The sequence below is a fragment of the Edwardsiella sp. EA181011 genome, from assembly GCF_000800725.1.
Lineage (GTDB): Bacteria > Pseudomonadota > Gammaproteobacteria > Enterobacterales > Enterobacteriaceae > Edwardsiella > Edwardsiella anguillarum.
Map to the genome: position 1 here is coordinate 1,208,317 of NZ_CP011364.1, position 57,671 is coordinate 1,265,987.

Consider the following 57,671-nt stretch of genomic DNA (forward strand, 5'->3'; position numbering starts at 1 on the left):
GTATCGCCGGGTTTAACCGGAGCTGCCTACTGGCGGCCGGGGGAGAGTGGCGGGTGCCGGAGGGGGCCTTCTTTCACCATTTTGAGGAGCTGGAGCACTACGTGCACGGCAACCTGCCCATCTGGTCTTACGATCTGCTGTTCGATCGCTATATCTATGCGCGCTTTCAGCTGTTTACCCACCGTATCAGCCGCCTGATGCTGACGCTGAATCTGCTGCATAGCCTGACGACCCGCCTGCATCTGGCCGTGGATGATCCCTGGTATCGCGCGCTGTGTCTGAACAGCGTGGCCCTGACCGGTGTTATCGATGCCATCGTGGCGCTGCGGCTCGATCTGGCTCGTCGTCGCCTGCGGCGTCTGGAGCGGATTAACCGGCTGATCGGGCGTCAGGCCCTGGCTGCGTCGGGAGAGGACGGCGAGCGCCGGGCGCAGGTTTCGGCGCTGCTGCTGTCGATAGAGCATGACGTGGCCGCGATGCTGAACGGGGTATCGCTGACCTTCCTGTGCGATAAGGCCCGGGAGGATCGCCGTCTGCGCCTGCCGCTCGGCGCGCACCGTCGCTCCGGGCGGCAGGCGTAGGCGGTTTTGCGCGGCGCTGGCGCTCATTTGTCGCCGCGATCATCCGCCGGATCGCGTAGCCAGGGTGGCGTCGGCGAGAAGTGCGCCGCCAGCGCATTGAGCGTGACCGCCCGGCGCCGGGGCGAGGATTTGTCATTCGGTCAGAGAAGATGGAGCGGGCGTTCGGCGAAGGCCGCCGCCGTCAGCAGCCCGATCAACGCGCTGCGTCGAATCAGCGGCGCGGCCGGCCAGTCGGGCTGTCGGGTGACCCCTGTTGCATGAGCGACATGGCATTAGCCAAAGGGGGCTGGCCGTTTTTTCAGCCACCCACAGATAAAAGTGTTCCGCCGGTGATAATCTGTCGGCGGCTGAATGCTGGCGTTGTCCTGCGTGTACATGTGTATTGGCCCAGTGCCCGCGACTATCGTCTATGCCCGCTGAAATGCTTTAAATCCCGGCATGGGGCACACCCGTTGTTTGATATTCCGGAGAGCTTGTTCAATCAGATGATTAAGATACTTGCTTAGTCCGGCGGTAACCGCTTCATCTTCTGTTTTATCAGCGTTGAGTATTACCCATGTCGCTTTATTGACATGATTCTTATCAATGGTCTCGGTATTCTATAGACAAAATCACTTTGTCTATGCTGCGTTGTTGTACATTCAAGGTTTAGTTGATACACATTTTTATGAGTATCTATTAATGTCGCTCTATTAAGAAATAGAGATGGATTACATCGCTAAATCATAAATTCTTAAGTCTTGATGTATGCTAGGGATAAAACGGCATAATAACTGATATTTAATCAGTAGTTCAATGTTATTTCTTGCATTGATTTTCTTCATTAAGCTCCTCTTGATATAGCTTGATGATTTATTGCTAATAGAGAGTTTTTTTGCGATTTCATTATTGTTGATTCCTCGTAAGAAGTAATACATAAATCGTGTTTCAGTAGGCGAGATCAATCTGGAATCGCGCAGTCCAAGCGCTTTATCATTCAATGTATAAGATATATCCAGCAACAAGTCAGACAAAATATTACATATCTCATGAATGTTTTTTGATGATTCGATAAATCTCACCTGATGGTAATTAAACATATCGCTGAGAATGTGTATATATTTGCTATCCATAATGAATAGTACGACTCCACCTGGATCGGTATGTAATATATAATGGCCAATTTCAGCCAGGCTCATCCCTGACATAACATACACAGACACCTTCTCGTCATACTGATTTACGCCTAAATAAACAGATTTATCCAGCATGGTAGAACAGGCCTTTTCAAGGCCTGAAATAAAGAAGTTATCTAAGCCATAAAAATTTAATCGATTAGCAATAGAATTAGGCATAAACGCTTTCGTCAAAAATCATTGATTATATTTCAGCGAGCATGGGAAATATCGCCGGACGTATCCGGCGATTTATCAATTAAAATATATACTTAATGCCTAGTGTTGCCGTGGTATCACTGTAGTGTTCCTTGCCAACCTGTACGCCAACGTTGCCCCACAGATTGACGCTATTATTGATTTTCCCATCAATGCCTAATTTTACCTCAGCAAGATTATTCGCGCCTTGCTGATAAGATCGATCGCCATTTACTTCAACAGCAAAGCGCTGTGTATTATGGAGCCAGTTTGCTTCAATAAACGGCTCAAACTCACGGGATTTATCTTTATCGATAATACTATGTCCTTTAAGAAAGGTACGCAGCCCCACTCTCGTCTGAATATTATTTGTATTGGTACCACGTATGCGCGTTCCATTGGCTTCCTGCATATTACCAGACTGAATCCCCATCCATGTCAACTGTAGCTGAGGCTGTAGATACCAGCTATTAAGGCTGCCATATTCAGTATGGTAATCTTTTAACTTAAGTGTATAGCCACTTTCTAGCGATGCACTCCAGCCGTGAGTGCGATAATTTTGTGCAACAGTTTGCTCACCTTTTACCTGGTTATTAAACCAGCCATATTGCAACCAGCTATCAACATAACTACCTGATTGGTCTTCGGGGTTAGCAAACCAAGAGCCGTACATACCCACGCTATAGCCATTCACTGATCCTTGAGCACGATATCCAGAAAGCGTTGAATGTGTATTGCTGTTGCTATGTCCATAACCCGCCATCACACCTAGATGGATACGCTGTTGACCCGGCATAATCCATTGGGCAATATCGCCTCCGAGTTGCACCAAGTAACGGTTACTTTGCGTGTCCAACTGACCACTATTATCCCTGGAAACATTATGACTACCGGACTGGCGTAACCACAGGCTGGTTGCATGCTTTTTACCCGTAAATGCATCGATATATTCTATTTCACCGAGGCGATCGTGCAGGCTCATTGTAAAAAGTGTGTTGGCAGCAGCAATATTGGATATATAGCCGCCAACTTCAGGCCGAAGAACCGGAGACTGAGCAGAAGCCAACGTATTACTCAGATACCAGTTAGATTTATTGTCTCCTTGCCCCCTGACGAGATAGTAATCATAAGCACCGGAAACAATACGCCCGACTTGATGGAAATCTGCAGAGGAATTTCCTGAAACATTAATCAGCTCAATCCCCTGTAAGGTTTTTTCTCCTACTCCTCCTACATTGGTTACACTGACCCATCCGCTGCCTTGTGTATCACCATTCACAATAAGTTTATTAATGGCTGAATCATCGCCATTAATAACCCCGTTAAAATAAAAATGGCCGTTATCGCTGTTTAAATTACCATCAATCGTCAGCGCGCCGTGGGGATTAGGGGATTGTTGTTCAGCAAAATACAGTGAACTGTCGACCAATGTCAGGCCGCTGATCCGTGATCCTGCAGCATTTTCCCATCGACTATAGTCACTCAACGTCATCGCTATCTTGCTATGACTGCTACTCATCGCGCTACCGCTAAGCAAACTCCCTTTAGCCTCTAGAGCAACATCGCCCTGTTCGGCTTCAAGCATGACACCGTTACCGGCGCTGATTGCTGAGTTCACCAATGCGATATTTGCCTTACCCGTATTTACATTAATTGCACTATGCTTTCCCCAAAGCTGTGAGTTAGAGACAGAAATATTTGCGACACTGCTAGGCTGAGTGCTATTAACGTACAGTCCACTACCCTGCTCAGCCTTGAGCGATGAATCGGTAACTTGTAGCGAACCACCATTATATATAGCTGCACCGTGTGCACCATCACCAATAGTACGGATATCTGTTTGGGAAAGGGATGCTTGACCCGCACGGATAGCTACGCCATGGCTACCACTTCCGCGAGTCTCTAAATAGGCGTTATCTAATGCTACTTTTGCATTCGCGCCATTCGCATAGGCGGCATAACTTCCTTTCCCTTCGGTAATGGCATGTAAACCTTTAGCCGCGACCAACGCCTGACTTACCGGATCACTACCATCCACACCTTGTTCGAGAGCCGTTGTACACTCTCTCCCTCCGTTCCTGGCACAAGCGGACAATGCAAATGCCCCATCTCCTCGCGTGACTACCTGCGTATTTCCTATCGTTGATATTAGCGTATCCCCGATGGTTCCGGAGACCTGAGCTAATATACCCATCGCCGAGGTTCCCTGCGTTGTAATGCGGTTATTACCACGTAGTGAGACATTAGCGCCGAACTCGCTAACAACACCATTCGCCGAGACATCCCCTGACATATCACCCAGTGTTTCAATCTGAATATTAGTCAGCTGCGCCTGAGAATTCTCGCCGCTGGTAAGTACACCGTAACTACCTGCACCTTCTGTAACAATCTGGCTATCATTACTGACAAGCATCGCACCTTGATGAACTAGCAAAGCACTCGACAACGCATGGCTCGTCACCACTTGAGCGTTATCTAGCGTTACTCGACTACCCGCATCCGTAGCATAGACGCCATAGGCAGCCCCCGTCGTTGCAATACTGCTTTGGCTTATTGCAACAGTACTTCCCCCTGAAACCATTGCACCATGCGAACCATCGCCGCGAGTCTGAATATTTCCACTATCAAAAGTCACCTCACTGCCGCTGTTAGCTTGCACTGCGGTGCTATTATTTCCTGTAGTGAACAGTGCAGTTTTTTGTGCATTCAGCGTTCCCTTAGCCTGAGCAAAAAGTGCAGAGGAAAACTCACCGCTAGTCTCAACCTGACTATTCTTAATATTTAGATTGGCCTCGAATTCAGCAATAGCGCCAGCAGCATTTAATCCAATCCCCCCTGCTGATGTTACGATGATTTTGGTTGCATCAACGTCTATCACTGAGCCTTTACCTGAGCTAAGTACCCCTCCATGGCTCTTGTTATTGGATTCAACCACTGATTTAGAAATAGTTGTACTACCGCCCTCTTTTGACTGGAGAGCAAAACTTCCACCCCCGCTGCTGAGCAAGTGAGATGATGTTACATCTGTTCTTCCTCCTGATGTAGTCAAAATTCCACTGGATGCAATAGCCGCTGCAGTAATACTGGAGTTAGTGATTTCCAGGCTAGATTTGTTACCTACGGTCACAGTACTGATATATGCAGAACCATTATTATTTAGATTCTCACCCATTATTTTATGGTGGTTGCCATCAGAAAAATCCACGGGAGAGGCGATAGCGCTCTGAATCGCCGCGGTGATAACTCCAATAGCTAAGATTCCATTTGTGTTATTAATTGCAATAAATCTCATAATACTCCCCTAATGCACATCACATGCAAACATGCAGCACTCAAACAAATGTTACTTTTTTGAGAATAAACGATCTTTTATGCTGAAAAAAGACAATAACTCGATCTTTTGATCTGCAAAATTGAGTTGATGTGATATAAAAAACTAAAAAAACAAAGATAGTCAAAATAAAAATCCAAATATATCAACTATATCGAATGAAAAGATCGTTTTGGATTATATTTTTGGTTTTAAATGCCAAATTTAAATAATGAATATGTATGTTTTCTTTTTGAAAACAGATTGGAATATTATTAACAATAAATTAACACGGATATTTCCATAAGATGACCACAAGCAACTGGAATAGAATAATTCATTGCATTTAATATAAACAGAATAACAGTAAGTAAGATGAATGTAACTTCATAAACTATTTCGGTGGTAGTGTAAAATGTGCGGTCTCTTTGTGATCCTGTCGCATGAGCGACATGGCATTAGCCAAAGGGGGGGGCTGGCCGTTTTTTCAGCCACCCACAGATAAAAGTGTTCCGCCGGTGATAATCTGTCGGCGGCTGAATGCTGACGTTGTCCTGTGTGTACATGAGTATTGACTCAGAGCCCGCCACTATCGTCTATGCCCGCTGAAATGCTTTAAATCCCGGCATGGGTCACACCCGGTATTTGATATTCCAGAGATCTGCCCTTACTGATGGTAATTATTTCATCGATTGAGCTATCGCCATTAGGTGTCACCAGTATGGCGGTATTGGCACCATTCTTATCAATAAATTCGCTATCCTGTGCGCCATGATGGCTACTCACCTTGTGAAAGAAGCGTAATGCGGCGGCGGTCTCCCGCTTGGCGGTCAGCCGGAAATCGACGGTTTGACCTACCGTGCCTATCGCACGATATAAATATTTTCACTGGTCTTTGATTTTGATGCCGGTTTCATTGATACGTCATCCGCGGCCCGCTGCCGTTTATACTAACGGAATGCCTTATCCGGAAGCGGCGCCAAGCGGATAGCCCAGCGGTGAAGCATGGCGTGGTTAAAATGAATACCGCGCGCGGTCATTATCTCTTCGAGATCGCGCCGAGGCAGTGAGTAAGTCAGATATCAGAGGATACACTGAACAATAACCTCGATGGGATAATCCCGTGGTTTGAGGGCGCTTCGGATAAGAGACATGGTTAAGCGGCATCACAGGAAAACAGCATGTTACCTGAGCATCTGTCCTATGCGACAGATGCGAGATCCCGCTGGGCGCTGCGTCTTGCCCGGCGTCGTAGACCATCGCACTGTGGCATAAATGTTATCTCCATCACTAATTTATGCCGCAATTAATATGCTTTTTCATTTTTTGAGCGCGGTAGCAAAATATTTTCCCCGCGGGGTGATAGGATCAAATCATAATAAATTAAAAATGTTTTTATCCCATCTTATCCTGGCTCTTATGTGTGAGGAAAATAACATGAATCTCAAGCTGCAGCTGAAGATACTGTCATTTCTGCAGTTCTACCTGTGGGGGAGCTGGCTGACGACGCTCGGTTCCTACATGTTTGTTACCCTGAAGTTTGACGGCGCGGCCATCGGGGCGGTTTACAGCTCGCTGGGGATTGCGGCGCTGTTTATGCCGACCCTGCTGGGGATCGTGGCGGATAAATGGATCAGCGCCAAGTGGGTCTATGCCGCCTGCCATCTGGTGGGGGCGCTGACCCTGTTCCTGGCGGCCCAGGTGACGACGCCAAGCGCCATGTTCGTGGTTATCCTGCTGAACTCCCTGGCCTATATGCCGACCCTGGGGCTGGTGAATACCATTTCGTATTATCGGCTGCAGAATGCGGGCATGGATATCGTCAGAGATTTTCCGCCGATCCGTATCTGGGGCACCATTGGGTTTATTCTGGCCATGTGGGCGGTCAGCTTCTCCGGCTTTGAGCTGAGCTACATGCAGCTGTATATCGGTGCCGTGGCCTCGCTGCTGCTGAGCCTGTTTGCCATGACGCTGCCCCATATTCCGGTGGCGAAACGCCAGGAGAAACAGGGCTGGGCGGAGATGCTGGGGCTGAATGCCTTTAGCCTGTTCAAGACTCCGCGCATGGCGATCTTCTTTATTTTCTCCATGCTGCTGGGCGCTGAGCTGCAGATTACCAACATGTTCGGTAACCCGTTCCTGCACAGCTTCGATCAGAATCCGCTGTTCAGCGGCAGCTTTATCGTCGAGCACGCCTCGGTGCTGCTGTCGGTATCACAGATCTCTGAGACCGTGTTTATCCTGACCATCCCGTTCTTTCTCGGGCGCTATGGTATCAAGAACGTGATGCTGATGAGCATGGTGGCCTGGATGCTGCGCTTCGGCCTGTTTGCCTACGGCGATCCGTCGCCGTTCGGCACCGTGCTGCTGGTGCTGTCGATGATCGTGTACGGCTGCGCCTTTGACTTCTTTAACATCTCTGGCTCGGTGTTCGTCGATCAGGAGGTCAAACCGTCCATCCGCGCCAGCGCGCAGGGGATGTTCCTGATGATGACCAACGGGTTCGGCTGTATCCTGGGCGGCATCGTCAGCGGGAAGGTGGTGGAGTATTACACCCACGGCGGTGTGACCGACTGGCCGACCGTATGGCTGATCTTCGCCGGCTACTCGCTGCTGCTGGCCGTCATCTTCCTGTTCCTGTTCCGTTACCGCTACGTCCGTCCGCAGGGGCATGACGCTGCCGTACGCCAGGAGGCCTGAGTCTTGCCGATATACCGGGCCGCACCGTAGGGCGCGGCCCAGTTTTTTCGCCATGTTAATGCCCGCAGGGTGCCTTCCCACTTGCCCCGGCGCATCCGTTGTCTGTCCCGATCCCGGTCGTTAGGCTAGCCTTTTTCATTGCCGAATCTCACCCACGCAGGGGGACGCATGACGATTGTACCGTTGGATGAAACCATGATGCGCCGCTGGGTCGCGCTGCGCGCCCAGCTGGCGCCGCAGACGCCGCTGAGCCGCCACTGGCTTGAGGGCTGCGCGCTGCTGGATGCCGCCCCCTACGCCGCCCTGCTGGCGCTGGACGCCGAAGGCGAGGCGCAGGGGTTTGTGGAGATTGCGCTGCAGCCGGAGATGTTACAGCGCAGTGCGCCTGCCCGGCTGCGGCTGTGCTGCCTGTTCGTGTCGCCCGACCGGCGACGGCGCGGGGTGGCGACGGCGCTGATGGCGGCGGCGGCGGCCTGGGGACGGCAGCGCGGATGCGCGGAGATGGTGACGGCGGTGGCGCTGGAGGATAGGGCGCAGCAGCGTATGCTGGCTGCGCTGGGGTTGACCGAGCAGGCGCGGCAGGTGACCTACCGTCTACCGCTGTGAGATGAGCCGCGCCGCAGAGGGGCGTCCCGGCTGGCGGGACGCGGGCAGGGCGATTATACGGTGGCCGGCGCCAGCGGGCGGGAGCCGTGGCGGCGCGCGCTGTTGACCCAGGTCACGGAGCCCATCACGGCGATCGCGGTCAGCAGGATGTACTCCAGCGACATGGCGTAGACTCCCTGGATGGCGTAGATCACCACGCTGATGATGTCGATCACCACCCACAGCAGCCAGTTCTCAACGTATTTGCGGGTCATCAGCACCATCGCGGCGATGGAGAGCACCAGCATGGCGGAATCCCACAGCGGGAAGGCATCCGGCTGCAGATCCGGCATCACGGCGGCCACGCCCATTCCCTGCAGCAGATCGATGGCGACGCGGGTGAGGACGGCGAACACCGGATCGATAAAGCGGGTCATCAGGGCGATGGCGACCAGGCAGACCAGGGTCAGGGTCAGCGCCTTGCCGCGCGACAGCCAGCGTACCTTGAGGGCAGCCTCGTTATCGCCGTTCTGCCGACTCCAGGCGTACCAGCCGTACAGGTTGGCGGCGAAGAAGAACACCTGCAGCAGCAGGCTAGCGTACAGCTGGATCTGGAAAAAGATGGCGGCAAACAGAGTGACGTTGATCAGCCCAAACAGGTAGTTGATGATCTTCTCTTTGCTGGCAAACCAGATACACAGCAGGCCAAACAGCGTGCCGATGGCTTCGATCCATGACAGGGCATATCCGCCTTCACCGAGGGGGATGTTTGCCATTACGTTGTTAATGCTGAAAAAATCCATATCAGTTCCCCTTGTTATAATCCTGTCGGATGGCGTTGAGGGCCAGCTCGATCTCTCGGGCTTCGCCGCGCTGGCTGTGCGCTTCCTGCTGCTGGTAGTCGTTGATGCCCTGCGCCAGCCCACCGCTGTGGGTGACCACCACGTTGAGCACCGAGGCGGTGCGCAGGCCGCGCAGCGCGCCGACCACCATCAGCGGCGCGGTTTCCATATCGGCGGCCAGAATACCGCGCGCCGACCATTCGGCGTCCAGCTCGGCCTCTCGGTCGGTGTAAAAGCTGTCGTGGCTGCGCACATAGCCACAGTGTGCCGGGAACGCCAGGCGTTCGGCCTCTGTGCGCAGCAGATGCACCAGGCCGTTGTCGGCGCAGGCCGGGTAGCTGGCGGGCGCATAGGCGTGGCTGGTTCCCTCATCGCGCACCGCGCCGCTGGCGATCACCAGATCGCCCATCGCCATGTGATCCTGCAGGGCGCCGCAGCTGCCGATGCGGATCAGGGTGGTGATGCCGATGTGGCGCAGCTCCTCCACGGCGATGGCGGTCGATGCGCCGCCGATGCCGGTGGAGATGGCCAGGACTTCGATGCCGTGGAACTCGCCGCGCAGCGCGCGGAACTCGCGGTTCTGCCCCAGCGGCTCGACCTTCTCCAGAAAGCGGGCGACGTGCTCAACGCGCTGCGGATCGCCGGGCAGCAGCGCATAGCGTGCCTGGGTCATGGCGCGGCTCAGGCGGATGTGCGGTTGTAGTTCCATCGGGCTCCTCATACGTCTGTATTACAGACCGGCTTCACGCTGCAGGCTGTCGGGATCAAGCAGGGTAATATACTCCCCATCAACCGCGATAATCTGCTGCGCCTTCAGGGTGAACAGGATGCGATTGATGCTGCGCACGGCGGCGGCAAACTCGTGGCTGAGCTGCTGCTTGTCCAATGCGATGCGCTCGCTCTCCTGCCGCGCAAAGCGGTGCCACAGCGCCAGCGATACCCGCTGTTGCAGGGTATACAGGCTGTCGGCACCGGCCTTGGCGGACAGGTGATAATACTGCTGGCTGCAGGTACGCAGTATGCGTTGATTAAAATGGTTATCCAGCGCCAGCCAACGGTGGAAGTCATCGCGGGTGAGCTCCAGTAGCCGCGTCTCGCGGGTGGCTTCGACCGAGCAAATATAGGGGCGCTGTTCAAATATTTCCAGCTCCCCCAAGATGTCTCCCTGGTGGTAGCGAGCCTGCTGATAACGGCGTCCGTCGTCAGCTTCAAAAAAGATGTCGGCTTCTCCCTGCAATATTAGTCGGAAATGCTGGCAGATATCGCCCTGCCGGCAGATCAGCCCGTTCTGAGCGACCGTTCGCGCGGACCAGCGGCGCATGATGCTCAGCGGACAGTGCTTTACCCAATCGTAGAGGGCGGCGTTGGCGGTGACCTGTGCAATGATGGCCTGCCACGCTTCGCTGTGCATGCCGCAGTTAGCTTTGAACACTATAGATATTCCTTCGGTTACGGGACAGGACGGGCGTCCGCTGCGGCAGCAACGGGGGCGTAAAAACTGCCGACGGGCTCTGATATTACACACCCGCCCGGGACAAATGTCCCGGGCGGGTGTGTTGTGGCGGGATATGTGACGGCGATCTCGTTTGGATACGCCGCGGACGGACTCAGATCAGGACGATCAGCAGCAGCAGCCCCACCAGCATCACCGGCGCGGTGCGCTTGACCAGATCGAGCGGCGAGACGCCGACCATGCCGGCGACCACGATGGCGGCGGCGGAGAGCGGCGAGGCGGTGCGCCCCAGGTAGCTGGCGAAGGCGGCGGCGGTTCCCAGGCTGGTGCCATCCATGCCAAAGGCGGCGGCGTGGGGGGTTATGGCCTCGTTGAAGGCGTAGGCCGCGGCGTCGCCGGATCCTATCACGATGGCCATCAGAAACGGGCCGACGGTGCCGCCGAAGCGGGCAGCCTGCGGGTAGTCGATCAGCAGCGTTTTGGCGGCATCGATAAGCCCTATGGCGCTCAGGCCGGCCACAAAGACCCCGGCGCAGATGATAATGCCGAACACGTCGCTGTAGGCTTTGCCCATGCCGTCGAAGAAGGCGGGAATCGCTTTGCCCGGGTGGGTACGGGTGACCAGCAGGGTGGCGAGGATCCCCCACATGACCGCCTGCGGAACCCCCATCTTCAGCCAGCTGACGCCGCCGAAGGCGCCGAGCATCAGCAGGGTGACCGGCAGCAGCGGCATCAGCGCGGCCAGCAGATTGATCGGCTGGTGGTTGGCCTGCATCTCGCTTTCCAGCGTTGAGTGATAGCCGCGATGCTCACGGCGCAGCAGGGCGGTCAGCGTCATGCCGACCATGATCAGCAGCCCCAGCCACACCACGGTCATGGCGCGTGAGCCGATGATGGTCATCACGTCGCCACCGACGATCTTGGCCACCAGGGCCATGTGCGGACTGCCCGGATTGAGCAGGCTGGCGCCGAAGGTGCCCGCCAGTACCGCGGCGCCGGCCATCACCGGGTGGATACCCGCCGCCAGCTGCAGCGGGATCATGGTGATACCGGCGGCGGCGGCGGCTCCGGCGGCGCTGGGCAGCGCCAGCTGGACGAAGGTGGTCAGCAGAATGGTGCCGGGGATCAGCAGCAGACCGACGCGGCGCAGCGGTACGCTCAGCAGGCGTACCAGGTGGCGGTCACAGCCGGTAAACTTCATCACGGTGGCGAAGCCGATGGCCGACAGGATCGCCTGGATCAGCCCCTCGGAGACCATCTTCTGGGCAAAGCTGTTCATCGCCGCCATCGGATCGGCGGCCAGCAGGCACATCAGCAGGCCGGAGAACAGCAGCACGGTGCGGGTATCCTGGCGCTTGATCAACAGGATCACCGTCAGGATCAGGATCGCAATACCGGCAATAACTAACATGGTTTAGTCTCCCGAGACAGGGCGTTGGTAGATGACGTGGCGCTGCGTATCGTAGGGCGGCTCCTGCGCCAGCCGGGCACGCAGGGCATCGAACTCGGCCAGCCACTGGATGCGCCAACGCGCCTTGAGCGGCGCCGGCTGCCAGCAGGCGTCGATGGCGTTGGCCAGCATGGTTCGCACTCCGTCGAGATCGAAGCCGAACTCCTCCACCATGACCCGGTAGCATTCGGCGCCGTTGGTGTCGTGCATATGCCAGTCGTCGGTGGCCGGGATCAGGTTGATGCCCGCCGCCGCCATGCGGCGGATGGGATGGCATTGGCGCCACGTGTCGCGATCGGGCCAGCGCTTGAGGAAGAAGGTGTTGCTGGGCACCACGGTAAAGGGAACGCCGTCGCGGGCGCAGCGCGCCATCAGCTCGGGGTTATCGACGATGCTGTAGCCGTGATCGATGCGATCGAGGTGCAGCAGATCCAGTCCGCTCTCCACGTTACGCCAGTGCAGGCCGAACTCGCTGCAGTGGCCGGTCAGGCGCAGTCCGCCCTGACGCGCCAGACGGTAGGCTTTCCAGAAGTGCTCTATCGGCGCATCGTGTTCGCGGTAGTCGATGCCGATTCCGGGCACCAGCGGGTGCGGGTGCGATAGCACCGTCTCCACCATGCGTACGGCTTCTTCGGGACTCTTTTCGCGGTTGATGGCCGGCAGGAACAGCGCGTGGATATCCCAGCGCTGGGCGGCGCAGGCTAGTCCCTCCGCCAGCGCGGCGGTGACCTCGGCATAGGGCAGCGCGGTGTCAGAGGGGTTCCAGAACAGCTCCAGGTGGCGTACGCCGGTCGCCGCGGCGTCCTCGGCCACCTCCTGCATGACCCGGCAGTAGTCCTGGGGGCGCGTCAGCAGCGGGTAGAGGAAATTAAGGGCGGCGATACCGCCTTTGACCTGACCGGTCTCCGCCTGATAGCGGCGGTAGAAGCTCTTGGCATCGCGTTCACTGAGGGTCACGCCCGCCTGCTTCGCCAGGTCGCGCATCGTCTCTAGGCGAACGCCGCCCAGCAGGTGGTAGTGCAGATCCAGTTTGGGGAATCTGGCCAGAAAATCCGGCCAGGTAATCGTTTGCGTCGCTGGCATTGACCTATCCCGCGGCAGAAAAAGGGAAAGGCGCATCATAGGGGAGCGCGCGCCGGGCGTGAAATGCTATTCCGGCATGGCTCAGGCCGATTCGGCACCGGGGCCGGTTTTTCGCCGGCGCTCAGCGCGCCGGCGCGGGCGGCGGCCAGAAGGCATGGTCGGCGGCGATGCGCTGCGCCAGCCGCTGCCAGAAGGCCTCGGCGCGCTGGTGCAGGCGGGCGCGGTTGCGATAGAGGCGGATCTGATAGGGGACGCGCCAGCGCTGGCGATCCACGGCTACCAGCCGGCCCTCCGCCAGCTCCGCGCCGATCTGGCAGTCGGCGAGCCAGGTCAGGCCGTGGCCGCGCAGCGCCATCTGGCGGTGCAGATCGCACAGCGAGGCCTCAAACAGCGGCTGGGCGGGGAAGGGATACTGGGGCATCAGACGCTCTACCATGCGGGCGCTGTAGGAGTCCGGGGTGTAGCGCAGCACCGGCACCGGTTGTTCGCCCGGTTGAAAACGGGCCTGGCCGTTGGTATCGGGGGCGCTGACCAGCAGCAGATCGCCGCGCCCGAGCAGCAGGTTGTCAAACGGCGGCTGTAGCAGGGCGTGGTTATCAAAGGCCAGTAGGAAGTCACTCTCACCCTCCATCAGCGCCTCGACGGCGAAGTCCACCCGCAGAATATCAACGCCGAAGGGTAAGGGCGCCGGGTCGTCCGCGGTGACTGCGGCGATCAGGTCGAGCAGAAAAGGGGAGGAGAGGCTGTGGGGGGCGCTGAAACGTACCGGATGGAGCAGAGCCTGCGGGCGTCCGTTGATGTTGTTCAGCCCTTCGCGCCATTGGTTGGTCATGGCGTGGGCCAGCAGGCGAAACTGGTAGCCGGCGGGCGTCAGGGTCACCGGCGTGGTGCTGCGATCGACCAACTGCTGACCCACGCTCTGCTCCAGCGCCCGAATATGGCGGCCAAAGGCCGGCTGAGTGATATTGCGGCTGGCGGCGGCGCGGGAAAAGTTACGCAGCTCTGCCAGTGCCAGAAAGTCTTCAAGCCAGCCTATCTCCATCTCTGCTCCCCCTCCGCGGTTCTCCGGATGCTCCCCGCTATCCTGCCCTCTCGGCCAGTGGTATGACAACCCCGTCGCGCGATTCTCAGTGAATAATATATTTTTTCCGAACATACATGTAGGGAAAATAATTTGAATGATAAATATGGAGATTAAATCATCGGTATTTACGATGTAATTAAGCTGCTCAATTCGAATTATTTGGTGATCGAAGGCGCAGAATTGTGTCTCTGATAAGAGAATTACCGAAAATGTGAGGCATGCACTGCCTACTTATCCGATAGCTAAAATAAGATGTCATACAGAAATTGGCGTAATTACTTATTTGTTCAGACCAAAAGTAACATATATTCAACCAATATCAGGGAGCCTTGCCATATGAAACTGAAAACTTTTTCCCGTCATATCCTCTGTGCAGCCGTGCTTTCTCTGATCGCTGGCGGCGCACAGGCAGCAGAGAAAGTCACGCTGAAACTGGCTCATAACCTTGAGCGCAGCCACGTTGTGCACCAAGCCTTCGAGCAGATGGCGAAAGAGGTACAACAACTTTCTAACGGCAATATGCGTATCCGTATTTACCCCAGCAGCCAGATGGGCAGCGCCCGCGAAACCCTCGAGCTGTTGCAGAACGGCGCGCTGGATATGACCAAAGGCTCCGGTAGCGATCTGGAATCATTCGATAACGTCTACGCCATTTATAATATGCCGTACCTGTTTAAGGATCAGCAGCACTTTAATAACGTCGTCTATGGTCCGGTCGGCAAAGAGATTATGGATTCCACCAAGGATAAGGGCTTCTTCGCCATGTCCGCCTACGTCGCCGGTACCCGCAGCTTCTATGCCAAGAAGCCGATCACCTCGCCCGCCGATCTGAAAGGGATGAAAATCCGCGTTCAGGCCAGCCCGACCACCATCAAGATGGTGGAGCTGATGGGCGGCTCTCCGACGCCAATCTCCTTCGGCGAGGTGTATACCGCCATGCAGCAGGGCGTGGTGGATGGCGCGGAGAACAACATACCTTCCTGGGTGCAGACCCGCCACATTGAAATCGCCAACGTCCTGTCTGAAGATGAGCACGCCTCGATTCCGGACTACCTGGTCATCGCCACCAAAACCTGGGAGAAGCTGACCCCGGAGCAGCAGGCCATCCTGACCAAAGCCGCCCGCAATTCTGAAGTCTACCAGCAGAAGCTGTGGGATCAGGTCGATGCCGAGTCCCGCGCGCAGGCCAAAGCGATGGGTGCCAGCATCGTAACCGTAGACAAGGCACCGTTCCGTGCCGCCGTACAGCCGCTGTATGACGAGTTCCGCAAGGATCCGCAGCAGGCCGCGCTGCTGGACAAGTTCGAAGCCGCCGCGCAGTAACGCCGTTATGCGCGGGCGAGAGATACGCCCGCGCCGTTTCATCCCGCTATTTGGATAGACCGTATGATTCTCGATCGGATCAAAAAAATCGTCGACCGCAGTATCGCCTCGTTTGCGGTGGTGGTGATGGTGGCGCTGGTGGCCTGCGTCGTCTGGCAGGTATTCAGCCGTTATGTGCTCAGTCAGCCCAGTACCCTGACTGATGAACTGGCGCGTTTTCTGATGATTTGGGTCGGCCTGCTGGGTGCCGCCTATACCGTGGGCGCCCAGCGCCATCTGTCTATTGATCTGCTGGCAATGTCGGTCAGTGCCCGTACCCAGGCCGCGCTGAGCGTGCTGGTCAATCTGCTGGTGATGGTGTTCTCGTTCCTGGTAATGATCGTTGGGGGGCGAATGCTGATCGAAAAGACCCTGGAGACGGCGCAGCTGTCGGCGGCGATGCAGATCCCGATGGGGTATGTCTATTTTATTCTGCCGCTGAGCGGCGCCATCATCATTTTTTATAGTCTGTACTTTGTGATCAGTGGAATGAAGAAACTGGCCATCCCGCAAGGAGTGAATAACTGATGGAGAGCTATATCGCCCTGACCCTGTTTGGCAGCTTCTTCTTTCTGGTGTTTGTCGGTGTGCCGATTTCATTCTCTATCGGTATCGCCACCTTTGCCTCCATGCTGCTGATGTTTCCGTGGGAGATCGCTACCATTACCGTCGCGCAGCGTCTGGCCAACGGGCTGGATAACTTTGCGCTGCTGGCAATACCGTTCTTTATCTTTGCCGGCACCCTGATGAACAGCGGCGGTATCGCCATTCGATTGATCAACCTGGCACAGGTGATGGTAGGACGTGTGCCCGGCTCCCTGGGGCACGTTAACGTGCTGGCCAACATGATGTTCGGCTCCATCTCCGGCTCGGCGGTGGCGGCGGCGGCGGCGGTGGGGGGACCCTGCACCCGATCCAGACCCGCGAAGGCTATGATCCGGCCTTCTGTACGGCGGTGAACGTGTCGTCCTGTATCACCGGGCTGTTGATTCCGCCGTCCAACGTGCTGATCGTCTTCTCCCTGACCGCCGGCGGCGTGTCGGTGGCGTCGCTGTTCCTGGCCGGCTATCTGCCGGGGATCCTGATGGGGCTGTCGATCATGGTGGTGTGCGCCTTTATCGCCAAGGCGCGTAACTATCCGGTCAGCGCGCGTCCGACCCTGCGTCAGGCAGGTAAAGCTTTCTGGGATGCCTGGCCCAGCTTGCTGCTGGTATTCATCGTGATGGGCGGGATCCTCGGTGGTGTCTTTACCGCGACCGAAGCCTCGGCGATCGCCGTGGTGTACACCTTTGTGCTGTCGGTGCTGATTTATCGCGAAGTGAAGTGGCGTGATTTGCCGCGGCTGATCCTGGAGTCGGTGGTGACGACCTCCATCGTACTGCTGCTGATTGGCTTCTCCGTCGGCATGTCCTGGGCGATGACCAACGCGGATATCCCTTACATGATCAGCGATGCGCTGATGGGGATTTCGGAAAATCCGATCGTCATCCTGCTGCTGATCAACATTGTGCTGCTGATCGTCGGTATCTTTATGGATATGACCCCGGCGGTCCTGATCTTTACCCCGATCTTCCTGCCGATCGCACAGGAGCTGGGGATGGATCCGGTACACTTCGGGATCATGATGGTCGCCAACCTGTGTATCGGCCTGCTGACGCCGCCGGTCGGTAGCGCGCTGTTCGTCGGCTGCTCTATCTCCGGCGTGAAGATCCAGCAGCTGATTAAGCCGCTGCTGCCCTTCTACCTGGCGCTGATCGTTGCGCTGATGATGATCACCTATATCCCGCAGATCTCCCTGTTTGTGCCGCAGCTGTTCGGCCTGATGTAAGCGGAGTCACAACCCGGAAGGCAGAGTTTATCTCTGCCTTTTCGCATTTTTCCACCCGCCGTCGGGTATCAATCCCCCGCGTTTTTAGTGAACCGCGGGGGATTTTTCATTACCGCGCCCGGTCTGCGCTGACATCAAGAGCGCGGCGCCGTTAGCGTTCCCCTCCAACGCGCGCTGCCGGCATCCGGTTTTTTAACGGTGCGATGCCGATGCCCTGCGCGATCCCATCCAGCGTCAGCTTACCCTATGGGGTAATCCGGTAGCCTTTCCGTGTTTATCCTGCTGCGCGCGCGGCAGTACGCTCTTCACGCCGACGTTGCTATCGTTGGTCAGCGCCAGCGTTGTGCTGTCGATGCGCGCCAGCCACGCGGCTTTCTTCTGTTGCCAGCCCAGCTTACGCAGGTCAGCCGCCGGCGTGTGTCCGCGAGCGTTATGCCACGCTGTGCCAGGTTCGCGGCCGGCCGGTCAAATGTGCTCAGGTCGCTGGCGTGAGCCTGGTCGACTGCCTCGGGGGGCATGGCGTCGTCGTGTTCTACCAGCAGGATACGCTGGGTATCGGTCGCTACGATATCGCCGATCCCGGCGTCACTGCGCTTAGCATCTGCCGCGGCATCGATCGGATAGCCGTACACCGCCGTTTTACCGCAGGCCGGATCAACGCTGACCAGGCGGATCAACAGTGCTCGGCGTCAACGCCACGCACCGTTACGGGATACGTCCTAGCGCCCTATAACGCCGAGGGGCAGAAAATGATACGGCACTGAAATCGGCGGGAAGCTATCGGTCGGGCGGAGGGGGAAACGGGCAGTATTATGCCCGTGTGGCGCGGCCTGACGGGATGTTTCAGCAAAACCAGCGGGGGGCTTCGTTATCACCGAATTATCTGGTCTGACAGCTCACAAAAAGCAGATTTAGTCGCGCGGAGAATTGCGCCGTCGGTTGCCTGTGAGATAATGAACCGGTTCGCAGGATTCGGCTAAAATCCCGCTGAACGACTCCCGATTCTGACAGATCGGGTTCAGAAAGCAGAGAGGCTCTCCCCCCTCTGCTTTCGCCTTTCTGCCCCGCGTCATCCCCCCGCTCCGTCGCCTGCGCGCCGCGTATAAAGTCTGCGTCTCTGCTACGATGAACGACCACTTCCACCTTCGCGCTTACATCCGCGTTCACCTCCAGCTCCACGTCTACCTCCGCGTCCACCTCTGTCCCGCGTTATACGCGTGCGGCTATCGCCGACAGGGGGCCGGTGCGCCGGCTCTCTGCGGTGTGGCGGCGATCACGTAGACTGCAACCGGTTTCTGAAACCGGTTGCAGTCTCTTTTTGCCGCAGTCTATACTGCGGAGCGGGGTGCCCGCGGGGCGCAGAGTAAGCGATGGCGTGACGCCGAGGAGCTACGGTCATGGGATTTCCCGAGGGATTTTTGTGGGGGGCGGCGACGGCGGCCTATCAGGTTGAAGGGGCGCATGACGCCGACGGCAAAGGGCGCTCCGTGTGGGACGTTTACTCACATCGGCCCGGCACGACCTACCAGGGCAGCAACGGTGATGTGGCGGCCGACCACTATCACCGCTTTCGTGAGGATGTCGCCCTGATGGCCGAGCTGGGGATGACCTCATACCGCTTCTCACTCTCGTGGTCGCGGCTGCTGCCGGAGGGAACCGGGCGGGTCAATGAGGCGGGCGTGCGCTTTTACAGCGAGCTTATCGATGCGCTGCTGCAGCATAATATCCGTCCGATGATCACGCTATACCATTGGGATTTGCCGCAGGCGCTGCAGGATCGCTTCGGCGGCTGGGCCGATCGCCGCATCGTAGAGGCCTTTGAGGAGTACGCCAGTCTGTGTTACGCCCGCTTCGGCGATCGGGTCGATCTGTGGTCGACCTTTAACGAAACCATCGTCTTTATCGGTATGGGGTACTTTACCGGCCAGCATCCTCCGGGGCTGAAGGATCCGCGCATCGGCATTCAGGCCTGTCACCATGTATTTCTGGCCAACGCGCGGGCGGTAAAGCGTTTTCGCGAGATGGGCGTGGCTGGGCAGATCGGCTTCGTTAACGTGATGCAGCCGAACGATCCCATCAGTCAACGTCCTGAGGATCTGCGCGCCTGCGCGCTGGCCGAAGGGATCTACACCCACTGGCTGTTCGATCCGGTACTGAAGGGCCGCTATCCGGCGGAGCTGCTGGCGATGGCGCAGCAGGCGTTTGGCGTACCGCAGTTTGCCCCGGGCGATGCGGCGTTGCTGCGGGAGAACACCGTCGATTTTATCGGACTGAACTACTACAAACGCGAGATGATCGCCGCCAATGAGGATATACAGGGCTTTGATCTCAATACCAGCGGAGAGAAGGGCAGCGGCGGCGGCATGGGGTTTAAGGGGCTGTTTAAGATCGTACGCAACCCCGATGGCGTCTACTCCGACTGGGACTGGGAGATCTATCCGCAGGGGCTGACGGAGGCGATTGCGCGCATTCGTCGGCGCTACGGCGCGATCCCCATCTATATCACCGAGAACGGACTGGGGGCCAAAGATCCCATCACCGACGCTGAGATAGCCGATCAGCCCCGTATCGACTACCTGCGCGACCATATCGCCGCCGTCGAGCAGGCTATCGCCGAGGGCGCCGACGTGCGCGGCTACTACCCCTGGTCGTTTATCGATCTGCTCTCGTGGCTGAACGGTTACCAGAAGCAGTATGGCTTCGTGTATGTCGATCGGCAGCGGGATCTGGCGCGGCGCAAGAAGCGCAGCTTCTACTGGTATCAGCAAGTGATCCGCAGCAACGGCGCCCAGCGTTAAGTCCTGTCCTCCCGACGGCGCCGCCCGGCTGGTTTTTCCCGCCTCAGCGTTTATGATAAAGGGATAGGGCCGCCGTTGGCGGCAGACAGAGACGGTCGCGTTGCCGTCGCAGTGCAGGAGTGGTCTCTCAGTAACGATGAACGGACGGAGCAGAGGTTTCTTTGGCCTGATCCTGGCCCTGAGTGTCATGATCGCGGGCGGTGCGGCGCTGGCGCAGCACCATGTGCGCGGGGCCAGCGATGAACAGGCGCGACAGACGGAAGCGTCGATCGAGCAGCTGACGCGTCAGGCGCGGGTGGTGGCCTATCTCCAGGCGAACCAGCGGCTGCCTGACTACTATATTACCAAGCGCCAGGCGCGGGCGGCGGGCTGGGATCCCGCACGCGGCAACCTGTGCCAGGCGGTGCCGGGGCGGGCCATCGGCGGCGATCGTTTCGCCAACCGCGAGGGGCGTCTGCCGCAGCAGGCGCACCGGATCTGGCGTGAGGCCGATATAAACTATCGCTGTGGCCGTCGTCAGGCGGATCGTGTACTGTACTCTAACGACGGTCTGATTTATGTCACCCGTGATCACTATCGACACTTTACCCGTATGGAGTGATCGCCATGCAAAAAGTCCAGTTTGATTTTAACCAGATAGCCGATTTAGCGGCGTTCTATCGCCAGTTTTCCCGGGCCTTTACGCTGGCGCCGAGGTTTGGCAACAACCTTGATGCGCTGTGGGATGCGCTGACCGGCGATATCGGGATGCCGCTGGAGATTACGTTCGTCAACTTCGACGCCGCGAAAAGGCGACGCTTTGCAGCGCTGGTGCTGCTGTTTGAGGACGCCGAAGAGGAGCTGGAGGGCGAGTTGCGCTTTAATACCTACGATAGAGCGGCCTAATGCGCGGGGAAACGGCGCTACCGGCCAAGCGGCCGGCAGGCGCGTTGTATCAGTCGTTTGTTTCTGCCAGCGTGCGCAGATATTGGAAAATCTGACGTGCGGATTTGGGGGGCTTGTTACCGTCCCGCTCTTTTTTGGCGTTGCGGATCAGGGCACGCAGCTGCTGGCGGTCGGCGTGGGGATAGAGGTTGAGAACCTCGGTGATCGTCTCATCGCCATCGTTGATCAGACGGTCGCGCAGCTGTTCTAGCTTATGGAACAGAGCAACCTGCTGATTGTGGCGGTTTTTCAGCTTATCCAGCGCCGTCTGGATCGGCTCGGGATCGCGCTGGCGCAGCAGTTTACCGATCAGCTGCAGCTGGCGACGACGCCCCTCTTTCTTGATGCGCTGCGCTAGCTCAATTGCGGCGCGCAGATCTTCATCCAGCGGGATGCGGTCCAGCGCATTTTTCCCGAGGTCTACCAGTTCGGCCCCCAGGGCTTTCAGGGCTTCGGCATCGCGTTTGATTTCGCTTTTGCTGACCCAGATGATTTCATCATCATCTTCGTTCTCTTGTTGGCCTGGGATCTCGTCCAGCCACTCTTCGTCTGGATGTTTGTGCATGGCAGTTTCCTTAAAGAATGGCGCACATCCTAACAGGTGTACGCGTGCGTGTCGCGCAATTATCGGCCCGCGCCGACGCCGCGGTCGATGGATGACCCGTAAGACGGTTTCCCGTGCAGAAGTATATACCCGGCGCCCGTTTTACGGCAGGGAATGTTCGCCATCGCCATCGCCCCCACGCGCCGCGCTGTAGCGCCGGAAAATAGCGCGTTACGCCTGGTCTGTCGCGCGACGGTGACGGCGGATCGGCGCAGTGCGCTGAAATTAATACTCTGATTAATAATACATATTAATATTTAATTGGCGGATTGTGATCTGATGGGGGATATATAATATTTTGCTAAATCGTCTTTTTTGATCTGTTAACGGTGGCGGAAAGTGGGACCGAACACGGAACGTCGGTCAGGGAAAATTAATTTGTCATAGGTTTTTACTCGAAAGACAATATAATTATAATGCCGCGGTCTAAATTAATATAGGTTAGTTATGTCAGATTTGTTGAAGTCACTGAATAATATTCGTACGCTGCGTGCCTATGCACGCGAAACCCAGATTACCGTTCTGGAAGATATGCTGGATAAGCTGCGCGCCGTGGTAAGCGAGCGCCGTGAAGAGATCGAGCAGGCTGAGAGCAGCCGCCGCGAGCGTGAAGAGAAGCTGAAGTCCTACCGCGAAATGCTGATGGCCGAAGGGATCTCTCTGGATGATTTACTGGAGATGGAAAAGGTCACCGAGCGTAAAGCTAAGCGTGCGCCGCGTCCGGCTAAATATGAATATCTGGATGAGAACGGCGAAATTAAGCAGTGGACCGGCCAGGGCCGCATGCCGAAAATGATCAAGAGTGAAGTCGACGCCGGTAAATCCCTGGATGATTTCCTGATCAAATAAATTCTCCGACCGTCATGATGCTCCCCGTCAGCGCGGGGCATGGCGGTCGCGCCGTTATTTGCGGCGGCGCCGCGCGTCCCGTCTTTTTCTTATCTCATCCCTTCGCTGGGTCGCGCTGCGCCTGCGGCACGGCACCCGCACCGCGGCGGGTCTGCGCCGGGACATGCGCTGGCAACGAAATTCGCTGCGCTTCCTGTTACACTCATAGCTGCTGTTCCCTCATTGGGCGCCGTTGTCCCTGGGCGGTTGTCGGCGATCGCGCCGGCCTGTACCGCTGCCGGCTGTCCGCGGGAGATACGGCCCTGTATTACTCAGGCTGCGGCCTGTTGTCATAGCCGACGGCGCGGTGTCGTCCGGTTTAACCGTTTTGCAATCATGGCGGATTAATGAAAGTCATCAATCAGGTAGCAGAGCAGCGCAAGGCGCTGGAAGAGGCCGTGGCGCAGGCGCTGACGCTGGCGCAGGCCGGAGCGGATGCGGCAGAGGTGGCGGTGACCCGGACCACCGGCATCAGCGTCAGCACCCGCTTTGGTGAGGTCGAGAACGTCGAGTTTAACAGCGACGGCGCGCTAGGGATCACCGTCTACCATCAGCAGTGTAAAGGCAGCGCCTCCTCGACCGATCTCAGCCCGCAGGCCATCGCGCGTACGGTGCAGGCGGCGTTGGATATTGCGCGCTACACCTCTCCTGACCCCTGCGCCGGGCCGGCGCCGTGCGATCTGCTGGCGTTTGAGGCGCCGGATCTGGATCTGTTTCACCCGGCGGAGCTGAACGCTGAGCAGGCGATTGCGCTGGCGGCAGAGGCCGAGCAGGCGGCCCTGAGCGCCGATGCGCGAATCAGCAATACCGAGGGCGGTAGCTTCAACAGCCACTATGGCATCCGTGTCTTCGGCAACAGCCACGGCATGCTGCAGAGCTACTGCTCCAGCCGCCACTCCCTGTCCAGCTGCGTGATTGCCGAGCAGGACGGCGACATGGAGCGCGATTACGCCTATACCATCTCCCGCGATATGGATGACCTGCGCTCCGCGCGCTGGGTCGGCGAGGAGTGCGCCCGCCGAACGCTGGCGCGCCTGGCACCGCGTCGTCTGCCCACCATGCAGGCGCCGGTGATGTTTGCCGCAGAGGCCGCCACCGGGCTGTTCGGCCATCTGGTCGGGGCGATTAGCGGCAGCAGCGTGTACCGCAAGTCCACCTTTTTACTCGATAGCCTGGGCCAGCAGATCCTGCCCTCCTGGCTGACCATTGATGAGCAGCCGCACCTGCTGCGCGGTCTGGCGTCGACCCCGTTCGACAGCGAAGGGGTACGCACCACGCCGCGCCGTATTGTACAGGACGGCGTGCTGCAGACCTGGCTGCTGACCAGCTATTCGGCGCGTAAGCTGGGGCTGCATAGCACCGGTCACGCAGGCGGTATTCATAACTGGCGTATCGCCGGCCGCGGGCTGGGATTTGAACAGATGCTGCGCGAGATGGGGCGCGGCTTCCTGGTCACCGAGCTGATGGGGCAGGGGGTGAGCGCGGTGACCGGCGACTATTCGCGCGGCGCATCCGGTTTCTGGGTGGAGAACGGCGAGATCCAGTACCCGGTGAGCGAGGTTACCATCGCTGGCAATCTGCGCGACATGTGGGCCAACATGGTCACCATCGGCGACGATATTGAAACGCGCAGCAACATTCAGTGCGGCTCGGTGCTGCTGGACAGCATGCAGATCGCCGGGGAGTGAAGGGGGTCTCATCGCCTCGGCGCGGATAAAAAAACCGCATGGCAGGCGCCATGCGGTAGCGTGGGGCGATGTGTTTAGCGCGAGCCAATGTTGCGCAGCGATTTGCCGGCCATCAGATTACGCTCGATGTGCTCCAGGGAGATATTCTTGGTCTCCGGGATCAGCGCCAGGGTAATGAAGATGAAGATCAGGTTCAGGGCGGCGTAGACCCAGAAGGTGTGGGCGCTGCCCAGATTGTTCAGCATGGTCAGGAAGGTTGCCCCGACGATCATGTTGGCGATCCAGTTGGTGGCGGTGGAGCAGGTGATGCCGAAGTCGCGCCCTTTCAGCGGCTGGATTTCGGAGCACAGCACCCAGATCAGCGGGCCGGCGCTCATGGCGAAGCCGACGATAAACAGCAGCAGCATAAAGATGGCGAAGTACTGCACTACGCTGGAGGTAATGCCGATGTTCATCATGGTGCCCAGGGTGCCCATCCCGACGGCCATGACGATAAAGCCCAGGATCAGCGTTGGCTTACGGCCCCAGCGGTCCACCAGACCGATGGCGATGAAGGTGGCCAGTACGTTGACCAGACCGACGATCACCGTTCCCCACATCTGCTGTTCGGTGCTGGCAAAGCCGGCCAGATCGAAGATTTTCGGCGCGTAATACATAATGACGTTCATCCCGGTAAACTGCTGCATGACCTGCAGCAGGATCCCCAGATAGACCGCCCGGCGAAAGTTGCTGTTCTGCAGGAACAGCGTCCAGCCGCTCTGCTTCAACTTCAGACTGTCACGAATATCGTTCAGCTCATCCTGGGCCTGCTGGCTGCTGTCGCGCAGCTTTTCCAGCACCTGGCGCGCCTGTTCGTGGCGGTTACGGGAGGCCAGCCAGCGTGGGCTGTCCGGCAGGAAGAAGACCCCCAGCAGCAGCACGATGGCCGGGATGGTGATCACCCCCAGCATCCAGCGCCAGGAGCCGGTATAGCTAAAGGCGGTATCGGACAGATAGGCGCCGAGGATCCCGATGGTGATCATCAGCTGGTACATCGAGATCATGCTGCCGCGGATGCGCTCCGGGGCGATCTCGGACAGGTAGATCGGCGCAGTGTAGGAGGCGATGCCGACGGCCAGCCCCAGCAGGATGCGCGACAGGATCAGAATATCGACGTTAGGGGCGAAGGCGGAACACAGGGAGCCGACGACGAACAGAATCGCCCCGATCATCAGGCTGTATTTACGCCCCATACGGTGGTTCATCCAGCCGCTGCCAACGGCGCCGACGGCGGCCCCGAACATCATCGAGCTGACGACCCATTCCTGCTGCGAGCTGGTGATGTTAAAGGTATCGGTAATAAACGGCAGTGCACCGGCGATCACCCCGATATCCAGACCAAACAGTAGACCCGCCAGCGCGGCCAGAAAGCAGACAAAGAACGTCATGCCGGCGTTGGAACGGGCATGGGGTACGGCGGATGTATTGACGGTAGTACTCATACTGCCTCCAAACAGGATCATTTCTCTGATGCCGCCATGGTAAGAATTGCCCGCTGACTATAAAGTGCGCATGATCACACAAATGTAATCGCTTACATTCATCCGGATAAATAATCATCATCAATACACGTAGCTGCACTGTTAATGACTCGATTTTTTTATGTTGTAACACGACGTTATTTCGCGGTTTTACCCCTGTTTTGGCCAATGGAAAGCCTAATTAAGCCTGGCGATAGGCTGAGTGACACCGACGAACGATGGCGCTGTATCGCACTGTGTAACCGTTTTCACTTTGGTGCTGCGTCAGCGGCAGAGGGATGCGCGGTGCGGGGAGGGGGACACGCGGGGATAAAAAAAGCAGGCCGTAAGACCTGCTCTATGAAGGCGTAATACGCGGTTACTTCAGACCGGCGGCCTCGCGCAGCAGCGCGGCTTTGTCGGTTTTTTCCCACGGGAACTGCTCACGGCCAAAGTGGCCGTAGGCTGCCGTCTGGCGATAGATCGGCTGGATCAGATCCAGCATCTGGATCAGGCCATACGGACGCAGATCGAAGAACTCACGAACCAGCTGGGTCAGCTGTTCCTGATCGACCTTCTCCGTGCCGAAGGTTTCTATCATGATCGAGGTCGGCTCGGCCACGCCGATGGCGTAGGAGACCTGGATCTCACAGCGGTCGGCCAGGCCGGCGGCGACGATGTTCTTGGCAACATAGCGCGCGGCGTAGGCGGCGGAGCGGTCAACCTTGGATGGATCCTTACCGGAAAACGCACCGCCGCCGTGACGGGCAGCGCCGCCGTAGGTATCGACGATGATCTTACGGCCGGTCAGGCCACAGTCGCCCATCGGGCCGCCGATAACGAAGCGGCCGGTCGGGTTGATAAAGTATTTGGTGCTGGCGGACAGCCACTCGGCAGGCAGAACCGGCTTGATGATCTCTTCCATCACCGCTTCCTGCAGATCTTTCTGGCTGATGGTGTCGGCGTGCTGGGTCGAGAGCACCACGGCATCGATACCGGCGATCTTGCCGTCGTCATACTGGAAGGTCACCTGGCTCTTGGCATCCGGACGCAGCCACGGCAGGGTACCGTTTTTGCGCACCTGGGCCTGACGCTCCATCAGACGGTGGGCGTAGGTGATCGGTGCCGGCATCAGTACGTCAGTTTCGTTGGTGGCGTACCCGAACATGATGCCCTGGTCGCCGGCGCCCTGCTCCAGCGGATCGCAGCGGTCGACGCCCTGGTTGATATCCGGGGACTGTTTGCCGATGGCGCTCAGTACGGCGCAGGAGTTGGCGTCAAAGCCCATGTCGGAGCTGACGTAGCCGATGTCGGCCACGGTTTTACGGGTCAGCTCTTCGATATCGACCCAGGCGTTGGTGGTGATTTCGCCGCCGACCAGCACCATGCCGGTTTTGACGTAGGTCTCACAGGCTACGCGCGCCTTCGGATCCTGTTCGAGGATGGCATCCAGTACGGCGTCGGAGATTTGGTCGGCGATTTTATCCGGATGTCCTTCAGACACGGACTCGGAAGTGAAAAGGTGTTTGGCCATATGTGTTCTTTACCTTCAAAAGACGGGTTGATTCTACTGCGCTGCACAGCGCTGACGCTGCGTGCTGTTTGGGGTTAGCCATCAGGGGCACCCTCATCGTTATCCGCTGAGGACCTCTGGTGCCTGATGCTTCCTGCAACGCCCCTCAGGCAAAGCCGTTAAGCAGTTTATCGGTTAAAAAGTATAGATGGATTAACATCTGGACGGCTATTCTAGGCCAAGGCGGTGGGATTTTTCCACTCCTTTTTTGTCGGAAACGCACTCTAGGGGAGTCCCCCGCACGTCCGGTAATCCGATTGCAGGCGGTGGATACAATTTCATTTTGCTTTTTTAGCTCGTTGTCGGTATAAACGGCGCGCGGCTTACCGGTGCATAACGCTTCAACCTGCGTGCTGCCGTTTTCCCCACCGCTGATGGCGTAAAACGGGGCGTTTCGGGGCGGCTATGTGTCCCACTTCCGGCCGAGGAGGGTATGGCAGCGCCATACTGTCAGTTTTATCATGCTGTTAACTTTGAAGATCTGCCGTGTGATATGGCAGCGATGGAGGTGGTTCAGGTAATGATCCGTGCTAAGGCTGTGGTAAAACGTGCCGCTCCCTGCGGCGTACTGCGTCATTGCGACGCGTTTTGTGCAACGCGCCTTCCTTCCTTTTTATCCTCTTTTCTCGCATTTGCCCGATGTTACCCATCCTTGGGATGACGGCTTGGGTGTACCTCAGGATTCTTGCGCCGTTTACGGCATCTGATGACTGAACAAGGGTAGCCTGTGGCGTCCGGCCGCAGGGGTTTATTCATAGGGGATCGGCGATTCCAATACGTTCCCCGACCCACGGAGTTAACGACGTGTTTTGTTCTTATACTGATATCGGCCCGGCATTATGTCCGGTGCTGAGCTTTGTGGTCACGCCAAAAATCCCGGCGTGTGGGTTGTTCTATGCAGATGATGCTGCGATAGTGGCTGGCGCAACGGTTGGCCACGCCGGAAAAGGAGCTGCCCGTGTCTGATCTGATTGCACAGTACCCGCAGGATTCGGCAGACAGCTCCCCTTTGCGTTCCATGCAGGAGGTCGCGATGAGCGATAGTAATGCCAGCAAGATGCTGAGCACCTATAACGTCGCCTACTGGGGTGGCAACTATTACGATGTGAATGAGCTGGGCCACATCTCCGTGTGCCCGGACCCCGACGTGCCGCAGGCGCGGGTCGATCTGACGGCGCTGGCGCTGCAGATCCAGGCCGATCGCCAGCAGCGCCTGCCGGCGCTATTCTGCTTTCCGCAGATCCTGCAGCATCGTCTGCGTTCGATCAACGCCGCCTTCCGCCGGGCGCGCGCCTCGTTCGGCTACCAGGGGGATTACTTCTTGGTGTATCCGATCAAGGTCAACCAGCAGCGGCGGGTGATCGAGTCGCTGGTCAACTCCGGCGAACCGCTGGGGCTGGAGGCTGGCTCCAAGGCCGAGCTGATGGCGGTACTGGCGCACGCCGGTATGACGCGTAGCGTGATCGTCTGCAACGGCTATAAGGATCGTGAATACATTCGGCTGGCGCTGATCGGTGAAAAGCTGGGTCACAAGGTCTATCTGGTCATCGAGAAGCTGAGCGAGATAGACGTGGTGCTGGAAGAGGCCAGGCGTCTCGACGTGGTGCCGCGCCTGGGCGTGCGTGCGCGTCTGGCTTCCCAGGGTTCTGGTAAGTGGCAGTCCAGCGGCGGTGAAAAGTCCAAGTTCGGCCTGGCGGCGGTGCAGGTCCTGCAGCTGGTGGAGACCCTGCGTCAGGCCGGGCACCTGGATAGCCTGCAGCTGTTGCACTTCCACCTGGGATCGCAGATGGCCAACATTCGCGATATCGCCACCGGGGTGCGCGAGTCGGCGCGTTTCTACGTCGAACTGCATAAGCTGGGGGTCAATATCCAGTGCTTCGACGTCGGCGGCGGCCTGGGGGTCGACTATGAGGGGACCCGCTCTCAGTCCGACTGCTCGGTTAACTACGGCCTGAACGAATACGCCAACAACGTGATCTGGGGCATAGGCGACGCCTGTAACGAACACGGCCTGCCGCATCCGACGGTGATCACCGAGTCGGGCAGGGCGGTGACGGCGCACCATACGGTGCTGGTCTCCAATATCATCGGGGTGGAGCGCAACGAACTGCCGCAGCCGCAGCCACCGGCCGCCGATGCGCCGCGCGCGCTGCAGAGCCTGTGGGCCACCTGGGAGGAGATGCAGGTGCCTAGCGGCCGCCGTTCGCTGCGCGAGTGGCTGCATGATAGCCAGCTCGATCTGCACGACGTGCACAGCCAGTATGCCCACGGGATCCTCAGCCTGAGCCAGCGCGCCTGGGCCGAACAGCAGTATCTGGCCATCTGCAGCCAGCTGCAGACCCAGCTGGATCCCAGCAACCGCGCCCATCGTCCGATCATCGATGAGCTGCAGGAGCGGATGGCCGATAAACTGTACGTGAACTTCTCCCTGTTCCAGTCGATGCCGGACGCCTGGGGGATCGATCAGCTGTTCCCGGTGCTGCCCCTCAGCGGGCTGGATAAGGTGCCGACGCGCCGCGCCGTGCTGCTGGATATCACCTGCGATTCGGACGGCACCATCGATCACTACATCGACGGCGATGGCGTAGCGACCACCATGCCGATGCCGGAGTACGATCCGCAGGATCCGCCGCTGGTGGGCTTCTTCATGATCGGTGCCTACCAGGAGATCCTGGGCAACATGCATAACCTGTTCGGCGACACCGCCACGGTCGATGTGTATGTGTTCGAGGACGGCAGCGTCGAGGTGGACGAATCCTACGACGGCAACTCCGTGGCGGAGATGCTGGAGTATGTGCAGCTCGATCCGCAGGTGCTGTTGACCCACTTCCGCGATCAGGTGCGCGCGGCCCATCTGGACGAGGCGCTGCAGGCGCAGTTCCTGGAAGAGTTTGAGGCCGGTCTGTACGGTTACACCTACCTGGAAGAGGAGTGATCGGTGCCCGGCGGCGCGGCGTCGCCGGGGAGATCCTCTGGGCTTGCAGTTGCGGTGGGTTGTCGCCATAATCGGCGAAATGCACTGCCAAACGAACTGATAATCCCTTCCTCGTCGGGTTAACGACGCGGGAGGGATTTTTTTTCATCGCGACTCCGTCAGCCTGGCCGATACGCGGCGCGGCGACGGGATTTATAGGAGGAGTGAGTATGTGTACTCTGGGGCATAAGCCTGATAACTCTCTGGTATCCAACGCCTTTGGTTTCCTGCGTCTGCCGCTGGACTTCATGCCGTATGACGGCGACGCCGACTGGGTGATCACCGGGGTGCCGTTCGATATGGCGACCTCCGGCCGCGCGGGTGGCCGACACGGGCCGGCGGCGATCCGTCAGGTTTCGACCAACCTGGCCTGGGAAGGCAAGCGCTGGCCGTGGAACTTCGATATGCGCGACCGCCTGAAGGTGGTGGACTGCGGCGACGTGGTCTTCAGCTTTGGCGACGCCCAGGAGATGAGCGATAACCTACAGGCTCACGCCGAGCGTCTGTTGGCCAGCGGGAAACGCTGCCTGACCTTTGGCGGTGACCATTTCATCACCCTGCCGCTGCTGCGCGCTCACGCCAAGCACTTCGGCAAAATGGCGCTGGTGCACTTCGACGCCCATACCGATACCTATGCGCACGGCAGCAAGTTCGATCACGGCACCATGTTCTTCCATGCGCCGAACGAGGGGCTGATCGATCCGCAGCATTCGGTGCAGATCGGTATTCGCACCGAGTACGATCGTGACAACGGCTTTACCGTGCTGGACGCGGCCCAGGTGAACGATCGCAGCGTAGAGGATGTGCTGGCCGAGGTGAAGCGTATCGTCGGCGATATGCCGGTCTATCTGACCTTTGACATCGATTGCCTGGATCCGGCCCACGCGCCGGGCACCGGTACGCCGGTGATCGGCGGCCTGACCTCCGATCGCGCCCTGAAGCTGGTGCGTGGTCTGCAGGATCTGGACATCGTCGGCATGGACGTGGTGGAAGTCGCGCCGGCCTACGATCAGTCGGAGATCACCGCCCTGGCGGCGGCGACCCTGGCGCTGGAGATGCTGTATATCCAGGCGGCGAAGAAGTAATCTTCGCTGAGCGCGCGAGGCCGGGCAGACGCCCGGCCTTTTTTGTGTCTTGAAAACTCCCCGGCTCACCGGAGGCTGTTTATGCGCCGCGATCACACCCCGCCGCCATACGAGGCACGAGCCTGGCGGTAGAGCGCCAGACGCACTTCGCGCGCCTTTTCAAACTCCTTATTCATGATCAGCGGGCGGATCTCCTTCTGGTAGACCTGAATGCTGGTCTGCCCCTGATGGTTATGGTAGCCGGGCAGATGGCTGCGCCAGCGCCGGTCGATGATCGCCTCCTGGCTGTAGAAGGGATCGACCTGATTGCGCACATACTCGTCGAAGCGGGCGCGCAGCGCCTGACGCTCGGCCTGATGCGCCGGCGAGTGCGCCAGGTTGCGCGTCTCTCCCGGATCCTGCTGCAGATCGTAGAGCTCCTCTTCTTCATTCTCTTTATACAGGATGTACTTATAGCGTTCGGTGCGCAGCATGCGCGCCGGCTGTACGTCGACGTTGCGATCGGTATTCCACTGGGTAATGACCTCATCGCGCCACGCGTCGGGCTGCTCGCCGCGCAGAATTGGCAGCAGGGAGCGGCCGTACAGGCCGGGCGGCGGCGTCAGGCCCGCGTAGTCGCACAGGGTCGGCAGCAGATCGCACAGGGAGGTCAGGTGGCGGCTGCTGGCCTGGGGACGGATGCCGGGGCCGGCGAAAACCAACGGCACGTTGGTGGACTCTTCATAGAACCAGTTCATCTTGGCCACCAGGCGGTGGGCGCCCATGGCATCGCCGTGGTCGGCAAAGAAGACCACCAGGGTATCGTCCGCGTGGCCGCTGGCGCGCAGCGCGCTCAGTACCTGGCCGATGAAGCCATCGGCCAGCTTGGTGAAGTGATAGTAGGCCTTGAGATACTGGCGGAAGTTGAGCGCGTTCCAGTTGGCGGCCTGCATCACCCGGTTATGGGTGCAGCAGGCATACTGAATCGCCAGGGGGCGGTTGGGCAGATCGGCGGAGGTGTCAAAGTTATCCAGCAGCGGCGGCAGGGGGCCCAGGCCGTCGATATCGCCGTGCGGACCGGCAAAGGCCCCGGTCCAGCCGTTGATGTTATGGGGATTATTGAATTCGATCGCCAGCATAAACGGCGCATCGGCGCCGCGCCCCTTCAGGGTGTCGATATACTTCAGGCTCTCCCGCAGGCAGTAGACATCCTCACGGGTATCGTAATCTACCGGGTAGGCGGCCGGACTGTCGTAGGGCAGCTCGATCTGGTCGGCGCAGGTGAACCCCTTGAGCGCGCCGTAGTCGTGGCGCTTGCCGAAGTGGCGGCATTCGTAGCCCGCCTGGCTGAACAGTTCGCCCAGCGTCACCATATCCTGCGGGACGTTGGGGCTGTCGTTGGCGATCACCCCGGTCTGATGGGGCAGACGGCCGGTCCAGTAGCAGGCGCGCGACGGGGCGCACAGCGGGTAGGGGCAGTAGGCCTGTTCAAAGCGGGTGCCGCGGGCGATCAGGCTGTCGATGGCCGGGGTGTTGACCTGGGGATTGCCATAGCCCCCCACGCCGCGCCGCGCCAGCTGATCGGCGGTGATGATGACGATATTGCGCGGAGGGGACTTGGCGCCCGCGCCCGTGCCGGCGGGGGCATCGCTGGCGGCCAGCGCCGGCGCACCGAGGGCGACTCCGGCCATCCCGCCGGCGGTTCGCTGTAAAAATTCGCGTCGAGAAAGAGACATGGTCGATTCCTTTTTATTGTTCGAAAGCAAAGATAACAATTCGAAACAATATTTCACCGCGATATCGATCGAATAACGCACAATCAAAAGAAAAAGAAAGTATTTTGCGCGCAAATAGACCGCGGCGGCGCGCACGGTGAAAAATCCATCTTTGCGCAATGCAGGTCAAAAAAGGACGCCGATTGCGCAAGCGCTGTACGCCGCGGGGCGGGGCGGCGTCGGTTTTGTGCTACCCTGCCCCGTCAGGCCATACTGTCCCGCGGCGTCGGGAGAACGGTGTGAATGCGTATCATCGCGGATTTTTCGGCGCGGCCCCTTGACGGCGCCGCGATTAAGGATTGCCGTTTTCACTCCGAGTCTGAGACAATATGGCGAACCCTTGTTTTCATACAATCCGACTTGGAGTAGAACATGTCCTCTCGTAAAGAGCTTGCCAATGCTATCCGTGCCCTGAGCATGGATGCGGTGCAGAAGGCCAAATCCGGTCATCCGGGCGCCCCGATGGGGATGGCGGATATCGCCGAAGTCCTGTGGCGTGATTACATGAACCATAACCCGGTTAACCCGCACTGGGCCGATCGCGACCGCTTTGTGTTGTCCAATGGCCATGGTTCTATGCTGATTTATAGCCTGCTGCACCTTACCGGCTATGATCTTCCGATGTCTGAGCTGGAAAACTTCCGCCAGCTGCACTCCAAGACCCCGGGTCACCCGGAGTATGGCTATACCCCGGGCGTTGAGACCACCACCGGTCCGCTGGGCCAGGGCATTGCCAACGCCGTCGGCATGGCCATCGCCGAGCGCACGCTGGGCGCGCAGTTCAACCGCCCGGGCCACGAGATCGTCGACCACTACACCTACGCCTTCATGGGCGACGGCTGCATGATGGAAGGCATCTCCCACGAGGTCTGCTCTCTGGCCGGTACCCTGAAGCTGGGCAAGCTGATCGCGTTCTATGATGACAACGGTATCTCCATCGACGGCCACGTTGACGGTTGGTTCACCGATGATACCGCCAAGCGTTTTGAAGCCTACGGCTGGCACGTGGTGCGCGGCGTAGACGGTCACGACAGCGCCGCTATCAAGGCCGCTATCGAAGAGGCGCGCAGCGTAAGCGACAAGCCGTCCCTGCTGATGTGCAAAACCGTCATCGGCTTCGGTTCGCCGAACAAGGCCGGTACCCATGACTCCCACGGCGCGCCGCTGGGCGATGCCGAGATTGCGGCGACCCGCGCTCAGCTGGGCTGGAACTACCCGCCGTTTGTCATCCCGCAGGAAATCTATGCCCAGTGGGATGCCAAAGAGGCCGGCAAGGCCAAAGAGCAGGCCTGGGACGCCCGCTTCGCCGCCTATCAGGCCGCGTTCCCGCAGCTGGCCGCCGAGTTCACGCGCCGTATCAACGGCGAACTGCCGGCCAGCTGGGACAGCGAATCCCGTCAGTTTATCGAACAGCTGCAGGCCCATCCGGCCAAGATCGCCAGCCGTAAGGCGTCACAGAATGCGCTGGAAGCGTTTGGCAAGCTGCTGCCGGAGTTCCTGGGCGGCTCCGCCGACCTGGCGCCGAGCAACCTGACCATGTGGTCCGGCTCCAAGGCGCTGAACGAAGACGCCGCGGGCAACTACATCCACTATGGCGTGCGCGAGTTCGGCATGACCGCTATCATCAATGGCGTTGCGTTGCACGGTGGCTTTATCCCCTACGGTGCCACCTTCCTGATGTTCATGGAGTATGCCCGCAACGCCATGCGTATGGCTGCCCTGATGAAGATCCGTAACATCCAGGTCTACACCCATGACTCCATCGGTCTGGGCGAAGACGGCCCGACCCATCAGCCGGTCGAGCAGATGGCCAGCCTGCGCACCACGCCGAACATGAACACCTGGCGTCCGTGTGACCAGGTGGAGTCCGCCGTGGCCTGGAAGAAGGCCATCGAGCGTCTGGACGGCCCGTCAGCGCTGATCTTCTCCCGCCAGAACCTGACCCAGATGGATCGCAGCGCCGAGCAGCTGGCCAACGTTGAACGCGGCGCCTACATTCTGCAGGACTGTGCCGGTCAGCCGGAGCTGATCTTCATTGCCACCGGTTCCGAAGTGGAGCTGGCGATGAACGCCGCGGCCGCGCTGAGCGCCGAAGGGCGTCAGGTCCGCGTGGTCTCCATGCCGTCGACTGAGGTGTTCGACAAGCAGGACGCCGCCTACCGCGAAGCCGTGCTGCCGTCCGCGGTCAGCGCCCGCGTGGCGGTTGAGGCCGGTATCGCCGACTTCTGGTTCAAGTACGTCGGTCTGAACGGGGCGGTCGTTGGCATGACCTCCTTCGGCGAGTCCGCGCCGGCCGAGCAGCTGTTCGTCGAGTTCGGCTTTACCGTCGACAACGTGCTGGCCAAGGCCCGCGCGCTGCTGAAGTAAGCCGTCCGCGGTAGAAAAAGATGAACGGGGCGTCTGCCCCGTTTTTTCTGCCGGCGCATCGGGCGCGATCTATGCACCGATTTCGCATTAAATTGTGATGTAATGCACGTTTCCATTCAAATTCACCTCTGCGCTTCCCGCTTTTTCTCTCCCGTGTTTTCTTTGCGCCGCGTTTGGTTTATTCTTGGCTGAAGCGTTTCAGTTGATGGGGGAAGCGGCGACGAATTGATGGGGCCAGTGGCGTTTTTGCTGCCGGAATCCGCCCCGGCGTCGCGGGCATGGATTACTCTGAGCGTCTGTTTGCCGGACGAGGAAAGAGTAAGATGACCATTCGTATCGCCATTAACGGTTTTGGCCGCATCGGCCGCAACGTACTGCGGGCGCTGTATGAGTCGGGACGGCAGACGCAGATGCGCGTCGTCGCGATCAATGAGCTGGCGGCCGCCGAGGGGATGGCGCACCTGTTGCAATATGACACCTGCCACGGCCGGTTTGCCTGGTCGGTGCGCCAGCAGGATGACGAGCTGTGGGTCGGCGACGATTGCATTCGTCTGCTGCACCGGCCGCAGATCGCCGATCTGCCTTGGGAGGCGCTGCAGGTCGATGTGGTGCTGGACTGTAGCGGCGTTTATGGCAGCCGGGCGGATGGCGAGGCTCATCTTCTGGCGGGGGCCGGTAAAGTGCTGTTTTCCCACCCCGGCGGCCATGACCTTGATGCCACCGTGGTCTACGGGGTGAATCAGGAGTGTCTATTGGCGGAGCATCGCATCGTCTCCAACGCCTCCTGTACCACCAACTGTATCATCCCGGTGATTAAACTGCTGGACGATGCCTTTGGCATCGACTCGGGCGCAGTGACCACCATCCACTCGTCGATGAACGACCAGCAGGTGATCGATGCCTACCATCCGGATCTGCGGCGAACCCGGGCGGCCAGCCACTCGATCATTCCGGTGGACACCAAGCTGGCGGCGGGTATTGCACGCGTTTTGCCGCAGTTTCGCGATCGCTTTGAGGCGATCTCGGTACGGGTACCGACGCTGAATGTGACCGCCATCGATCTCAGCGTCAGCGTGCGTACGCCGGTGCGGGTAGACGAGGTAAACGGCCTGCTGCAAAAGGCAGCATCGACGGCATTTCATGGTATAGTTGATTACACAGAATTACCGCTGGTCTCGACCGACTTTAATCACGACCCGCACAGCGCCATCGTGGACGGCACCCAGACGCGGGTCAGTGGTCGGCATTTGATTAAAACGTTGGTCTGGTGCGACAACGAATGGGGCTTCGCCAACCGGATGCTGGATACTACGCTGGCGATGACCCGGGCAGTTTCTAATGCGTCGTAGCCGCGTGCGGCGACACAGCTTAAAGCAACTTTTAGAGAATCAATGAGAGGATTCACCATGTCTGTAATTAAGATGACCGATTTGGATCTGGCGGGTAAACGCGTTCTGATCCGTGCGGACCTGAACGTTCCGGTTAAAGACGGTAAAGTGACTTCCGATGCGCGTATCCGCGCGTCGCTGCCGACCATTGAGCTGGCGCTGAAGCAGGGTGCGCGCGTGATGGTCACCTCCCATCTGGGTCGTCCGACCGAAGGCGAGTACAACGAAGCGTTCTCTCTGCTGCCGGTGGTGAATTACCTCAAAGATCATCTGAAGGCGCCAGTGCGTCTAGCCAAAGATTACCTGGACGGCGTTGACGTCGCCCAGGGCGAGCTGGTGGTGCTGGAAAACGTCCGCTTTAACAAGGGCGAGAAGAAAGACGACGAGACCCTGTCCAAGAAATACGCCGCCCTGTGCGACGTGTTCGTTATGGACGCGTTCGGCACCGCGCACCGCGCCCAGGCCTCTACCCACGGCGTGGGCCGGTTTGCGCCGATCGCCTGTGCCGGTCCGCTGCTGTCCGGCGAGCTGGAAGCCCTGGGCAAGGCCCTGAGCAACCCGGCACGTCCGATGGTCGCCATCGTCGGCGGCTCCAAAGTCTCCACCAAGCTGACCGTACTGGACTCCCTGTCCAAGATCGCTGACCAGCTGATCGTCGGCGGCGGCATCGCTAACACCTTCATCGCGGCCGAAGGCCATAACGTGGGTAAATCCCTGTACGAAGCCGACCTGATCCCGGAAGCCAAGAAGCTGCTGACTACCTGCGACATCCCGGTTCCGACCGACGTACGTGTGGCGACCGAGTTTTCTGAGACGGCACCGGCGACCATGAAATCCGTCAGCGAAATCAAAGACGACGAGCAGGTTCTGGATCTGGGCGACGCCTCTGCTGAGCAGCTGGCCGCTATCCTGAAAAACGCCAAGACCATCCTGTGGAACGGCCCGGTCGGCGTCTTCGAGTTCCCGAACTTCCGTAAAGGGACCGAAATCGTGGCTAATGCCATCGCCGAGAGCGACGCGTTCTCTATCGCCGGCGGCGGCGATACCCTGGCGGCAATCGACCTGTTCGGCATCGCCGACAAGATTTCCTACATCTCCACCGGCGGCGGCGCCTTCCTGGAGTTCGTAGAAGGCAAGAAATTGCCGGCCGTGGTGATGCTCGAAGAGCGCGCCAAGCAGTAATGCCCGACACGGGAGGCCATCATGCCTCCCGTTGTTTTATCGCGCCCTGGCGCGGTAATGTTGATCCGATTGGAAAACACTCACGCCCACGAAACAGGACGATTAGACATGTCTAAAATCTTTGACTTTGTTAAACCGGGTGTCATCTTTGGCGATGACGTTCAGAAAGTATTCCAGGTAGCGAAAGAGAACAAATTCGCTCTGCCGGCCGTTAACTGCGTCGGTACGGACTCCGTCAACGCGGTGATGGAGGCCGCCGCCAAGGTACGCGCTCCGATCATCGTTCAGTTCTCCAACGGCGGCGCTGCCTTCATCGCCGGCAAAGGGCTGAAGCTGGAGGGCCAGCAGGCGGCCATCCTCGGCGCGATCTCCGGCGCGTACCACGTGCATCAGATGGCGGAATACTACGGTGTTCCGGTGATCCTGCATACCGACCACTGCGCCAAGAAGCTGCTGCCGTGGCTGGACGGACTGCTGGACGCCGGTGAGAAGCACTTCGCCGCGACCGGCAAGCCGCTGTTCTCCTCCCATATGATCGACCTCTCCGAGGAGTCTCTGGAAGAGAACATCGAAATTTGCTCTCAGTACCTGGCCCGCATGTCCAAGATCGGCATGACCCTGGAGCTGGAGCTGGGCTGCACCGGCGGTGAAGAGGACGGCGTGGACAACAGCCACCTGGACAACTCCGCGCTGTACACCCAGCCGGAAGACGTGGATTACGCGTTCACCAAGTTGAGCGCCATCAGCCCGCGCTTCACCATCGCCGCCTCCTTCGGCAACGTGCACGGCGTGTACAAGCCGGGTAACGTGCAGCTGACGCCGGTGATCCTGAAAAACTCTCAGGAATACGTCTCCAAGAAGCACAACCTGCCGCACAACAGCCTGAACTTTGTCTTCCACGGCGGCTCCGGCTCTACCGCGGCAGAGATCAAAGAAGCGGTCAGCTACGGCGTGGTGAAGATGAACATCGACACCGATACCCAGTGGGCAACCTGGGAAGGCGTGCTGAAGTACTACAAGAAGAACGAAGGTTATCTGCAGGGCCAGCTGGGTAACCCGGAAGGCGACGATAAGCCGAACAAGAAATACTACGATCCGCGCGTATGGCTGCGCGCCGGTCAGACCGGGATGATCGAGCGCCTGGAGCTAGCATTCAAAGAGCTGAACTGCATAGACGTGCTGTAATCGTCGTCCATCGGCTGGAGAAACCCCGCATTGCGGGGTTTTTTTATGCTGCTGGATCGCGGGGAAATGCCGCCGCGTGCGGTTAGATGAATATGTTGTGTTAATTGGATTTAATTTTCAGATTTTTGGCGTTAATGAAATGTGGAGTCCATCGCCGTAGTTGGGTTACCCTTAGGGCGCTTTGGCCGCGATCTGCGGCCTGTTTTGCCTGTGTCACCGGGGGATCCGGTGAGAGGTCAGGTAATGAAATTAGAGGGTAAACAATAAGATGAAAGACTTGAATGTAGTTGACGGCCTTCAGAGCGCCGGCGGTTGGATCGTCCGTAATCAGGATTTGCTGCTGGGCTATGCCGTCAATCTGGTGGCGGCCGTGGTGATCCTGATCGTCGGCGCCCTGATCGCCCGCGGCATTTCGGCGACGCTGATTCGCCTGCTGAAGGCGCGCGGTCTGGATGTGACGGTCGTGCACTTCCTGGCGGCGATGGTACGTTACGGCATTCTGGCCTTTACCATTATCGCCGCGCTGGGGCGACTCGGGGTACAGACCACCTCGGTGATCGCCGTGCTGGGCGCCGCCGGTCTGGCGGTCGGTCTGGCGCTGCAGGGCTCCCTGTCCAACTTTGCCGCCGGCGTGCTGCTGGTGCTGTTCCGCCCGTTCCGCGCGGGCGAGGTGGTGGATCTGGGCGGCGTCACCGGCACGGTACGCGAGGTGCAGATTTTCTCTACCACGCTGGCCACCGCCGACAATAAAGTGATCGTGGTGCCGAACGGCAAGATCATTGCCGGCAACATCATCAACTTCTCCCGCGAGCCGAAGCGCCGTATCGATATTATCGTGGGCGTGGCCTACGACGCCGATATCGACGTGGTCAAGCGGGTGCTGGGCGATGTGGTGGCGGCCGATATGCGTATTCTGCACGGTGATGGCGTGACCATCCGCCTGAACGAAATGGCGGCCTCGTCGCTCAATTTCGTGGTGCGTGTCTGGGGCAACAACGCCGACTATTGGGCCATCTATTTTGATCTGATGGAGAATTTCAAACGCGCGCTGGATGCCAATAACATCGGTATTCCGTTCCCGCAGATGGACGTGCATCTGTATCAGGCGGCCAAAGCCCGCATCGAGTGATCGCTCCCGGTCTGGCCGGGCTCCGGCCAGACATCATTAGCCCGCCTAATCGACGATAAGAAATCGCCATTTCCCCGCCGCCGCCCGGCTGTTTATGATGCTCTCCATCCGGTCACTTGGCCGCCGTCCGCATTCCCTCTTCTGAAGGATTATCGTTATGTTCTCTGTATTTGCACAGGGATTTGCCCTGGGCGCGGCGCTGATTTTGCCGCTGGGACCGCAGAATATGTTCGTGCTTAGCCACGGTATCCGGCGCCGCTATCACCTAACCATCGCCGCGCTGTGCGCCCTGAGCGATCTGGCGCTGATCTGCGCCGGGGTCTTCGGCGGCAGCGCGCTGCTGCTGCGGTCGCCGCTGCTGCTGCAGCTGGTGACCTGGGGCGGCGTGGCGTTTTTGCTGTGGTATGGCTGGGGGGCCTGGCGAACGGCGCTCCGTCCTGTGCAGGCGTCGATGGACGACAGCCTGATGCAGCAGGGGCGCTGGCGGATCATCGTCACGCTGCTGGCGGTGACCTGGCTTAATCCGCACGTCTATCTGGATACCTTTGTGGTGCTCGGTAGCCTGGGAGGACAGCTGGTGGCCGATGCCCGGCGCTGGTTTGCCTTTGGGGCGGTCAGCGCCTCGGTAGTGTGGTTCTTCAGCCTGGCGCTGCTGGCGGCCTGGCTGGCCCCCTGGCTGAGCCGCCCGCGCGCCCAGCGGGCGATCAACCTGGCCGTCGGCGGAGTGATGTGGTTTATTGCGCTCGCGCTGGCGCGTCAGGGGCTAGCCATGTAGGGAATATCCGATTCACGTCGCGCCATCGGCGCGCTATGCTAACAATACATCCGTCGGCGATCGGCCGGCGGGAGAGGGCCGGGCCCCAGGGGTCGGCGCGTGACAGAGGGGAAGCCCCTGGCAACGTGGTAGTGAACCGGAGGATAACCGTGAAATTAACAGTATTGGCCTTGGCTACAATGATGGGAGTCGGTGGCATGGCCGCCGGTGTTCAGGCGGCAGAAGTGCCGGAGGGGCCGCATGTCGTGACGTCGGGTACCGCCAGCGTGGACGCCGTCCCCGACATGGCGACCCTGACCTTTCAGGTTAACGCCAGCGCTAAGGATGCCGCCGGTGCCAAATCTCAGGTCGATCAGCGGGTGGCCAAATATTTTGATTTTCTCAAGCGTAGCGGCATCGACCCGCAGGATATCAGCGCCGCCAATCTGTATACCATGCCGGAGTATGAGTATCAGAAAGACGGGAAAAGCCAGCTGAAGGGATACCGCGCCGTGCGCACGGTACAGGTGACGCTGCGCCAGCTGGATAAGCTGAACAGCCTGCTGGACGGGGCGCTGAAGGCCAACCTCAATGAGATCCGCTCCGTCGAACTGGGCGTGGCCAAACCCGAGGCGTACCGTGACAAGGCGCGCCAGATGGCGATCAAGAACGCCATCTCCCAGGCGGAGTCCTTGGCGCAGGGATTCGGGGTGACGCTGGGGCCGGTCTACAGCGTCCGTTACCACGTCTCCAACTTCCAGCCGGAGCCGGTGACGCGCATGTACGCAGCGGCGCCGTCCGCCAATCAAACCTCGGCGGCACAGACCTATGAGCAGCAGACGATTCACTTCGACGATCGGGTTGAGGTGGTATTTAACCTGAGTAAATAACGGCTTGATGGTGGGCGGGATCGATCGCCGATCCCGCTCTGTCGAGACGCGCTCCCCGCGTGGAGGGGGCGTCTAGTCCTGACGCAGCACGTCGCGGCCGTGGCTTATCAGCGCATCGGTGACCCGACGCATCAGGCGGCTCTCCGGGGCAAAACGGTGCCAGTACAGCATGCGGCGCTGCACCATGCCCGGCGTCAGATCGATCAGCACCCCTTCGCGCAGTTCGCGCTCAACCTGCAGGTGCGGCAGCATACAGCAGGTGGTCCCCTGCAGCGCCAGCTGCACAAACGCTTCCGATGAGTTAACGATATGGCAGGGCACACTGCCCGGCGGCAGTTCGAAGTTCTGCTGCAGGAACGCCTGATGCATGTCGTCCAGGTGGTCGAAGGCGACCGCCGGCGCTTTAAGCAGCGATGAGCGGGTTACCCCGTTGGGGAAGTAGCGGGCGGCAAAGGCGGGAGAGGCGCAGAACAGGTAGTCCAGCGCGCCCAGACGATCCACCAGGCAGCTCGGCAGCGGCTGGGGCTGCAAACTCACCGCGCCGACCACTTCACCGCGGCGCAGCCGCTCCTGGGTGCGGCTTTCGTCCTCGACCTGCAGATTCAGGCGCAGCGGCGAGTCGGCCAGCACCGGCTTCAGGGCCGGCAGCAGCCAGGTTGCCAGGCTGTCGGCGTTGACCGCCAGCGACAGTAGCAGGGGGCCATCGCTGCTGCTGTCATTGCCCAGCCACTCCTCCTCCAGCAGTTCGACCTGGTGCAGCAGCGCCAGCAGACGCTGTCCCTGCTCGGTAGGGCGCGGTGGCACGGTGCGCACCAGCAGCGGCTGACCAAACAGGTTTTCCAACTGCTTGATGCGCTGGGAAACCGCCGACTGCGTGATGCAAAGTTTTTGTGCGGCGCGCTCAAAACCACGTTCGCGGATGACGGCGTCCAGTGCCTGCAAGGTCCGGTAGTCCGGGCGTTTCATTATGGTATTTGTCCCCTTGGTTCCATTTTTGTTATGTATAAAGCGTTATTGCTCACGTCGGGAAAACGGCGCGAACGGCCCGTCCCCCGGCGGGGGAGCCCTGTTCAGGCACCGCGTGGCGGCTGGAGGCGCTACCGTTATCGCAATATGCCACATTTTGGCGGGCGTCGCGGAGAAAATACGCGGGTGCAACGGGAAAAAAACGGAGAGTAGGCGTAAATTTACGCCGCTGCTGTGGGGTATTTACGCGGGCTGCTCTATAATAACGCACACGTTTTCGTAGCAAAGTCCATAGGATACGATATGACGCAGGATGAATTGAAAAAAGCCGTGGGCTGGGCAGCGCTGAAGTATGTGCAGCCTGGGACCATTGTTGGGGTAGGCACCGGCTCCACCGCCTCTCACTTTATTGATGCGCTGGCGACCATGAAGGGCCAGATCGAGGGTGCGGTCTCCAGCTCTGATGCCTCCACCGCCAAGCTGAAAAGCCTGGGGATCCCGGTCTTTGACCTCAACGAGGTGGATGCGTTGGATATCTACGTGGATGGGGCCGATGAGATCAACGGCGCCATGCAGATGATCAAGGGCGGCGGCGCCGCGCTGACGCGTGAGAAGATCGTGGCGGCGGTGGCCAAGACGTTCGTCTGCATCGTCGATGCCTCTAAGCAGGTCGATATTCTGGGGCACTTCCCGCTGCCGGTCGAGGTGATCCCGATGGCGCGCGCCTACGTCGCCCGCGAGCTGGTGAAGCTGGGCGGACAGCCGGTGTATCGTCAGGGCGTCCTGACCGATAACGGCAACGTGATCCTGGATGTACACAACCTGCAGATCATGGAGCCGTGCAAGCTGGAGAACGCCATTAACGCTATCGCCGGCGTCGTGACGGTGGGGCTGTTTGCCAACCGCGGCGCCGACGTGGCGCTGGTCGGCTGCGCTGATGGGGTCAAAACGCTGACCCTGTAATCGCCGCTGGGTGCCCCGCCGAGGCGGGGCGCCGTGCCCGCGGCGGACACTTTTTTCCGCTGTGGTGAAATTTGGTGACATCTATCACGGAGTTTCGCTGATTCAATTTTTCCCGCTGATACATCCCGTCTTATTAATATTTTTTGCCAGTTTATGCCCATCGCGCTATCGCCCGGATGATGCTCGTCGCCGGCCCGTCGCTTGTCGCGAGTGTAATTTTTGTTATGTTGATAAGGCGGCGCCGCGCTGCCGTAGGCGCGCAGGAACCGCGTATTTGCACACCATTTCCTTTCGGACAGTAGGGCAGATCATGGCAAAAGTTTCTTTGGACAAGGACAGAATTAAGTTTTTGCTGGTGGAGGGGGTGCATCAAAGCGCCGTCGATACGTTGCGCGCCGCCGGTTATAACAACATTGAATACCATAAGGGGGCGCTGGATGACGATGCGCTGCGCGAGGCGATCCGCGACGCCCACTTTATCGGCCTGCGCTCGCGCACGCAGCTGAGCGAGGCGATGTTTGCCGCGGCGGAAAAGCTGGTGGCGGTGGGCTGCTTTTGTATCGGAACTAACCAGGTTGATCTGGCCGCGGCGCAGCGCCGCGGTGTCCCGGTGTTTAATGCGCCATTCTCCAACACCCGCTCGGTGGCGGAGATGGTGCTGGGGGAGACCCTACTGCTGCTGCGTAATATTCCGCAGGCCAACGCGTGCGCCCACCGCGGTGAGTGGAGTAAGCAGGCGGTGGGCTGCTATGAGGCGCGCGGTAAGAAGCTGGGGATCATCGGCTATGGCCACATCGGCACGCAGCTAGGGATCCTGGCGGAAGGGATCGGGATGGACGTCTATTTTTATGACATCGAGGGCAAGCTGCCGCTGGGCAACGCGACCCAGGTGCGCCATCTTTCCGAACTGCTGAACATGAGCGACGTGGTATCGCTGCACGTGCCGGAGACCCCATCCACCCGCAATATGATTGGCGCGGCGGAGCTGGCGCGGATGAAGCCCGGCGCGATTCTGATCAACGCCGCGCGCGGTACGGTGGTGGATATCGATGCCCTGTGTCAGGCGCTGGAGAGCCGTCACCTGAGCGGGGCGGCGATCGATGTCTTTCCGACGGAGCCGGCGACCAACAGCGATCCCTTTGCCTCACCGCTGTGCCGCTTCGACAATGTCCTGCTGACGCCGCACATCGGCGGTTCGACCCAGGAGGCCCAGCAGAATATCGGCGTTGAGGTGGCGGGTAAGCTGGCGAAGTACTCCGATAACGGCTCGACCCTGTCGGCGGTGAACTTTCCGCAGGTTTCCCTGCCGATGCATGAGGATCACGTCAGCCGTCTGCTGCACACCCATGAAAACCGCCCGGGGATGCTGAATGCCATCAACCAGATCTTTGCCGAAGAGGGGGTGAATATCGCCGCTCAGTACCTGCAGACCACCCCGACCATCGGCTATGTGGTGATCGACGTGGAAACGGAGACCGAGCGGGCGGAGGCGGCGCTGCAGCGCATGCGCGTGATCCCCGGCACCGTGCGCGCTCGCCTGCTGTACTAAGCGGCGCCGGCGTCGGGCCAGCGATAGTGGGCCCGCGGGGTGATGATCTCCGGCAGCGGCACGTCCCAGGCGGCAACGGGCAGGGCCGCGACGCGCTGGCAGTCGTGGGCCAGACCGATGGGGTAGGGGCCAGCGCCGAGGCGGTGGCGTTGCTGCCACCCCTGCAGCGTGCGATCGTAAAAGCCGCCGCCCATGCCAAGTCGGTGTCCCCGTCGGTCGAAGGCCACCAGCGGGGTCAGGAGCAGATCCAGCCGGGCTAGGGGAATAATCCGGGTGACGTCTAGGCGCGGCTCGGCGATGCCAAAGCGGTTGCGGCACATCGGGGTCTCCGGGGTATATTCCAGAAACAGCAGGTGACCGGGGCTGAACGGATGTAACCGCGGCAGGGCGATCCGGTGGCCGCGCTGCCACAGAGCGTGGATCAGCGGTTGGGTATCCGGCTCGCCGTCAAAGGGTAAATAGAGCGCGATATGTTGGGGCTGGCTCAGTCGCGGCAGCGTCAGCAGGCGATCTTTGAGCGCAAGGGCGGCCTGATTCTGCTGATCGAGGGAAAGCGAGCGGCGCAGCGTACGTAGGCGATGACGAAACTGATGACGGGAAGATAACGCAGGTTCCTGGAACATGGAGCTGACTCCGCGGCAGGACTGGCGTTTTAGGGAATCTCCGAGGTGCCGTAGCAGGCTGTAACCCTTGAACCCGGGGTTCAAGGTGAACATAACGTCACAACTTTAAGGCTTCTCGGAGACCGAGCCTGCTCACCGGTTGTGGAGCGCCACATTCTTAAGGTTTGAAATATCGGCTCAGGGGACTGGCCCGCGCACGAACACCTCAGAGAAATTTGAAATCTTGCTGCTTTGTTACTGTTTATACTAACACAACTTTCGCTTTATGGAACGGCTTTCTTTGTAAATATTGTTGTATAATCAGTAAGTTAATTTTTACTCAAAAGAGGTTCCGGGACGCTCGGTGATGCGTCCTTGCTCCAGCAACGCCTGCTCTATCGTCTGCTGCAGCATGCGGATCCGTTGCTCCATATTGGCGGCATAATCGCGAGTTTTCAATCGCTCTTGCGCCAGTTCGTGACATACGTTCAATGCCGCGATAAAGACCAACTGCTCCGTATTGGTGACTCTAGTGCGAACTTTCAGATCTTGCAACCGCTGATTCAGATCCTCTGCGGCCTGGTTTAAGGCATCCAGTTGTTCTGGCGGACAATTAACACGCAGTGCGCGGCCAAAAATTTGAATATCTACCGGTTGTGCAGACATACTATCTTCCTGCTAGGTTTTGCGCCGCGTTCCACTGTAGAACGCTGTGGGCGCTAACTATATCTACCCCGCTATGCAGTGACAAGCCCTCGGCTTGCGATACGGCCCTTTCTGGTATAGCGACTCATCTTGGTGGTAGCATAACACGAACTTTATCAGCCAACGATGACCAATACGTATGTCTACAGAGAATAGCCTGGCGGATTACGCCACCCTGACGCAGGCCCTGCAGCAGCAGGGCGTGGCGCTGACCGCCGCCGAAATGCACGGATTACTCAGCGGCCTGCTGTGCGGCGGCAATCGCGATGACAGCTGGCTGACGCTGGTGCACGATCTGACCAACGAAGGCACGGCGTTTTCCCTGAGCCTGTCGCAGCCGCTGCAGGCGCTGTATGGGCAGACGCGCGGCGCGCTGGAGGGCGATGAGTTCGCCTTCCAACTGCTGCTGCCGGGCGAGGATGACGCCTCGGTATTCGTCCGCGCCGATGCGCTGGCCGGGTGGGTGAACCATTTCTTGCTGGGGCTGGGCATGATGCAAGCCAAGCTGGGACAGGTTAAAGGCGACGTGGGCGAATCCATCGACGATCTGCGTAGCATCGCTCAGCTGGGCTACGACGAGGATGAAGATCAGGAGGCGCTGGCCCACTCTCTGGAGGAGGTTGCGGAGTATGTCCGCATGGCCGCCATGCTGTGCCACGGCGAGTTCAGCCGCCGCGGGGCGCCAGCGTCCGACGCGCCCCGCCTGCACTGATCGGCGCGGCTGACGGATGAGCGGCGGCGGGACCGTCGGTGCCGTCGGCGGAGCGTCGCCGTTGTGGATGCGTATTGATCGCGCGCATTATTGCGGGATACGGCCTGGACGTATCCCGTTTTAATAACCGGTTTGTATTATGGAGACAGGGTGCAGCCGCCGGGCTGCCCTGCCGTTTGACCCGCCTATTGTCAGGAGATGGATATGACCCCGCAAGAGTATCAGCGTCGCCGTCAGGCGCTGCTGGCCAAAATGCAACCGGGCAGCGCCGCACTGTTTTTCGCGGCGCCGGTCCGCTGCCGCAATGCCGAAAACGAATACCCCTATCGCCAGAACAGCGATTTCTGGTACCTATGCGGATTCAATGAGCCGGAGGCGCTGCTGGTGCTGATTAAAAGCGCCGACAACCATAGCCACAGCGTGCTGTTCAATCGGGTGCGAGACGTCACGGCAGAGGTTTGGTTTGGCCGTCGTCTGGGACAAGAGGCGGCGCCGGCGCGGCTGAATATCGATCGCGCTCTGCCGTACGGCGACGTGGAGGAGCAACTGCCGCTGCTGCTCAACGGTCTGGACGTGGTGTATCACGCGCAGGGCATGTATGACTTCGCCGATGCGATGCTCTTTTCCGCGCTGGAGACGCTGCGCCGCGGCGCCCGTCAGAGCCTGCGTGCGCCCGCGACCCTGACGGACTGGCGGCCTTGGGTGCATGAGATGCGGCTGTTCAAGTCGGCGGAGGAGATCGCCGTCATGCGGCGCGCCGCCGAGATCACCGCACAGGGCCATACCCGGGCGATGGAGAAGTGCCGTCCGGGGATGTATGAGTATCAGCTGGAGGGCGAGCTGCTGCACGAGTTCAACCGACACGGCGCGCGGGCCCCCTCCTTCAATACCATCGTGGGCAGCGGCGAGAACGCCTGTATCCTGCATTACACTGAAAACGAAAGTGAAATGAAAGAGGGCGATCTGGTGCTGGTGGATGCCGGCGCCGAGTTCCGCCACTATGCCGGCGATATCACCCGAACCTTCCCGGTCAGCGGCCGCTTTAGCGAGCCCCAGCGTCAGATTTATCAGCTGGTGCTGGCGTCGATGGCGGCGGGGCTTGAGTACTATCGTCCCGGCAGCAGCCTGCGCGAGGCGCAGGAGGCCACGGTGCAGATGATGGTGACCGGCCTGGTGGCGCTGGGGATCCTGCAGGGAGAGGTCGAGCAGCTGATCGCGCAGCAGAAGCATCGGGCGTTCTTTATGCACGGCCTCGGGCATTGGCTGGGGCTGGATGTCCACGACGTTGGCGACTATGCGACGCCGGCGCGCGATCGTACGCTGGAGCCGGGAATGGTGCTGACCTGCGAGCCGGGGCTGTATATCGCACCCGATGCCGATGTGCCGCTGGCCTATCGCGGCATCGGGGTGCGGATTGAGGATGATGTGCTGATCACCGAGGCGGGCTGCGAGATCTTGACCGAGGGCGTCGTGAAATCGGTCGAGGCGATCGAAGCACTGATGGCGGCGGCGCGGGCGCGGGAATGAGCATCATCATCGCCGGCGGCGGCATGGCGGGCGCGACGCTGGCGCTGGCGCTGTCGGCGTTGAGCGGCGGGCGCTGTGCGGTAACGCTGGTGGAGGCAGTCGCTCCCGGCGCCGATGCGCACCCCGGATTTGACGCCCGCGCCATCGCGCTGGCCCACGGTACCTGTCAGCAGCTGGCGCAGATCGGCGTCTGGCCGGCGCTGGCCTCCTGCGCGACCGCGATTCGTCAGGTGCAGATAAGCGACCGCGGCCACGGCGGAGCGCTGTGGCTGGACGCCGATGCGTACGATCTCCCCGCGCTGGGGCAGGTGATCCCGCTGCATCAGGCCGGCACCCGTCTGTTTCGGCTGTTGGCGTCGGCGCCGGGTGTGACGCTGCTCTGTCCGGCGACGCTGGCGCGGGTGGAGCGTCGCGTCGACGGCGTGACGGCCTGGCTGGCGGATGGCCGTTGCTTACAGGGACGGCTATTGGTGGCCGCCGACGGAGCCTCATCGCCTCTGGCGCAGATGTGCGGCATGGGGTGGCACAGCGAGGCGTATGAGCAGACGGCGCTGATCGCCACGCTGGCTACCCGCGAGGTGCACCGTGGACGCGCCTTTGAGCGTTTTACGCCGGACGGGCCGCTGGCGCTGCTGCCGATGGCGGAGGGGCGGAGCACGCTGGTCTGGTGTCTGCCGCCGGCGCAGGCGGCACAGGCGATGCTGTGGGATGATGCCTCGTTTCTGCATCATCTGCAGCAGGCCTTTGGCTGGCGCCTGGGGCGCTTGACGCACTGCGGCCGGCGCGATAGCTACCCGCTGAGCCTACGTCGGGCGCACGGGCATATCGGCTACCGTCTGGCGCTGGTCGGCAATGCGGCGCAGACGCTGCACCCGATTGCTGGGCAAGGATTTAACCTGGGGTTGCGCGATGTGATGACGCTGGCGGAGACCCTGAGTGATGCGCTGCGGCGCGGGGAGGATCCCGGCGCCTATCGGACGCTGGCGCGCTATCAAGGGCGGCGTCAGCCCGACTGCGCGGCGACTGTTGCGCTGACCGACTGTCTGGTGCGGCTGTTCGCCAACCGTCTGCCGCCGCTGGCGGTCGGGCGTAATCTGGGACTGATGGCGCTGGCGCTGACGCCGCCGCTGCGCACACCGCTGGTGCGGCGCACGCTGGGTCAGGTCGCCCGTTAGTCCGCCGTTGCTGGGGAAACAGGAAGCTATGCAATCATTCGATATTATTGTTGTCGGCGGCGGTATGGTCGGTCTGGCGCTGGCCAATGCCCTGTCCGGCAGCGGGCTGCGCATCGCGGTGGTCGAGCCGCGTGCGCCGGCACCAACGACCGTGCGGCGGGTGTCCGCGCTGAATATCGCCAGCGAGCGTCTACTACAGCAGCTGGGCGTCTGGCCTCAGATCCTGGCGCAGGGTGCCGCGCCCTGTCGCGGCATGGCGGTATGGGAGGCGGACAGCTTTGGTCGTATCGCCTTTGACGCCGCGGACTATGGGCATCTCCACCTGGGCCACATCGTGGAGAACCAGGCGGTACAGACGGCGCTGTGGCAGCGGGCCGAGCAGGATAAGGGGATCACTTTGATGACGCCGGCGACCCTTGCGCAGGTGGCCTGGGGAGAGAGTGAGGCGTTTGTGACGCTGGATAACGGGACGATGCTCAGCGCGCGGCTGCTGGTCGGCGCCGACGGTGCCCACTCGGCCCTGCGCCGTCAGGCCGACGTACCGCTGACGTTCTGGGACTACCAGCATCATGCGCTGGTGGCGACGATCCGCTGTGAGCAGCCCCATGACCAGATCGCGCGTCAGATCTTTCACCCGCAGGGGATCCTGGCGTTTTTACCGCTGCGGGATCCCAACCTGTGCTCTATCGTGTGGTCGCTGCCGCCGCAGGAGGCACAGCGCATGTACGCGGCCGCGCCGCCGCTGTTTGAGCGTGCGCTGACCATCGCCTTCGATCATCGGCTTGGCCGCTGCCAGTGCGTCGGCGAACGGGCGCTGTTTCCCTTGCAGGGGCGCTATGCCCGCAGCTTTGCCGGACACCGCTTGGCCCTGATGGGGGATGCGGCGCACACCGTGCATCCGCTGGCCGGTCAGGGGGTTAATCTGGGGTTGATGGATGCGGCGGAGCTGGCGGGTGAGCTGTGCCGCCTGCAGGCCCAGGGCAAGGACATCGGACACCATCTGTATCTGCGCCGCTATGAGCGTCGGCGCAAGCACAGCGCCGCCGTGATGCTGGCGGCGATGCAGGGGTTCCGCGATCTGTTCGCCGGGGCCAACCCGGCGAAGAAACTGCTGCGTGACCTGGGGCTGACGCTGGCCGATCGCCTGCCGGGGGTGAAGCCTCAGCTGGTGCGCCATGCCATGGGACTGGCGGATCTGCCTGCGCTGCTGCGGGCGGCGCCGTCGGACGAATAAAGATCGGGCGCCTCGCCCGCGGATGCCCTCCGCGGGTGAAATATTCTAATCCTATCCCCGCCGTTTGAATTAGTTTTTCTCATCTCCCCGTTTTTTATCCCTGCTGTTTTCTGCTTTCCTTAATCTGTTAAGGTTATACATAGGCAATAAAAATGCAGCAACTATGTTAATTTTGTGCTGATGTGCGCATTTTTTCAGCAAGATATTCTGCATTATCATCCTATCGTCCCGGCGGGGTTAGCGTTGTTACGCCTATTTTATCTTATGGTTAATTCGCTGTTTCAGTGATACCGTCGGGCAGAGATGTATCGATTGCGCGCCGCGGAGGGGCCGCGGCGGCGCGAGCGCAGCCGCTTACGGCCGCATACTCAGTCGAGGATGAGAATGGCAAAACAGACGGTGCTTTATGATCAACATGTGGCCGACGGGGCGCGCATGGTGGATTTTCATGGCTGGATGATGCCGCTGCACTATGGCTCCCAGCTGGAGGAGCACCATGCGGTGCGCAGCGATGCCGGGATGTTTGATGTTTCCCATATGACCATCGTGGATCTGCACGGGGTCAGGGTACGAGAGTTCCTGCGCCATCTGTTGGCCAACGATGTGGCGCGCCTGACACAGCCGGGTAAGGCGCTGTACAGCGCGATGCTGAACGCCAGCGGCGGGGTGATCGACGATCTGATCGTCTACTTTCTGATGGATCAGCAGTTTCGTCTGGTGGTCAACTCGGCGACCCGCGAGCGGGATTTAGCCTGGATTGGCGAGCATGCGCTTGCCTTTGGCGTTGAGCTGCGCGAGCGGCGCGATCTGGCGCTGATCGCGGTGCAGGGACCAACGGCCCGTCAGCGGGTGGATGCGCTGCTAACGCCGGCGCAGCGTCAGACGATCGCCGGGATGCAACCCTTCTTCGGCCGTCAGGCGGGATCGCTGTTTATCGCCACCACCGGCTACACCGGGGAGGATGGCTATGAGATAGCGCTACCGCAGGAGGCGGCGGCGGCCTTCTGGCAGCGGCTGGTACAGGCGGGCATCAGGCCCTGCGGGCTGGCCGCCCGCGACACGCTGCGTCTGGAGGCCGGAATGAACCTGTATGGTCAAGAGATGGATGAGCGGATCTCGCCGCTGGCGGCCAACATGGGCTGGACCATCGCCTGGGCGCCGCCGGAGCGTGACTTTATTGGCCGGGCGGCGCTGGAGCGTCAGCAGGGCCAGCATCCTGAACAGCTGGTCGGGCTGGTGATGCGGGAGAAAGGGGTGCTGCGGGCGGGCATGACGATCCGTTTCCGCGATGGACAGGGGAACGCCTGTCAGGGGACGATCACCAGCGGCTCGTTCTCGCCGACGCTGGGGTGCAGCATCGCCCTGGCGCGGGTACCGCAGGGGATCAGCGGCGAGGCGTGGGTCGAGATTCGCGGTCGCGAGCTGGCGCTCAGCGTGGTGAAACCGGGCTTTGTTCGTTACGGCCGCAGCCTGATCCCGTCCGTCGATGCGGCGGCGATAGGCAACTAACCAAGTGAAGCAACACATAACTCTAGGAGAGGATGGCGATGAGCAATGTGCCGACAGAGTTGAAGTATACCGCGTCCCATGAGTGGGTACGCGCGGAGGCAAACGGGGTCTTTTGCGTCGGGATCACCGATCATGCCCAGGGGCTGCTGGGCGATATGGTGTTTGTGGATCTGCCGGAGGTAGGGGCGCACATCGACACCGGCGCGGAGTGCGCGGTGGCCGAGTCGGTCAAGGCGGCGTCGGACATCTACAGCCCGCTGGCGGGGGAGATCGTGGCCGTAAACGGTTCACTGGAGGAGGCGCCGGAGCAGGTCAACGCAGCGCCCTATGATGAGGGCTGGCTGTTCCGTATCCGGGCCGACGATCCCGCCGAGTTTGCGGCGCTGCTCAGCGCCGAAGGGTATCTGGCCGCGCTGGACGAATAAGCGCGTGACCGCCGGGCCGCCCCAGTGGCGGCCTTTTCGTATGATTTGCCGGGCGCCGGGCTGCGGCGCGATCCAGGAATGCGTAAGCCATGACTCAGACCCTTACTCAGCTTGAAAACAGTGACGCTTTTATTGCCCGCCATATCGGCCCCACGCTGGAGGAGCAGCAGCAGATGTTGGCGCAGATTGGTGCAGCGGATCTCGATACGCTGCTGGCGCACATCGTCCCGGCGGATATTCAGCTGCCCGCCGCGCCGCCCATCGGCGCCGCCTGCAGCGAGCAGCAGGCGCTGGACGAGCTGCGGGCGATCGCCGCGCAAAACCAGTGCTACAGATCGTTTATCGGCATGGGCTATTACGGCGTGCAGACGCCGCCGGCCATCCAGCGCAACATGCTGGAGAACCCCGGCTGGTATACCGCCTATACCCCTTATCAGCCGGAGGTATCCCAGGGGCGTCTGGAGGCGCTGCTTAACTTTCAGCAGATGACGCTGGATCTGACCGGGCTGGAGCTGGCCTCGGCGTCGCTGCTTGACGAGGCGACCGCCGCCGCCGAGGCGATGGCGCTGGCGCGGCGCGCCAGCCGCCTGAAGCAGGCCAATACGTTCTTTATCGCGCAGGATGTGCACCCGCAGACCATCGACGTGGTCTGTACCCGGGCCGCGACCTGCGGGGTTGAGGTGATCATCGATGATGCCCGGCGGGCGGCGGATCACCGCGATCTGTTCGGGGTGCTGCTGCAGCAGGTCGGCACGCAGGGCGAGCTGCATGACTATCGTGCGCTGATGGACTCCCTGCGCGAGCGCGGGGTGATCACCTGCATGGCGGCCGATCCGCTGGCGCTGGTGCTGCTGGAGGCGCCGGGGCGTCAGGGAGCCGACGTGGTGTTTGGCTCCGCTCAACGCTTTGGCGTGCCGATGGGCTACGGTGGCCCCCACGCCGCCTTCTTTGCCTGTCGCGAGGCGTTTAAGCGCGCCATGCCGGGGCGGATTATCGGCGTCGCGCGGGATGCCGCCGGGGAGCCGGCCCTGCGCATGGCGATGCAGACGCGTGAACAGCATATCCGGCGGGAAAAGGCCAACTCCAACATCTGTACTTCGCAGGTGCTGCTGGCCAATATCGCCGGTATGTATGCGGTGTATCACGGTCCGCAGGGGCTGCGGCGCATTGCCGAACGGGTTCACCGCCTGGCGGATATTCTGGCGCTCGGCCTGCAGCAAAAGGGGATGACGCTGCGCAACCACCGCTGGTTCGATACCCTGACGGTGGCGGTGCCCGACAAGGGGGCGGTGCTGGCGCGGGCCCTCGGCTTTGGCATCAACCTGCGCGGCGATCTGGATGGCGCGGTCGGCATCAGCTTTGACGAGTGCAGCACGCGCGACGATCTGGAGGCGCTGTTTACCATCCTGCTCGGAGACGGCCATGCGCTGAATATCGATACCCTGGATACGCTGGCGCAGGAGGCCTGCGAAGGCAGCATTCCGGCGGCGCTGCTGCGCCGCGAGCCGATCCTGACGCATCCGGTGTTCAACCGCTATCACAGCGAAACCGCCCTGATGCGCTATATGCACGCGCTGGAGCGGCGCGATCTGGCGCTGAATCAGGCGATGATCCCGCTGGGCTCCTGTACCATGAAGCTGAATGCCGCCGCCGAGATGATCCCGATCACCTGGCCCGAATTCGCCGCGCTGCACCCGTTCTGTCCGCCGGAGCAGGCGCAGGGCTACCGGCTTCTGCTGAGCCAGCTGGCGGAGTGGCTGGTGCAGCTGACGGGGTATGACGCCGTCTGTCTACAGCCCAACTCCGGCGCACAGGGGGAGTATGCCGGTCTGCTGGCGATCCGCCGCTATCATGAAAGCCGGGGCGAGGGGCAGCGTACTCGCTGCCTGATCCCGGCCTCGGCCCACGGCACCAACCCGGCCTCGGCGCAGATGGCCGGGATGGAGGTCGAGGTAGTGGCGTGTGATGAGCAGGGCAATATCGATCTGCACGATCTGCGTGAGCGGGCGCGGCAGGCGGGGGAGCGCCTGGCGGCGATCATGGTGACCTACCCCTCGACCCACGGCGTATATGAAGAGACCATTCGCGAGGTGTGCCAGATAGTGCATCAGTACGGTGGTCAGGTGTACCTGGACGGCGCCAACATGAACGCGCAGGTCGGGATCACCACGCCCGGCTATATCGGCGCCGATGTCTCGCACCTGAATCTACATAAAACCTTCGCCATCCCGCACGGCGGCGGCGGGCCGGGAATGGGGCCGATCGGCGTCAAGGCTCACCTGGCGCCCTTTGTTCCCGGCCACCGGGTGGTGCAGCTGGCCGGCCTGACCACCCGCCAGGGCGCGGTCAGCGCCGCACCGTTCGGCAGCGCATCCATTCTGCCCATCAGCTGGATGTATATTCGCATGATGGGGGCCGATGGGCTGCGCGGCGCCAGCGCGGTGGCGATCCTGAACGCTAACTATATCGCCCGCCGTCTGGGGGCGGTCTACCCGGTGCTGTACCGCGGGAAGACGGGCTATGTGGCCCACGAGTGTATCCTGGATCTGCGCCCGCTGAAGGCGCGCAGCGGCATCAGCGAAATGGATATCGCCAAGCGTCTGATCGACTATGGCTTCCACGCACCGACCATGTCCTTCCCGGTCGCCGGTACGCTGATGGTCGAACCGACGGAGTCGGAGAATAAGGCCGAACTGGATCGCTTTATCGCTGCCATGCTGGCGATTCACGATGAGATCGCGCGCGTTGAGGCCGGTGAGTGGCCGCTGCAGGATAACCCGTTGGTCAATGCGCCCCACACCCAACGAGAGCTGGTGGGCGAGTGGCATCACCCCTATGGGCGTGAGCTGGCGGTGTTTCCCACGCCGCAGACGCGGGATAACAAGTACTGGCCGGCGGTGAAGCGCCTGGATGATGTCTATGGCGATCGCCATCTGCAGTGCTCCTGTCCGCCGCTGAGCGACTGGGCATAGGTTATCCCACGCGGGCGGGCGATCGGTGACGGTCGCCCGCTTTTTTTGCACGGCTTCCGCGCGCCGGATCGATGGCGCACCCGGTTCTCCCGGGGCGTGTCCGCTTTTTATGAACATTTTATGTATGAAATATTCTAATTTATTATCCAGTGGATAACGAACGACGCATCTGGCGCTTTTGTATTAAAAATCAATTAAAATCATTTTATTACATTTTGATCGTCTGTTATTACTTGCGCTAATCATCACTTTTATTCATGCGTTGATCGGCGATTTCCCCGGCTGGCCAGGGGGGTAAAGTGTGATAGAGTTCTCATCGTGAAATGTTGCCATTGCGGAGAGGCGTTTTTCTCCGCCCGCCGGCAGCGTACCGCTCCCGCGTTTATCCGGTTTATGTTACCGCGCCCGTTTGCCGGGCGACGGCGGCGTACTATTCCCGTTTAAACGTCCAATACACCGACAGGCAAAAATAAAAACGGGTAATGTCAGGTATGGAACTTTTGGCACAGTGTGTGAACCGCATCAATAGTCTGTTGTGGAATGAGCTATTGATTTTTTTACTCTGCGGCACGGGGATCTATTACACCCTGCGTCTGGGCTTTATTCAGATCCGGCATTTCGGCTCCGGCTTTCGCGCGCTGTTCGGTGGTATGTCTCTGTCCGGTGATAAGGCGGACAAGCAGGGGATGAGCTCATTCCAGGCGGTCGCCACGGCCATCGCGGGCCAGGTGGGGACCGGGAACCTGGCCGGTCCGGCGACGGCGATCGTCGCCGGTGGTCCGGGCGCTATTTTTTGGATGTGGGTCTCCTCATTCCTGGGGATGGCGACGATTTATGCCGAGGCCATTCTGGCGCAGAAATATAAGTCTTTTGATAAACAGGGACACGTTGTCGGCGGCCCAGCTTATTACATTGAGAAAGGGCTGAACTGTAAATGGCTGGCTGCGTTGTTTTCCGTGCTGATTATTTTTGCGCTGGGTTTTATCGGCAACATGGTGCAGTCCAACTCGATCGCCGCCG

At 59.9% G+C, this 57,671-nt stretch carries 45 protein-coding genes, 1 other RNA gene and 2 pseudogenes (2 of these 48 only partly in view); 31 read left to right on the top strand and 17 right to left on the bottom strand.

The genetic code is table 11. From position 1 onward, the window contains the following. Positions 1–581, top strand: the 3' portion of a protein-coding gene (locus QY76_RS05390) for an FUSC family protein (protein WP_045426680.1). Its footprint begins 544 nt before the window's first position; the window shows 581 of its 1,125 coding nt (coding positions 545–1,125); its start codon lies off the left edge, out of view; the stop codon is at positions 579–581. Between the two features lie 710 nt (positions 582–1,291). Here QY76_RS05390 and QY76_RS05395 read toward each other — a convergent pair. The 3 genes and pseudogenes from QY76_RS05395 to QY76_RS18420 form a co-directional block, all read right to left on the bottom strand. After that, positions 1,292–1,915: a LuxR C-terminal-related transcriptional regulator gene (locus QY76_RS05395; RefSeq protein WP_081854105.1), complete on the bottom strand. Its 624-nt coding sequence runs from the start codon at positions 1,913–1,915 to the stop codon at positions 1,292–1,294. A 79-nt stretch (positions 1,916–1,994) separates the two neighbouring features. Then, complete coding sequence (locus QY76_RS18415; RefSeq protein ID WP_081854106.1) at positions 1,995–5,225, bottom strand: autotransporter outer membrane beta-barrel domain-containing protein; 3,231 nt, start codon at positions 5,223–5,225, stop codon at positions 1,995–1,997. Between the two features lie 507 nt (positions 5,226–5,732). Further along, positions 5,733–6,397, bottom strand: a pseudogene (locus QY76_RS18420) (IS6 family transposase); the annotation flags it as partial. Positions 6,398–6,680: 283 nt separating this feature from the next. On the opposite strand from QY76_RS18420, the gene QY76_RS05405 reads away from it, so the two are divergent. Beyond that, complete coding sequence (locus QY76_RS05405) at positions 6,681–7,943, top strand: nucleoside permease (RefSeq protein WP_034164739.1); 1,263 nt, start codon at positions 6,681–6,683, stop codon at positions 7,941–7,943. Between the two features lie 168 nt (positions 7,944–8,111). Next, positions 8,112–8,549, top strand: coding sequence for a GNAT family N-acetyltransferase (locus QY76_RS05410; protein ID WP_235439451.1), 438 nt, complete (start codon positions 8,112–8,114; stop codon positions 8,547–8,549). A gap of 53 nt (positions 8,550–8,602) precedes the next feature. Here QY76_RS05410 and pnuC read toward each other — a convergent pair whose 3' ends face one another. The 6 genes from pnuC to QY76_RS05440 all read right to left on the bottom strand — a co-directional run bounded on the left by pnuC (position 8,603) and on the right by QY76_RS05440 (position 14,398). After that, the gene (gene pnuC, locus QY76_RS05415; RefSeq protein WP_045426689.1) at positions 8,603–9,331 is read right to left on the bottom strand and encodes a nicotinamide riboside transporter PnuC; all 729 of its coding nucleotides are present in this window, start codon (positions 9,329–9,331) and stop codon (positions 8,603–8,605) included. A gap of 1 nt (position 9,332) precedes the next feature. Beyond that, positions 9,333–10,079, bottom strand: a complete 747-nt coding sequence (locus tag QY76_RS05420) for a nucleoside phosphorylase (protein WP_034164736.1) — start codon at positions 10,077–10,079, stop codon at positions 9,333–9,335. Positions 10,080–10,100: 21 nt separating this feature from the next. Beyond that, positions 10,101–10,802: a Crp/Fnr family transcriptional regulator gene (locus QY76_RS05425; protein ID WP_045426692.1), complete on the bottom strand. Its 702-nt coding sequence runs from the start codon at positions 10,800–10,802 to the stop codon at positions 10,101–10,103. Between the two features lie 175 nt (positions 10,803–10,977). Beyond that, positions 10,978–12,234 (bottom strand): C4-dicarboxylate transporter DcuC, encoded by a 1,257-nt coding sequence (gene dcuC / locus QY76_RS05430; protein WP_034164733.1) that lies wholly within the window; start codon positions 12,232–12,234, stop codon positions 10,978–10,980. 3 nt (positions 12,235–12,237) lie between these two features. Beyond that, positions 12,238–13,356 carry an adenosine deaminase gene (locus QY76_RS05435; protein WP_034164731.1) on the bottom strand — a complete coding sequence of 373 codons (1,119 nt, stop codon included), beginning with the start codon at positions 13,354–13,356 and terminating at the stop codon, positions 12,238–12,240. 121 nt (positions 13,357–13,477) lie between these two features. Further along, entirely contained in the window at positions 13,478–14,398 is a 921-nt protein-coding gene (locus QY76_RS05440; RefSeq protein ID WP_034164730.1) for a LysR family transcriptional regulator, read from the bottom strand. Between the two features lie 378 nt (positions 14,399–14,776). Here QY76_RS05440 and QY76_RS05445 point away from each other — a divergent pair, with 378 nt between their 5' ends. The 7 genes and pseudogenes from QY76_RS05445 to QY76_RS05480 all read left to right on the top strand — a co-directional run bounded on the left by QY76_RS05445 (position 14,777) and on the right by QY76_RS05480 (position 21,313). Next, complete coding sequence (locus tag QY76_RS05445) at positions 14,777–15,763, top strand: TRAP transporter substrate-binding protein (protein ID WP_034164729.1); 987 nt, start codon at positions 14,777–14,779, stop codon at positions 15,761–15,763. A 63-nt stretch (positions 15,764–15,826) separates the two neighbouring features. Continuing rightward, positions 15,827–16,330 carry a TRAP transporter small permease gene (locus QY76_RS05450; protein WP_034164728.1) on the top strand — a complete coding sequence of 168 codons (504 nt, stop codon included), beginning with the start codon at positions 15,827–15,829 and terminating at the stop codon, positions 16,328–16,330. After that, positions 16,330–17,630: pseudogene (locus QY76_RS05455) on the top strand (TRAP transporter large permease). The gene QY76_RS05450 and the pseudogene QY76_RS05455 overlap by 1 nt, the downstream one beginning before the upstream one ends. A gap of 488 nt (positions 17,631–18,118) precedes the next feature. Then, complete coding sequence (locus tag QY76_RS18650; RefSeq protein WP_144242797.1) at positions 18,119–18,394, top strand: hypothetical protein; 276 nt, start codon at positions 18,119–18,121, stop codon at positions 18,392–18,394. 633 nt (positions 18,395–19,027) lie between these two features. Continuing rightward, positions 19,028–20,428, top strand: a complete 1,401-nt coding sequence (locus tag QY76_RS05470; RefSeq protein WP_045426698.1) for a GH1 family beta-glucosidase — start codon at positions 19,028–19,030, stop codon at positions 20,426–20,428. A gap of 136 nt (positions 20,429–20,564) precedes the next feature. Beyond that, positions 20,565–21,029, top strand: coding sequence for a ribonuclease domain-containing protein (locus QY76_RS05475; protein ID WP_034164725.1), 465 nt, complete (start codon positions 20,565–20,567; stop codon positions 21,027–21,029). Positions 21,030–21,034: 5 nt separating this feature from the next. Next, positions 21,035–21,313, top strand: a complete 279-nt coding sequence (locus tag QY76_RS05480) for a barstar family protein (protein WP_034164724.1) — start codon at positions 21,035–21,037, stop codon at positions 21,311–21,313. Between the two features lie 49 nt (positions 21,314–21,362). Here the strand turns inward: QY76_RS05480 and yjgA are convergent, their stop codons facing one another. Next, entirely contained in the window at positions 21,363–21,917 is a 555-nt protein-coding gene (gene yjgA, locus QY76_RS05485) for a ribosome biogenesis factor YjgA (protein WP_012849792.1), read from the bottom strand. A 486-nt stretch (positions 21,918–22,403) separates the two neighbouring features. Here yjgA and QY76_RS05490 point away from each other — a divergent pair, with 486 nt between their 5' ends. Then, positions 22,404–22,805, top strand: a complete 402-nt coding sequence (locus QY76_RS05490) for an H-NS family nucleoid-associated regulatory protein (protein ID WP_034164722.1) — start codon at positions 22,404–22,406, stop codon at positions 22,803–22,805. Positions 22,806–23,191: 386 nt separating this feature from the next. After that, positions 23,192–24,532 carry a metalloprotease PmbA gene (pmbA, locus tag QY76_RS05495; RefSeq protein WP_034164721.1) on the top strand — a complete coding sequence of 447 codons (1,341 nt, stop codon included), beginning with the start codon at positions 23,192–23,194 and terminating at the stop codon, positions 24,530–24,532. 74 nt (positions 24,533–24,606) lie between these two features. On the opposite strand, the gene QY76_RS05500 is transcribed toward pmbA, so the two are convergent. Together QY76_RS05500 and metK are read right to left on the bottom strand one after the other, a co-directional pair. Continuing rightward, complete coding sequence (locus QY76_RS05500; RefSeq protein WP_034164748.1) at positions 24,607–26,013, bottom strand: sugar porter family MFS transporter; 1,407 nt, start codon at positions 26,011–26,013, stop codon at positions 24,607–24,609. A 397-nt stretch (positions 26,014–26,410) separates the two neighbouring features. Continuing rightward, positions 26,411–27,565: a methionine adenosyltransferase gene (gene metK, locus QY76_RS05505; RefSeq protein ID WP_012849786.1), complete on the bottom strand. Its 1,155-nt coding sequence runs from the start codon at positions 27,563–27,565 to the stop codon at positions 26,411–26,413. Positions 27,566–28,622: 1,057 nt separating this feature from the next. Between metK and speA the strand changes: the two genes are divergently transcribed. Both speA and speB read left to right on the top strand, forming a co-directional pair. Beyond that, positions 28,623–30,539, top strand: coding sequence for a biosynthetic arginine decarboxylase (gene speA / locus QY76_RS05510; RefSeq protein ID WP_225865210.1), 1,917 nt, complete (start codon positions 28,623–28,625; stop codon positions 30,537–30,539). Positions 30,540–30,748: 209 nt separating this feature from the next. Then, positions 30,749–31,663 (top strand): agmatinase, encoded by a 915-nt coding sequence (speB, locus tag QY76_RS05515; RefSeq protein ID WP_034164719.1) that lies wholly within the window; start codon positions 30,749–30,751, stop codon positions 31,661–31,663. A gap of 92 nt (positions 31,664–31,755) precedes the next feature. Here the strand turns inward: speB and QY76_RS05520 are convergent, their stop codons facing one another. Further along, positions 31,756–33,378, bottom strand: coding sequence for a sulfatase (locus QY76_RS05520; protein ID WP_045426701.1), 1,623 nt, complete (start codon positions 33,376–33,378; stop codon positions 31,756–31,758). Between the two features lie 411 nt (positions 33,379–33,789). Between QY76_RS05520 and tkt the strand changes: the two genes are divergently transcribed. The 7 genes from tkt (at position 33,790) to QY76_RS05555 (ending at position 42,312) form a co-directional block, all read left to right on the top strand. Beyond that, positions 33,790–35,784 carry a transketolase gene (gene tkt, locus QY76_RS05525; RefSeq protein ID WP_034164717.1) on the top strand — a complete coding sequence of 665 codons (1,995 nt, stop codon included), beginning with the start codon at positions 33,790–33,792 and terminating at the stop codon, positions 35,782–35,784. Positions 35,785–36,107: 323 nt separating this feature from the next. After that, positions 36,108–37,133 carry an erythrose-4-phosphate dehydrogenase gene (epd, locus tag QY76_RS05530; RefSeq protein ID WP_034164715.1) on the top strand — a complete coding sequence of 342 codons (1,026 nt, stop codon included), beginning with the start codon at positions 36,108–36,110 and terminating at the stop codon, positions 37,131–37,133. 57 nt (positions 37,134–37,190) lie between these two features. Further along, positions 37,191–38,354 (top strand): phosphoglycerate kinase, encoded by a 1,164-nt coding sequence (pgk, locus tag QY76_RS05535; protein ID WP_034164714.1) that lies wholly within the window; start codon positions 37,191–37,193, stop codon positions 38,352–38,354. Positions 38,355–38,462: 108 nt separating this feature from the next. Next, the gene (gene fbaA / locus QY76_RS05540; protein WP_034164713.1) at positions 38,463–39,539 is read left to right on the top strand and encodes a class II fructose-bisphosphate aldolase; all 1,077 of its coding nucleotides are present in this window, start codon (positions 38,463–38,465) and stop codon (positions 39,537–39,539) included. A gap of 268 nt (positions 39,540–39,807) precedes the next feature. Beyond that, the gene (gene mscS / locus QY76_RS05545; protein WP_034164712.1) at positions 39,808–40,668 is read left to right on the top strand and encodes a small-conductance mechanosensitive channel MscS; all 861 of its coding nucleotides are present in this window, start codon (positions 39,808–39,810) and stop codon (positions 40,666–40,668) included. A 157-nt stretch (positions 40,669–40,825) separates the two neighbouring features. Then, a complete protein-coding gene (gene argO / locus QY76_RS05550) occupies positions 40,826–41,443 on the top strand; it encodes an arginine exporter ArgO (protein ID WP_034164711.1) in 618 nt (205 codons plus the stop codon). 149 nt (positions 41,444–41,592) lie between these two features. After that, positions 41,593–42,312, top strand: a complete 720-nt coding sequence (locus QY76_RS05555; RefSeq protein WP_034164710.1) for an oxidative stress defense protein — start codon at positions 41,593–41,595, stop codon at positions 42,310–42,312. 72 nt (positions 42,313–42,384) lie between these two features. On the opposite strand, the gene QY76_RS05560 is transcribed toward QY76_RS05555, so the two are convergent. Beyond that, positions 42,385–43,278 (bottom strand): LysR family transcriptional regulator ArgP, encoded by an 894-nt coding sequence (locus QY76_RS05560; protein WP_034164709.1) that lies wholly within the window; start codon positions 43,276–43,278, stop codon positions 42,385–42,387. Between the two features lie 303 nt (positions 43,279–43,581). Between QY76_RS05560 and rpiA the strand changes: the two genes are divergently transcribed. Beyond that, positions 43,582–44,241 carry a ribose-5-phosphate isomerase RpiA gene (gene rpiA, locus QY76_RS05565; protein WP_034164708.1) on the top strand — a complete coding sequence of 220 codons (660 nt, stop codon included), beginning with the start codon at positions 43,582–43,584 and terminating at the stop codon, positions 44,239–44,241. Positions 44,242–44,551: 310 nt separating this feature from the next. Then, positions 44,552–45,790, top strand: coding sequence for a phosphoglycerate dehydrogenase (gene serA, locus QY76_RS05570; RefSeq protein WP_034164707.1), 1,239 nt, complete (start codon positions 44,552–44,554; stop codon positions 45,788–45,790). On the opposite strand, the gene QY76_RS05575 is transcribed toward serA, so the two are convergent. The 3 genes from QY76_RS05575 to zapA form a co-directional block, all read right to left on the bottom strand. After that, entirely contained in the window at positions 45,787–46,413 is a 627-nt protein-coding gene (locus tag QY76_RS05575) for a 5-formyltetrahydrofolate cyclo-ligase (protein WP_045426705.1), read from the bottom strand. The two genes, serA and QY76_RS05575, sit on opposite strands and share 4 nt — an antisense overlap. Positions 46,414–46,446: 33 nt before the next feature. Further along, positions 46,447–46,628, bottom strand: a non-coding RNA gene (gene ssrS, locus QY76_RS17715) — 6S RNA. A 100-nt stretch (positions 46,629–46,728) separates the two neighbouring features. Further along, on the bottom strand, positions 46,729–47,058 hold the full coding sequence (zapA, locus tag QY76_RS05580) for a cell division protein ZapA (RefSeq protein WP_005282128.1): 330 nt from the start codon (positions 47,056–47,058) through the stop codon (positions 46,729–46,731). A gap of 178 nt (positions 47,059–47,236) precedes the next feature. On the opposite strand from zapA, the gene QY76_RS05585 reads away from it, so the two are divergent. The 8 genes from QY76_RS05585 to QY76_RS05620 form a co-directional block, all read left to right on the top strand. Further along, positions 47,237–47,809 (top strand): YecA family protein, encoded by a 573-nt coding sequence (locus QY76_RS05585; RefSeq protein ID WP_034164705.1) that lies wholly within the window; start codon positions 47,237–47,239, stop codon positions 47,807–47,809. 204 nt (positions 47,810–48,013) lie between these two features. Beyond that, positions 48,014–49,336: a Xaa-Pro aminopeptidase gene (gene pepP, locus QY76_RS05590; protein ID WP_034164704.1), complete on the top strand. Its 1,323-nt coding sequence runs from the start codon at positions 48,014–48,016 to the stop codon at positions 49,334–49,336. Beyond that, positions 49,333–50,511: a 2-octaprenyl-6-methoxyphenyl hydroxylase gene (ubiH, locus tag QY76_RS05595; RefSeq protein ID WP_045426708.1), complete on the top strand. Its 1,179-nt coding sequence runs from the start codon at positions 49,333–49,335 to the stop codon at positions 50,509–50,511. Before pepP ends, ubiH begins: the two co-directional genes overlap by 4 nt. A 28-nt stretch (positions 50,512–50,539) precedes the next feature. Continuing rightward, positions 50,540–51,745, top strand: a complete 1,206-nt coding sequence (ubiI, locus tag QY76_RS05600) for an FAD-dependent 2-octaprenylphenol hydroxylase (protein ID WP_045426711.1) — start codon at positions 50,540–50,542, stop codon at positions 51,743–51,745. A 384-nt stretch (positions 51,746–52,129) separates the two neighbouring features. Then, entirely contained in the window at positions 52,130–53,254 is a 1,125-nt protein-coding gene (gene gcvT, locus QY76_RS05605; RefSeq protein WP_045426714.1) for a glycine cleavage system aminomethyltransferase GcvT, read from the top strand. A gap of 38 nt (positions 53,255–53,292) precedes the next feature. Further along, positions 53,293–53,679, top strand: coding sequence for a glycine cleavage system protein GcvH (gene gcvH, locus QY76_RS05610; protein ID WP_034164699.1), 387 nt, complete (start codon positions 53,293–53,295; stop codon positions 53,677–53,679). Positions 53,680–53,768: 89 nt separating this feature from the next. Next, entirely contained in the window at positions 53,769–56,651 is a 2,883-nt protein-coding gene (gcvP, locus tag QY76_RS05615; RefSeq protein ID WP_045426718.1) for an aminomethyl-transferring glycine dehydrogenase, read from the top strand. Between the two features lie 491 nt (positions 56,652–57,142). Beyond that, positions 57,143–57,671, top strand: partial view of a sodium:alanine symporter family protein gene (locus tag QY76_RS05620; RefSeq protein WP_034164696.1) — the start only. 884 nt of this gene lie beyond the right edge of the window; the window shows 529 of its 1,413 coding nt (coding positions 1–529); its start codon is at positions 57,143–57,145; its stop codon lies beyond the right edge, outside the window.

Excerpts from the sequence above, each read along its gene's own strand:
- QY76_RS05435 (WP_034164731.1), bottom strand. The coding sequence starts at position 13,356 with ATGCCAGCGACGCAAACGATTACCTGGCCGGATTTTCTGGCCAGATTC.
- QY76_RS05480 (WP_034164724.1), top strand. The coding sequence starts at position 21,035 with ATGCAAAAAGTCCAGTTTGATTTTAACCAGATAGCCGATTTAGCGGCG.
- QY76_RS05395 (WP_081854105.1), bottom strand. The coding sequence starts at position 1,915 with ATGCCTAATTCTATTGCTAATCGATTAAATTTTTATGGCTTAGATAAC.
- QY76_RS05445 (WP_034164729.1), top strand. The coding sequence starts at position 14,777 with ATGAAACTGAAAACTTTTTCCCGTCATATCCTCTGTGCAGCCGTGCTT.
- gcvP (WP_045426718.1), top strand. The coding sequence starts at position 53,769 with ATGACTCAGACCCTTACTCAGCTTGAAAACAGTGACGCTTTTATTGCC.
- serA (WP_034164707.1), top strand. The coding sequence starts at position 44,552 with ATGGCAAAAGTTTCTTTGGACAAGGACAGAATTAAGTTTTTGCTGGTG.
- QY76_RS18415 (WP_081854106.1), bottom strand. The coding sequence starts at position 5,225 with ATGAGATTTATTGCAATTAATAACACAAATGGAATCTTAGCTATTGGA.
- dcuC (WP_034164733.1), bottom strand. The coding sequence starts at position 12,234 with ATGTTAGTTATTGCCGGTATTGCGATCCTGATCCTGACGGTGATCCTG.
- yjgA (WP_012849792.1), bottom strand. The coding sequence starts at position 21,917 with ATGCACAAACATCCAGACGAAGAGTGGCTGGACGAGATCCCAGGCCAA.
- metK (WP_012849786.1), bottom strand. The coding sequence starts at position 27,565 with ATGGCCAAACACCTTTTCACTTCCGAGTCCGTGTCTGAAGGACATCCG.
- zapA (WP_005282128.1), bottom strand. The coding sequence starts at position 47,058 with ATGTCTGCACAACCGGTAGATATTCAAATTTTTGGCCGCGCACTGCGT.
- rpiA (WP_034164708.1), top strand. The coding sequence starts at position 43,582 with ATGACGCAGGATGAATTGAAAAAAGCCGTGGGCTGGGCAGCGCTGAAG.
- argO (WP_034164711.1), top strand. The coding sequence starts at position 40,826 with ATGTTCTCTGTATTTGCACAGGGATTTGCCCTGGGCGCGGCGCTGATT.
- ubiH (WP_045426708.1), top strand. The coding sequence starts at position 49,333 with ATGAGCATCATCATCGCCGGCGGCGGCATGGCGGGCGCGACGCTGGCG.
- QY76_RS05450 (WP_034164728.1), top strand. The coding sequence starts at position 15,827 with ATGATTCTCGATCGGATCAAAAAAATCGTCGACCGCAGTATCGCCTCG.
- QY76_RS05440 (WP_034164730.1), bottom strand. The coding sequence starts at position 14,398 with ATGGAGATAGGCTGGCTTGAAGACTTTCTGGCACTGGCAGAGCTGCGT.
- mscS (WP_034164712.1), top strand. The coding sequence starts at position 39,808 with ATGAAAGACTTGAATGTAGTTGACGGCCTTCAGAGCGCCGGCGGTTGG.
- speA (WP_225865210.1), top strand. The coding sequence starts at position 28,623 with ATGCAGGAGGTCGCGATGAGCGATAGTAATGCCAGCAAGATGCTGAGC.
- epd (WP_034164715.1), top strand. The coding sequence starts at position 36,108 with ATGACCATTCGTATCGCCATTAACGGTTTTGGCCGCATCGGCCGCAAC.
- gcvT (WP_045426714.1), top strand. The coding sequence starts at position 52,130 with ATGGCAAAACAGACGGTGCTTTATGATCAACATGTGGCCGACGGGGCG.
- tkt (WP_034164717.1), top strand. The coding sequence starts at position 33,790 with ATGTCCTCTCGTAAAGAGCTTGCCAATGCTATCCGTGCCCTGAGCATG.
- pgk (WP_034164714.1), top strand. The coding sequence starts at position 37,191 with ATGTCTGTAATTAAGATGACCGATTTGGATCTGGCGGGTAAACGCGTT.
- QY76_RS05490 (WP_034164722.1), top strand. The coding sequence starts at position 22,404 with ATGTCAGATTTGTTGAAGTCACTGAATAATATTCGTACGCTGCGTGCC.
- pnuC (WP_045426689.1), bottom strand. The coding sequence starts at position 9,331 with ATGGATTTTTTCAGCATTAACAACGTAATGGCAAACATCCCCCTCGGT.
- QY76_RS05520 (WP_045426701.1), bottom strand. The coding sequence starts at position 33,378 with ATGTCTCTTTCTCGACGCGAATTTTTACAGCGAACCGCCGGCGGGATG.
- QY76_RS05500 (WP_034164748.1), bottom strand. The coding sequence starts at position 26,013 with ATGAGTACTACCGTCAATACATCCGCCGTACCCCATGCCCGTTCCAAC.
- QY76_RS05585 (WP_034164705.1), top strand. The coding sequence starts at position 47,237 with ATGTCTACAGAGAATAGCCTGGCGGATTACGCCACCCTGACGCAGGCC.
- pepP (WP_034164704.1), top strand. The coding sequence starts at position 48,014 with ATGACCCCGCAAGAGTATCAGCGTCGCCGTCAGGCGCTGCTGGCCAAA.
- QY76_RS05560 (WP_034164709.1), bottom strand. The coding sequence starts at position 43,278 with ATGAAACGCCCGGACTACCGGACCTTGCAGGCACTGGACGCCGTCATC.
- pmbA (WP_034164721.1), top strand. The coding sequence starts at position 23,192 with ATGAAAGTCATCAATCAGGTAGCAGAGCAGCGCAAGGCGCTGGAAGAG.
- fbaA (WP_034164713.1), top strand. The coding sequence starts at position 38,463 with ATGTCTAAAATCTTTGACTTTGTTAAACCGGGTGTCATCTTTGGCGAT.
- ubiI (WP_045426711.1), top strand. The coding sequence starts at position 50,540 with ATGCAATCATTCGATATTATTGTTGTCGGCGGCGGTATGGTCGGTCTG.
- QY76_RS05575 (WP_045426705.1), bottom strand. The coding sequence starts at position 46,413 with ATGTTCCAGGAACCTGCGTTATCTTCCCGTCATCAGTTTCGTCATCGC.
- QY76_RS05470 (WP_045426698.1), top strand. The coding sequence starts at position 19,028 with ATGGGATTTCCCGAGGGATTTTTGTGGGGGGCGGCGACGGCGGCCTAT.
- QY76_RS05405 (WP_034164739.1), top strand. The coding sequence starts at position 6,681 with ATGAATCTCAAGCTGCAGCTGAAGATACTGTCATTTCTGCAGTTCTAC.
- gcvH (WP_034164699.1), top strand. The coding sequence starts at position 53,293 with ATGAGCAATGTGCCGACAGAGTTGAAGTATACCGCGTCCCATGAGTGG.
- QY76_RS05410 (WP_235439451.1), top strand. The coding sequence starts at position 8,112 with ATGACGATTGTACCGTTGGATGAAACCATGATGCGCCGCTGGGTCGCG.
- speB (WP_034164719.1), top strand. The coding sequence starts at position 30,749 with ATGTGTACTCTGGGGCATAAGCCTGATAACTCTCTGGTATCCAACGCC.
- QY76_RS05475 (WP_034164725.1), top strand. The coding sequence starts at position 20,565 with ATGAACGGACGGAGCAGAGGTTTCTTTGGCCTGATCCTGGCCCTGAGT.
- QY76_RS05420 (WP_034164736.1), bottom strand. The coding sequence starts at position 10,079 with ATGGAACTACAACCGCACATCCGCCTGAGCCGCGCCATGACCCAGGCA.